Origin of the sequence: Candidatus Vagococcus giribetii (assembly GCF_017316185.1) — a bacterium.
GTDB classification, from domain to species: domain Bacteria; phylum Bacillota; class Bacilli; order Lactobacillales; family Vagococcaceae; genus Vagococcus; species Vagococcus giribetii.
In genome coordinates this window covers 1-57,671 of record NZ_JAFLVX010000005.1, presented here as the reverse complement: position 1 = coordinate 57,671, position 57,671 = coordinate 1, and the positions used below count along the sequence as shown (strand labels likewise).

Annotated in this window: 58 protein-coding genes (1 of these 58 running past the window's edge); 42 read left to right on the top strand and 16 right to left on the bottom strand. The window is 34.4% G+C overall.

The annotated features are described in order from the left end of the window. The 3 genes in view from DOK76_RS01730 to DOK76_RS01720 are tightly spaced (at most 14 nt apart) and all read left to right on the top strand, a layout consistent with a single transcriptional unit that may run on beyond the window. Window positions 1-198: the end of a VOC family protein gene (locus DOK76_RS01730; RefSeq protein WP_206964538.1), read on the top strand. It extends 693 nt beyond the left edge of the window; the window shows 198 of its 891 coding nt (coding positions 694-891); its start codon lies beyond the left edge, outside the window; it ends in the stop codon at window positions 196-198. Between the two features lie 11 nt (window positions 199-209). Continuing rightward, on the top strand, window positions 210-818 hold the full coding sequence (locus DOK76_RS01725) for a flavin reductase family protein (protein WP_206964537.1): 609 nt from the start codon (window positions 210-212) through the stop codon (window positions 816-818). Between the two features lie 14 nt (window positions 819-832). Then, window positions 833-1,435 carry an alpha/beta hydrolase gene (locus tag DOK76_RS01720; protein ID WP_206964536.1) on the top strand — a complete coding sequence of 201 codons (603 nt, stop codon included), beginning with the start codon at window positions 833-835 and terminating at the stop codon, window positions 1,433-1,435. A gap of 126 nt (window positions 1,436-1,561) precedes the next feature. Here the strand turns inward: DOK76_RS01720 and DOK76_RS01715 are convergent, their stop codons facing one another. Continuing rightward, window positions 1,562-2,011 (bottom strand): ASCH domain-containing protein, encoded by a 450-nt coding sequence (locus DOK76_RS01715; protein ID WP_206964535.1) that lies wholly within the window; start codon window positions 2,009-2,011, stop codon window positions 1,562-1,564. A 116-nt stretch (window positions 2,012-2,127) separates the two neighbouring features. On the opposite strand from DOK76_RS01715, the gene DOK76_RS01710 reads away from it, so the two are divergent. After that, entirely contained in the window at window positions 2,128-2,544 is a 417-nt protein-coding gene (locus tag DOK76_RS01710; protein WP_206964532.1) for a DUF4809 family protein, read from the top strand. A gap of 190 nt (window positions 2,545-2,734) precedes the next feature. Here the strand turns inward: DOK76_RS01710 and DOK76_RS01705 are convergent, their stop codons facing one another. After that, window positions 2,735-3,697, bottom strand: a complete 963-nt coding sequence (locus DOK76_RS01705) for an NADPH:quinone reductase (RefSeq protein ID WP_206964530.1) — start codon at window positions 3,695-3,697, stop codon at window positions 2,735-2,737. Window positions 3,698-4,055: 358 nt separating this feature from the next. Here DOK76_RS01705 and DOK76_RS01700 point away from each other — a divergent pair, with 358 nt between their 5' ends. The 3 genes from DOK76_RS01700 to DOK76_RS01690 all read left to right on the top strand — a co-directional run bounded on the left by DOK76_RS01700 (window position 4,056) and on the right by DOK76_RS01690 (window position 6,145). After that, window positions 4,056-4,544 carry a helix-turn-helix domain-containing protein gene (locus DOK76_RS01700; protein ID WP_242542166.1) on the top strand — a complete coding sequence of 163 codons (489 nt, stop codon included), beginning with the start codon at window positions 4,056-4,058 and terminating at the stop codon, window positions 4,542-4,544. 325 nt (window positions 4,545-4,869) lie between these two features. Next, window positions 4,870-5,304 carry a VOC family protein gene (locus tag DOK76_RS01695; protein WP_206964526.1) on the top strand — a complete coding sequence of 145 codons (435 nt, stop codon included), beginning with the start codon at window positions 4,870-4,872 and terminating at the stop codon, window positions 5,302-5,304. Window positions 5,305-5,404: 100 nt separating this feature from the next. Then, the gene (locus DOK76_RS01690; RefSeq protein WP_206964524.1) at window positions 5,405-6,145 is read left to right on the top strand and encodes a class I SAM-dependent DNA methyltransferase; all 741 of its coding nucleotides are present in this window, start codon (window positions 5,405-5,407) and stop codon (window positions 6,143-6,145) included. Window positions 6,146-6,587: 442 nt separating this feature from the next. Here DOK76_RS01690 and DOK76_RS01685 read toward each other — a convergent pair whose 3' ends face one another. Beyond that, a complete protein-coding gene (locus DOK76_RS01685) occupies window positions 6,588-7,349 on the bottom strand; it encodes a MurR/RpiR family transcriptional regulator (protein ID WP_206964522.1) in 762 nt (253 codons plus the stop codon). Window positions 7,350-7,444: 95 nt separating this feature from the next. Between DOK76_RS01685 and DOK76_RS01680 the strand changes: the two genes are divergently transcribed. Continuing rightward, window positions 7,445-8,878, top strand: coding sequence for a glycoside hydrolase family 1 protein (locus DOK76_RS01680; RefSeq protein ID WP_206964521.1), 1,434 nt, complete (start codon window positions 7,445-7,447; stop codon window positions 8,876-8,878). A gap of 118 nt (window positions 8,879-8,996) precedes the next feature. On the opposite strand, the gene DOK76_RS01675 is transcribed toward DOK76_RS01680, so the two are convergent. Both DOK76_RS01675 and DOK76_RS01670 read right to left on the bottom strand, forming a co-directional pair. Continuing rightward, window positions 8,997-9,389: a VOC family protein gene (locus DOK76_RS01675; RefSeq protein WP_206964519.1), complete on the bottom strand. Its 393-nt coding sequence runs from the start codon at window positions 9,387-9,389 to the stop codon at window positions 8,997-8,999. Then, on the bottom strand, window positions 9,386-9,838 hold the full coding sequence (locus tag DOK76_RS01670; RefSeq protein ID WP_206964517.1) for a MepB family protein: 453 nt from the start codon (window positions 9,836-9,838) through the stop codon (window positions 9,386-9,388). The genes DOK76_RS01675 and DOK76_RS01670 overlap by 4 nt, the downstream gene beginning before the upstream one ends. 139 nt (window positions 9,839-9,977) lie before the next feature. Here DOK76_RS01670 and add point away from each other — a divergent pair, with 139 nt between their 5' ends. Then, entirely contained in the window at window positions 9,978-10,997 is a 1,020-nt protein-coding gene (gene add, locus DOK76_RS01665; protein WP_206964516.1) for an adenosine deaminase, read from the top strand. 80 nt (window positions 10,998-11,077) lie between these two features. Beyond that, window positions 11,078-11,461: a YccF domain-containing protein gene (locus DOK76_RS01660; protein WP_206964515.1), complete on the top strand. Its 384-nt coding sequence runs from the start codon at window positions 11,078-11,080 to the stop codon at window positions 11,459-11,461. Between the two features lie 59 nt (window positions 11,462-11,520). Here the strand turns inward: DOK76_RS01660 and DOK76_RS01655 are convergent, their stop codons facing one another. Then, window positions 11,521-12,450, bottom strand: a complete 930-nt coding sequence (locus DOK76_RS01655; RefSeq protein WP_206964514.1) for a nitronate monooxygenase — start codon at window positions 12,448-12,450, stop codon at window positions 11,521-11,523. Between the two features lie 358 nt (window positions 12,451-12,808). Between DOK76_RS01655 and DOK76_RS01650 the strand changes: the two genes are divergently transcribed. Next, window positions 12,809-14,008 carry an acyl-CoA dehydrogenase family protein gene (locus tag DOK76_RS01650; protein WP_206964513.1) on the top strand — a complete coding sequence of 400 codons (1,200 nt, stop codon included), beginning with the start codon at window positions 12,809-12,811 and terminating at the stop codon, window positions 14,006-14,008. Between the two features lie 132 nt (window positions 14,009-14,140). On the opposite strand, the gene DOK76_RS01645 is transcribed toward DOK76_RS01650, so the two are convergent. Beyond that, window positions 14,141-15,061: a LysR family transcriptional regulator gene (locus tag DOK76_RS01645; RefSeq protein WP_206964512.1), complete on the bottom strand. Its 921-nt coding sequence runs from the start codon at window positions 15,059-15,061 to the stop codon at window positions 14,141-14,143. Window positions 15,062-15,172: 111 nt separating this feature from the next. Here DOK76_RS01645 and DOK76_RS01640 point away from each other — a divergent pair, with 111 nt between their 5' ends. The 4 genes from DOK76_RS01640 to DOK76_RS01625 are packed head-to-tail and all read left to right on the top strand — an operon-like array spanning window position 15,173 to window position 19,372. Further along, complete coding sequence (locus DOK76_RS01640; protein ID WP_206964511.1) at window positions 15,173-16,357, top strand: acetyl-CoA C-acetyltransferase; 1,185 nt, start codon at window positions 15,173-15,175, stop codon at window positions 16,355-16,357. Window positions 16,358-16,391: 34 nt separating this feature from the next. Beyond that, a complete protein-coding gene (locus tag DOK76_RS01635; protein WP_206964510.1) occupies window positions 16,392-17,243 on the top strand; it encodes a 3-hydroxybutyryl-CoA dehydrogenase in 852 nt (283 codons plus the stop codon). Between the two features lie 26 nt (window positions 17,244-17,269). Next, complete coding sequence (locus tag DOK76_RS01630; protein WP_206964508.1) at window positions 17,270-18,055, top strand: enoyl-CoA hydratase-related protein; 786 nt, start codon at window positions 17,270-17,272, stop codon at window positions 18,053-18,055. Between the two features lie 24 nt (window positions 18,056-18,079). After that, window positions 18,080-19,372: an acetyl-CoA hydrolase/transferase family protein gene (locus DOK76_RS01625; RefSeq protein WP_206964507.1), complete on the top strand. Its 1,293-nt coding sequence runs from the start codon at window positions 18,080-18,082 to the stop codon at window positions 19,370-19,372. Window positions 19,373-19,464: 92 nt separating this feature from the next. On the opposite strand, the gene DOK76_RS01620 is transcribed toward DOK76_RS01625, so the two are convergent. Continuing rightward, the gene (locus DOK76_RS01620; protein ID WP_206964506.1) at window positions 19,465-20,019 is read right to left on the bottom strand and encodes a hypothetical protein; all 555 of its coding nucleotides are present in this window, start codon (window positions 20,017-20,019) and stop codon (window positions 19,465-19,467) included. 290 nt (window positions 20,020-20,309) lie between these two features. Here DOK76_RS01620 and DOK76_RS01615 point away from each other — a divergent pair, with 290 nt between their 5' ends. The 8 genes from DOK76_RS01615 (at window position 20,310) to DOK76_RS01580 (ending at window position 30,919) form a co-directional block, all read left to right on the top strand. Beyond that, window positions 20,310-20,930 carry a sugar O-acetyltransferase gene (locus DOK76_RS01615; RefSeq protein ID WP_206964505.1) on the top strand — a complete coding sequence of 207 codons (621 nt, stop codon included), beginning with the start codon at window positions 20,310-20,312 and terminating at the stop codon, window positions 20,928-20,930. A 1,139-nt stretch (window positions 20,931-22,069) separates the two neighbouring features. After that, window positions 22,070-23,239, top strand: a complete 1,170-nt coding sequence (locus DOK76_RS01610; RefSeq protein ID WP_206964504.1) for an MFS transporter — start codon at window positions 22,070-22,072, stop codon at window positions 23,237-23,239. A gap of 22 nt (window positions 23,240-23,261) precedes the next feature. Beyond that, entirely contained in the window at window positions 23,262-24,197 is a 936-nt protein-coding gene (locus tag DOK76_RS01605; RefSeq protein ID WP_206964503.1) for an amidohydrolase family protein, read from the top strand. A 206-nt stretch (window positions 24,198-24,403) separates the two neighbouring features. Beyond that, on the top strand, window positions 24,404-24,877 hold the full coding sequence (gene tnpA / locus DOK76_RS01600; RefSeq protein ID WP_206964502.1) for an IS200/IS605 family transposase: 474 nt from the start codon (window positions 24,404-24,406) through the stop codon (window positions 24,875-24,877). 634 nt (window positions 24,878-25,511) lie between these two features. After that, on the top strand, window positions 25,512-26,348 hold the full coding sequence (gene licT, locus DOK76_RS13315) for a BglG family transcription antiterminator LicT (RefSeq protein WP_206964500.1): 837 nt from the start codon (window positions 25,512-25,514) through the stop codon (window positions 26,346-26,348). Window position 26,349: 1 nt separating this feature from the next. Then, window positions 26,350-28,200: a beta-glucoside-specific PTS transporter subunit IIABC gene (locus DOK76_RS01590; RefSeq protein WP_206964497.1), complete on the top strand. Its 1,851-nt coding sequence runs from the start codon at window positions 26,350-26,352 to the stop codon at window positions 28,198-28,200. A gap of 20 nt (window positions 28,201-28,220) precedes the next feature. After that, window positions 28,221-29,666 carry a glycoside hydrolase family 1 protein gene (locus DOK76_RS01585; protein ID WP_206964495.1) on the top strand — a complete coding sequence of 482 codons (1,446 nt, stop codon included), beginning with the start codon at window positions 28,221-28,223 and terminating at the stop codon, window positions 29,664-29,666. 77 nt (window positions 29,667-29,743) lie between these two features. Further along, window positions 29,744-30,919, top strand: a complete 1,176-nt coding sequence (locus DOK76_RS01580) for an amidohydrolase (protein ID WP_206964494.1) — start codon at window positions 29,744-29,746, stop codon at window positions 30,917-30,919. A 32-nt stretch (window positions 30,920-30,951) separates the two neighbouring features. Here the strand turns inward: DOK76_RS01580 and argH are convergent, their stop codons facing one another. From argH to DOK76_RS01565, 3 genes are all read right to left on the bottom strand, one after another. Then, window positions 30,952-32,334, bottom strand: a complete 1,383-nt coding sequence (gene argH, locus DOK76_RS01575) for an argininosuccinate lyase (protein ID WP_206964493.1) — start codon at window positions 32,332-32,334, stop codon at window positions 30,952-30,954. After that, window positions 32,331-33,545 carry an argininosuccinate synthase gene (locus DOK76_RS01570; RefSeq protein WP_206964492.1) on the bottom strand — a complete coding sequence of 405 codons (1,215 nt, stop codon included), beginning with the start codon at window positions 33,543-33,545 and terminating at the stop codon, window positions 32,331-32,333. The genes argH and DOK76_RS01570 overlap by 4 nt, the downstream gene beginning before the upstream one ends. Before the next feature lie 168 nt (window positions 33,546-33,713). Then, window positions 33,714-34,235, bottom strand: coding sequence for a GNAT family N-acetyltransferase (locus tag DOK76_RS01565; protein WP_206964491.1), 522 nt, complete (start codon window positions 34,233-34,235; stop codon window positions 33,714-33,716). Window positions 34,236-34,461: 226 nt separating this feature from the next. Here DOK76_RS01565 and DOK76_RS01560 point away from each other — a divergent pair, with 226 nt between their 5' ends. Beyond that, the gene (locus DOK76_RS01560; RefSeq protein WP_242542165.1) at window positions 34,462-36,108 is read left to right on the top strand and encodes a peptide ABC transporter substrate-binding protein; all 1,647 of its coding nucleotides are present in this window, start codon (window positions 34,462-34,464) and stop codon (window positions 36,106-36,108) included. Window positions 36,109-36,240: 132 nt separating this feature from the next. Continuing rightward, complete coding sequence (locus DOK76_RS01555; RefSeq protein WP_206964490.1) at window positions 36,241-37,362, top strand: VanZ family protein; 1,122 nt, start codon at window positions 36,241-36,243, stop codon at window positions 37,360-37,362. A gap of 24 nt (window positions 37,363-37,386) precedes the next feature. Here the strand turns inward: DOK76_RS01555 and DOK76_RS01550 are convergent, their stop codons facing one another. Beyond that, complete coding sequence (locus DOK76_RS01550; RefSeq protein ID WP_206964489.1) at window positions 37,387-37,584, bottom strand: hypothetical protein; 198 nt, start codon at window positions 37,582-37,584, stop codon at window positions 37,387-37,389. Between the two features lie 135 nt (window positions 37,585-37,719). Between DOK76_RS01550 and DOK76_RS01545 the strand changes: the two genes are divergently transcribed. Together DOK76_RS01545 and DOK76_RS01540 are read left to right on the top strand one after the other, a co-directional pair. Then, window positions 37,720-38,247 carry a GNAT family N-acetyltransferase gene (locus DOK76_RS01545; RefSeq protein ID WP_206964488.1) on the top strand — a complete coding sequence of 176 codons (528 nt, stop codon included), beginning with the start codon at window positions 37,720-37,722 and terminating at the stop codon, window positions 38,245-38,247. Between the two features lie 14 nt (window positions 38,248-38,261). Continuing rightward, complete coding sequence (locus DOK76_RS01540; protein ID WP_206964487.1) at window positions 38,262-38,762, top strand: hypothetical protein; 501 nt, start codon at window positions 38,262-38,264, stop codon at window positions 38,760-38,762. A gap of 239 nt (window positions 38,763-39,001) precedes the next feature. Here the strand turns inward: DOK76_RS01540 and DOK76_RS01535 are convergent, their stop codons facing one another. After that, entirely contained in the window at window positions 39,002-39,379 is a 378-nt protein-coding gene (locus DOK76_RS01535; protein ID WP_206964485.1) for a VOC family protein, read from the bottom strand. A 198-nt stretch (window positions 39,380-39,577) separates the two neighbouring features. Between DOK76_RS01535 and DOK76_RS01530 the strand changes: the two genes are divergently transcribed. The 14 genes from DOK76_RS01530 (at window position 39,578) to DOK76_RS01465 (ending at window position 53,385) form a co-directional block, all read left to right on the top strand. After that, window positions 39,578-40,543 carry an ABC transporter substrate-binding protein gene (locus tag DOK76_RS01530; protein WP_206964483.1) on the top strand — a complete coding sequence of 322 codons (966 nt, stop codon included), beginning with the start codon at window positions 39,578-39,580 and terminating at the stop codon, window positions 40,541-40,543. A gap of 21 nt (window positions 40,544-40,564) precedes the next feature. Further along, window positions 40,565-41,317, top strand: coding sequence for an ABC transporter ATP-binding protein (locus DOK76_RS01525; protein WP_206964480.1), 753 nt, complete (start codon window positions 40,565-40,567; stop codon window positions 41,315-41,317). Continuing rightward, the gene (locus DOK76_RS01520) at window positions 41,301-42,050 is read left to right on the top strand and encodes an ABC transporter permease (RefSeq protein WP_206964479.1); all 750 of its coding nucleotides are present in this window, start codon (window positions 41,301-41,303) and stop codon (window positions 42,048-42,050) included. The genes DOK76_RS01525 and DOK76_RS01520 overlap by 17 nt, the downstream gene beginning before the upstream one ends. Window positions 42,051-42,146: 96 nt before the next feature. Next, window positions 42,147-42,698 (top strand): hypothetical protein, encoded by a 552-nt coding sequence (locus DOK76_RS01515; RefSeq protein WP_206964477.1) that lies wholly within the window; start codon window positions 42,147-42,149, stop codon window positions 42,696-42,698. 283 nt (window positions 42,699-42,981) lie between these two features. Further along, the gene (locus DOK76_RS01510; protein ID WP_206964475.1) at window positions 42,982-44,169 is read left to right on the top strand and encodes an MFS transporter; all 1,188 of its coding nucleotides are present in this window, start codon (window positions 42,982-42,984) and stop codon (window positions 44,167-44,169) included. Window positions 44,170-44,265: 96 nt separating this feature from the next. After that, entirely contained in the window at window positions 44,266-44,862 is a 597-nt protein-coding gene (locus tag DOK76_RS01505; RefSeq protein WP_206964473.1) for a nitroreductase family protein, read from the top strand. Between the two features lie 224 nt (window positions 44,863-45,086). Further along, window positions 45,087-46,820 carry a carboxylesterase family protein gene (locus DOK76_RS01500; RefSeq protein WP_206964471.1) on the top strand — a complete coding sequence of 578 codons (1,734 nt, stop codon included), beginning with the start codon at window positions 45,087-45,089 and terminating at the stop codon, window positions 46,818-46,820. 124 nt (window positions 46,821-46,944) lie between these two features. After that, window positions 46,945-47,598, top strand: coding sequence for a hypothetical protein (locus DOK76_RS01495; protein ID WP_206964469.1), 654 nt, complete (start codon window positions 46,945-46,947; stop codon window positions 47,596-47,598). Between the two features lie 128 nt (window positions 47,599-47,726). After that, on the top strand, window positions 47,727-49,826 hold the full coding sequence (locus DOK76_RS01490; protein ID WP_206964467.1) for a BglG family transcription antiterminator: 2,100 nt from the start codon (window positions 47,727-47,729) through the stop codon (window positions 49,824-49,826). A gap of 14 nt (window positions 49,827-49,840) precedes the next feature. Next, window positions 49,841-50,143 (top strand): PTS sugar transporter subunit IIB, encoded by a 303-nt coding sequence (locus tag DOK76_RS01485; protein ID WP_206964465.1) that lies wholly within the window; start codon window positions 49,841-49,843, stop codon window positions 50,141-50,143. Between the two features lie 32 nt (window positions 50,144-50,175). Beyond that, window positions 50,176-51,465 carry a PTS sugar transporter subunit IIC gene (locus tag DOK76_RS01480; protein WP_206964463.1) on the top strand — a complete coding sequence of 430 codons (1,290 nt, stop codon included), beginning with the start codon at window positions 50,176-50,178 and terminating at the stop codon, window positions 51,463-51,465. Window positions 51,466-51,483: 18 nt separating this feature from the next. Then, window positions 51,484-51,879 carry a tetratricopeptide repeat protein gene (locus DOK76_RS01475; protein ID WP_206964461.1) on the top strand — a complete coding sequence of 132 codons (396 nt, stop codon included), beginning with the start codon at window positions 51,484-51,486 and terminating at the stop codon, window positions 51,877-51,879. Between the two features lie 22 nt (window positions 51,880-51,901). Continuing rightward, on the top strand, window positions 51,902-52,768 hold the full coding sequence (locus DOK76_RS01470; protein WP_206964459.1) for a class II fructose-bisphosphate aldolase: 867 nt from the start codon (window positions 51,902-51,904) through the stop codon (window positions 52,766-52,768). Next, window positions 52,765-53,385, top strand: coding sequence for a zeta toxin family protein (locus DOK76_RS01465; RefSeq protein ID WP_206964458.1), 621 nt, complete (start codon window positions 52,765-52,767; stop codon window positions 53,383-53,385). The genes DOK76_RS01470 and DOK76_RS01465 overlap by 4 nt, the downstream gene beginning before the upstream one ends. A gap of 56 nt (window positions 53,386-53,441) precedes the next feature. Here DOK76_RS01465 and DOK76_RS01460 read toward each other — a convergent pair whose 3' ends face one another. The 3 genes from DOK76_RS01460 to DOK76_RS01450 all read right to left on the bottom strand — a co-directional run bounded on the left by DOK76_RS01460 (window position 53,442) and on the right by DOK76_RS01450 (window position 56,752). Next, window positions 53,442-53,603: a hypothetical protein gene (locus tag DOK76_RS01460; protein WP_206964456.1), complete on the bottom strand. Its 162-nt coding sequence runs from the start codon at window positions 53,601-53,603 to the stop codon at window positions 53,442-53,444. A gap of 255 nt (window positions 53,604-53,858) precedes the next feature. Beyond that, on the bottom strand, window positions 53,859-54,557 hold the full coding sequence (locus tag DOK76_RS13075) for a helix-turn-helix domain-containing protein (RefSeq protein WP_242542164.1): 699 nt from the start codon (window positions 54,555-54,557) through the stop codon (window positions 53,859-53,861). Between the two features lie 719 nt (window positions 54,558-55,276). Then, window positions 55,277-56,752, bottom strand: coding sequence for a bacterial Ig-like domain-containing protein (locus DOK76_RS01450; RefSeq protein WP_206964454.1), 1,476 nt, complete (start codon window positions 56,750-56,752; stop codon window positions 55,277-55,279). A 396-nt stretch (window positions 56,753-57,148) separates the two neighbouring features. On the opposite strand from DOK76_RS01450, the gene DOK76_RS01445 reads away from it, so the two are divergent. Further along, window positions 57,149-57,565, top strand: a complete 417-nt coding sequence (locus DOK76_RS01445) for a hypothetical protein (RefSeq protein ID WP_206964452.1) — start codon at window positions 57,149-57,151, stop codon at window positions 57,563-57,565. Window positions 57,566-57,671: the final 106 nt, after the last annotated feature.

The following is a 57,671-nucleotide window of genomic DNA, read 5'->3' as shown; positions in this document are numbered from 1 at the left end:
ACTGAAATTAAAGATCGTCAGTATTTCAAAGCTGTTTACTTTGCTGAAAAAGGACATATTGTGTTTGAGTTAGCAACAGATGGTCCAGGATTCACTATTAATGAAAGCTTTGAAGAATTAGGAACTAATCTAATGTTGCCACCTCAATTTGAATACATGAGAAAAAATCTAGAAGAAAGTCTACCACCCATTAGATAAGGAGGAGAGTCATGCTATCTATTAAACCAGAGGAATTAACGGAGAGAGATAATTATAAATTATTAATCGGCTCAATTATTCCAAGGCCAGTGGCAGTTGTCACAAGTTTGTCAGAAGAAGGGGTACTTAACATTGCCCCTTTTAGCTACTTTAATATTGTGACATCAAATCCTCCAATTGTCTCTTTGGCGATTCAACGAAAATCAGGTGTGATGAAAGACACTGCTAGAAATATATTAGCTAAAAAAGAAGCAGTTATCCATATAGCTGATGAAGAGAATATTCAAAACATTAATGAAACAGCTGCTAACTTAGAGTCAACAGAAAGTGAGCTGAGTCGTACGACTTTTACGATGACGCAAGGAGCTGTGGTGTCAGTGCCTTTGATCGATGAACTTAGTATTAAAATGGAAGTTTCGTTGTACGAACATGTTCCGATTAAGACTGAGAACACTGTCACAGCAGATTTATTGTTATTAAAAGTTGAGACGTATCATGTGAAAGAAGAGTTGTATCATCAGGGACGAATTGACCCAGATAAACTAAATCCTATGAGCCGTTTAGCAGGGAATGATTATGCCGCTCTAGGAAAACGAGTGACCTTAAAAAGACCAGATTGAAGGGAGTGGAAGAGATGAATTATATCATTCAACAAGGAAAAAAAGATGCACCAGTGTTGGTGTTACTGCACGGAACAGGTGGAACAGAAGAGTCTTTGATTGATGTGGGAAAAGACTTGAATCAAGAGGCTACATTAATCGGCATTAGAGGAGCGATACTAGAGAATGGCTATCCACGTTTCTTTCGTCGATTGGAAGAAGGTGTCTTTGATGAAAAAGACTTGGCAGAGCGCAGTAAAGAACTAGATGACTTTATTAAAGAATTAGCCAATACCCATGATTTTTCATTGGAACAAGTGGTATTAGTTGGCTACTCAAACGGAGCTAATATAGGTATGAGATTATTACTGGATCACCCAGAAATTTATCAAACAGCTATATTGTTCCATCCAATGTATCCAGTGGAAGTAACGAATCATTTAGATCTTAAAGAGACACAAGTTTTTGTTACTATGGGGACACAAGACCCAATCGTATCTTTAGCTGATAGTCAAAGAGTCTTGTCATTATTGAGAGAACGAGGAGCTAGGCTCACAGAAGAGTGGACAAAATCCCATCAATTGACCTTTTTAGAAGTATCACGAGCTAAAGAATGGCTAGGTAACGTAAGAAATTAAGAAAAAGAGAGGTTGTGACAGAAGTGTTCAGCTTATTTCTTAAAGAAGCTACTTCTGTTAAACCGTTTAGTTTGTAAAAGAGGCTATAATCTAAATAGATCGTAGCCTCTTTTTTCCATTCTTATCTTAGTTTCTATAAACAACTTCAAATTCTTCACAGACCAGTAACATATCCGTTGAAAAAAACAAACCCATTTCTTTAAATTGTTGGGTAAAAAAGCGAACATGTTCTTGATACCAATAGTCATAACTTAAATCCCCTTCGCCTTCTTTTCTGGCAAATTCAGGTGTGACGTCATCCATTTTAATGACTGTGACCTTTTTTAATTGGGTAATCGCAATCGGCTCACCATCACCATTTAGAATAATATCGTATTGCCCCACCTGTGGTAGAGGTTCTTTTTCTCGTTCATATAAGGCGTGTGCTGAGCAGGTTCCTGTTTTCTTTCCTTCTAAGACTAGGTTCCCCAGCTCATCTCCCATAGCTTTTGTCTGATCACCAAACATCCAAGCTTCAGGAATCGCGGTGTTGATATTTTGTTCCTGACAAAACTTTTCCCAAAAAGTAGTTATCATATACTTAATCTCCTCCCTATTCTTTAGTATAACAAACAAGTAAAAGAATAAGCATTCTAGAGACGTCTTTTTATATGTTGTGATAAAATGAACTTATTAAAGATGAGGTGGAAGTCATGGAAGAGATTAAAATTAAACGTGGGTTAGAACTTTTAAATGGTGGATGCAATGCTTGTCCAACTTTTAAGGAAGATATTTATGTGATTGAGTTAGGGGAGAAAGAACAAGTCCTAGATGAATTGGATTTAAATTCATTGCTGATGGCAATCGTTGTAGCAAATGGATATAAATTACACCAAGAGTATGACATGTCTGAAGATTACGATGTGTACAAAAAAGAGGGTAATGAAGTCGCTGTTATTCCTGAGTATGACAAGTTGATTGTCAAAAAAGGCAACTTACAACAAAAAGTAGCTAATCATTACAAAGAACCAACGGAATTATTTGCAGTTGCTAACAACTTATTAACGCAATACTTTGACATTGAAACAATCAATTTTGTATTAGAAAATGAGTCATCTATTAAGGAATAAGTAAGTGTTTTATTGAGACTAAAGAAGAAGAACCTTGATTTAATAAGGTTCTTCTTCTTTTATTATGTCTTCATCAATGTAGCCGCATCTTTTATATATAAGATAGAGAGCCTATCTTTATCTTCTTTGGATAACGCAATACATTATTTTGGGCTTCCTGTATTTTTTTCTTTAGAAAGAAAAGCTTATTTTAGTGACATTTCAAGATAATTTTTCCTTTTGAGGCTTCATGGATAGCATCATGTTGTGCTTGAGAAGCTTTTTCTAATGGATAGATAGGACCAATTTCAGGTTTTAAAATGTGGTTAGCTAGATAGGTTTCAATAGCATCTAAACTTTCAGCTCGCTCTATTTGAGTAGCGTTCCAAATCGCAATTCCACGAATATCTGCCTCTTTAGCCATCGTTAATCTCGGATTAAACTCAAGAGAACCACGATTACCAACAATAATCACACGACCGTGAGAATTTAATAGGTCTAAATCTTTTTCAAGATTAACATTTGCTAGCATTTCAATGATTAAATCAACACCATCTATCTGGTTTAAATAGCCATCTTCATTATGATTTAGTACTAGGTTAGCACCATTAGCTCTGACTTTCTCCATATTATGTTTATTACCAGCTGTCCCGATGACATAGGCTCCGGCATCTTTAGCCATTTGAAGAGCTAAGGTGCCGACACCACCAGAAGCGCCATGAATTAAAACACGCTCGCCTTTTTTCAAATGTCCTCTTTGGAATAGCGCGCGATAAGCAGCAGTTGCTGGAATGCCTAGAGCAGCACCTTCTTGAAAACTAGTTTGCTCATCCAAATGTCTAATGGAGTCTGTTGAGGTAACTATCCACTGAGCATAAGTGCCAGTAAAAAAATCACCTAGAGCAGAAGCGATAAATACCCGATCTCTTATTTGATAATCAGTAACCTCTTCTCCAATCTCTTCAATAATACCAGCTCCGTCAAAGCCAGGTGTATATGGTAACGGTGGATTAAAAAAGGCATAGCCACCTTGTCTAATATAAGCTTCAGCGGGATTGACACCTGCGTAATATAACTTGACTTTAACTTGTTTTTTTCCAAGTTCGGCAATTTCCTTAGTCACATATTTTAAAACATCCGGATTTCCAAATTCAGTCATTTCAATAGCTTTCATGTTGTTACCTCCTAATAGTTTTACCAATCTACAACCAGTATAGTTCATTGTAGAAGTAAATAAAAAGAGTATGATTTTTATTGTGTTTCATTTATTCTGTAAAGCCACCATAGAATTTAACATACTATAACTATCAATATGTTAATCAAAATTTAAAACATATTATTTTATTACTTTTTACCGTATAATAAACATATGTACTAAAAATGCAGATAAAAGGGTGCTTAATATGTCTGATTATCCATTTTTATTGATTTAGAAAATAATTTCTAGTGATTTTTAAGGAACTAGAAAGAGTTTAGGAATACAAAATTAAAAAAATTATATAAACTGAGGTTGAGATATGGAAATAAAGAACATGTTAAAACAGAAAAGAATTGAACATAAAATGACTCAAGAAGAATTAAGTGAAAAATTGTATGTATCGAGCAAAACAATTTCGAATTGGGAAACAGGTAAGACAACTCCTGATTTAGATAGTCTTATTCGATTAAAAAAATTATTTGACATATCTCTAGATGAATTATTGATGGAGGGATCAGAAGTTGTGGAGAATATTAAAAAGAGAGCAGAAATAAGAGATATTAAGATTTGTTTGGTTTGTGTTTATATTAGTGGATTGATACTGTCTATCAGTGATTTTGAAAATTTATTTTTGTCGGTTTTAGCTATTATTGGCATTTTTGCTAATGGTATATGTGGTCTGTATTTTTTAAAAAAATATGTAGAAGTCTTTAAAGAAGATTGGAATTTTCAATCAAAAGTAGGTAGGTTATTCACTATTGGCATATGTTTATTATTAATAGTTTGTTTTTTGGGAGTAATTATTTATAAGAAAATGAACTAGCTTAAATAATTTGATAAAAAATGGAACCTTCTTAAAGTTGTCCCAAAAGAGGCTAATACAAAATTAAAAAATAAGAACCCTATGAAATCAGTATTTTAAGAAACTAATTTCATGAGGTTTTTATTTTTTATGTATAGTTCAACATCTACTTTTTAGAAACATTATAAACATACTAATTTAGTTACTGCTGTTAATGTACCTAATATTCCTGCCATTTGGTGTTGAACATTAGATGATGTAACTTGGCATAATAATCAGTTATGTTAATCAATAGTCAAGTATGAGATAATATCTTTGACAAAATATACCAAATGAAGGAGAATCTATGAAACAATCAATCGTGCATATAGCATTAGTTGTAAATGATTACGATGAAGCTATTAAATTTTATACAGAAAAATTAAACTTTTTATTATTGGAAGATTCTTATCAACCCGAACAAGATAAACGATGGGTCGTTATATCACCACCTAATTCAAGTGGGACAACAATATTACTTGCAAAAGCTTCAAAATCTATTCAAAAAAAATTTATTGGAGATCAAACAGGTGGTAGAGTCTTTCTATTTTTAGGCACTGATAATTTTGAGCGAGATTATAACCAAATGCTTAAAAAAGGTATTTCATTTGTTAGACCACCCCAAAAGGCTGAATATGGAGAAGTAGCTGTTTTTGAAGATTTATATGGGAACTTATGGGATTTAATTCAGTTTAATGAAGATCATTTAATGAATAAACGTTTTTTTTCTGAAAACAACTAAATATAATTGCCAATATGTAAATCAAATATTATCATATATCTCAATTAAGTTTAATGATACGCTTACTCATATTAACAGTAAAAACAGATTGGAGATTTATATGTTTAAAGAATACGGTAAATTAAGTACTATGGTGTATGAGCATACCAAGCCCAGTGGTCACTCTATTGATGGGGATATTGAATATTTTTATAAAAACATTCAAAAATCATCTGGTCGCGTTCTTGAAGCTGGGGTTGGAACAGGTCGAATGCTAATTCCCTTTTTAGAGAAAGGAATCAAAATTGACGGTGTTGATATTTCTAAAGAAATGTTAGAGCAATGTAAAATAAATATGAAAGAGAATAATGTTGATACTAACTTATACCTTCAAGATTTGACGGAACTATCATTACCTAATAAGTATGAAACAATCATAATGCCTACTGGAAGCTTTTGTTTATTACCTAGAAAAAAAATTAGACAAGTATTAATCAAATTTTTAGAACATTTAGAAATTGGTGGAAGAATTATTATTGATTTAGAGTCACCTATGCATTTCACCCCAGGTGTTACTTCTTCAGGTAGTTTTCAGATAGAAGACAACTTAGGTATTCTGACTAATAATTACAATGAAAATATTGATTGGTTAGAACAAAAAGTATCCAGTATTTCTAAGTATGAATTAGTCGAAAATGGAACTATTATCGAAACTGAAGTGTCTCACTTTACACTTTATTGGTATGGTATTGAAGAATTTAGAATGTTATTATCAGAAATTGGTTTTTCTAAAATTAACTATGAAGTTGGTTATGGAGAGAATGATCATTCTGAGTTAATTACATTCAAAGCTTCTAAATAAAATCCTACACATGAGTATTTAAGACTAGATATAATAACTTTTATGTTAACTAAATATTTTTTTCTACAATATAATTTATACTTCAAAACCTCCAGTGAAAACTGGAGGTTTTGAGTTGGATGAAAGACTCTATTACCGGTCTGAGCCTAAAAATTTTTTAAAACAGCGCCCTCACGCATCATATTAACTCACTATTTCTTATGTGTCCTTCAATTTGTTTCTTATTTCGTCCAATTGCATCAACATAGTAACTTCGATACCTTTTCTTCTTACACACACTAATTTTAAAACTTCTTCACCACTTTGTTTGTATTTTCCATACTGAAAGTTCTTTAGAATCATTCCTGTGAAACAACGTGTTTCATGGACGTAACTTGAATCAACTTAGTCTAGAAGTATTCTCTTATGACAAGAGTGTGGCTATAATGAAAGAGTAGAGAAGTTAATCGATAGATTGTTCTCTTTCATCAGGATATTTTTTTAAGTAAAGCTCTTTTGCGAGTGTTTCAATCATATAAACTACTGGCAATTGAGAGGACATGTCGACACCGTATGAGGGTCGATTGACAGAGGTGTCATAAAATAAAGAAAAGTTACATAGTGTAGCTAAGCTATTGGATTCTTTATTGGTGACACTTACAGAGTAAATTCCCGTTTCTTTTAAGGCTTTGGCAATATGAATCAAATCAGGTGTTTCTCCGGAAACAGAAAAAAGAAGACAGACCTCGTCTTGTGAAGGTGTTTCTTGTTTTGAAATCATATAAGGAATAAAAGTCGAAACAGAGGCAAAACTACGATAGCCTAGAGATGAAAAGCGTTGCTGAGCGTATTGAGCCATAGTGCTTGATGAGCCAGTCCCTAGACAATGGATAAAGCTTGCTTGTTCTAATTTGTCAGCAACTTGTTGGATTTTTTGTTTGAAATCAATAGGAAACTGAGTATCTTTTAAGTAGAACTCGTCTTGAGATCCTTGTAGAGATTGCTTGCGTTTTTCTAAGTCTTGTTTGAGAGCTAGACGAAGTTCAGGGAAGCTATCAAAGCCCATTTTCTGAGTAAATCGGACAATGGTTGCTGGGGATACATGTGTTTTATCAGCTAATTCTCTGACACGCATAAAGGCTACTGAATCAGTGTGATTTGAGATGTAGTTAGCAATGTGAATATCTGTTTCAGAAGCATGTCTTAATTTATTTATATCAAACAACGTCGTCAACTCCTTTCATTCTATTTTACTCGACTCATTCGAGGGAGTAAAGCAGGGAAAGGTACTATATAAAAATAAGAAGGGAAGTATTTTTTATGTCATTTAAAGGATTTCGCGAAGATTTTTTATGGGGTGGAGCAACTGCTGCTAACCAATTAGAAGGTGCCTACAACGAAGGTGGAAAAGGATTAACTCTTGCAGATATCTCACCAGGTGGTAAACAAAGAATGAACTTAATGTTCTCTGGAGATATGCCTTTAGAAATCGATGAATCAAAATATGTGTATCCAAACCATAAAGGAATCGATTACTATCACCGTTATAAAGAAGATATTGCGATGTTTGCCGAAATGGGCTTTAAAACATTCCGTATGTCTATTTCTTGGGCACGTATCTTCCCAAATGGTAACGATACAGTTGCTAACGAAGAAGGATTAGCTTTCTACGATAGCGTGATTGATGAGTTATTAAAACACAACATCGAGCCAACTATTACTATTTCACATTACGAAACACCTCTTCACTTAGTAAAAGAATATGGTGGATGGAAAAATAAAGAATTAATTAGTTTCTTCGAAAAATATGCTCGTACTATTTTAGAGCGTTTTGGTAAAAAAGTAACTTACTGGATGACGTTCAATGAGATCAATACAGGTCTTATGAATAACTTCTTCTCAACAGCTATGCAAAAACCAACTGAAGAAGAAATCTACCAAGGATTACATAACCAATTCGTAGCAAGCTCTTTAGCAACAAAAATCGCTAGAGAAGTGAACCCTAATATCCAAATGGGTTGTATGAGTGTTTATGCAACGATGTATGCTTATGATTCAGATCCAGTTAACGTACAAGCAACACAAGAGAAAAATAGAATGTTTAACTACTTCTGTAACGACTTACAAGTTCGTGGTGAGTACCCAAGTTACGCACTAGCTTATTTTGATAGAAAAGGTATCAACGTTGATATGACAGAAGAAGAGCTAGCTGTTATTAGAGAAAATACAGTAGACTACATGTCATTTAGTTACTACATGTCAGCTGCTATGTCAGTGAACCCGGCTCATCAAGATGAGAAAAGCCAAGGTAACTTCTTTGGTGGTGTGAAAAATCCATTCTTAAAAGCAAGTGACTGGGGTTGGGAAATTGATCCAATCGGTTTAAGAATTGCATTAAATGACTTATATGGTCGCTACGGTGTGCCTTTATACATTTCAGAAAATGGTTTAGGTGCTGTGGATACACCAGACGAAAACTATGTAATCAACGATGATTACCGTATTGATTACTTAGAACAACATATTTCAGAAATGAAAAAAGCAGTTATGTTAGATGGTGTTGACTTAATGGCTTACACTCCTTGGGGATGTATTGATTTAGTAAGTGCATCAACAGGTGAAATGTCTAAACGTTATGGTTTCATTTACGTGGACTTAGATGACAATGGCAATGGAGACATGAGCCGTCACAAGAAAAAATCATTTGACTGGTACAAAGAAGTTATTTCAACAAACGGTGAAGAGATTAAATAAAGAGGTTGTCACGGAAGTGTCCAGCTTCAAGAAATAACGAAGGAGCTACTTCAGTGACACCGTTTATTTCAAAAAGAGATTGTGATGTTAACACACCACAATCTCTTTTTTCTTATATCTAAATACCTAAATTATTACGGTATTCAATAATCGTTCCTTCAGGAGCAGTGAGTTTGAACAACTCTCCGTTAGCTACATGGTAAATAATCTTTCCGTCTTTTTTGATGAAGTTGTCTGAGTAAGTAGCTAATGACTCGATAACACCTTCTAAATCATCTGTATAAAGGCAAAGATGTTGAATGCCTTCATGATTTTTATCAAAAGGAGTTAACTCTTTTTTACCTGTTTGAAGTTCAATGAAAAAGCCATTTAAAGAAAGCCAAGTGTTAAAATTCCGCCCATGAAAATTAGGGGTTTCTTCTTCTAATTTGAAACCAAGAGCTAAGTAAAAAGCTTTTGAGGCTTCGTATTGGTTGGTTTGAATGCAAACATGATGAACAAAAGGTGTCATAAGTGAGTGGTCTCCTTTGATAAATTTGTAAAGTATGGAACTTGCCAATTTTGCGTTTTTTGAGCTGTAGGGTTTAAGCTTGTCTCCCATATAGGATATAGACGGATAGCCATTTTGCCAGGCTGTGTTTTTGTGCGCAAGATTTTTTTCTGCTCAAGAACAGATTTTGGGAAGTTAAAGAATCCGATGTTGTTCTCATCTTTAATTACAATGAGTAGGTTATCAGGACTTGCTTCAAAGTCAAAGGCTTGGTTTTGATTAGCTGGATTTTTCTCCCAAAAAGCCACAAAGTAGCCTTTCTTTTTAGGTGTTTTTTTGCCTAGGCGACTGCGATATGTTTGGTGGTTTATTGAGAAAGTATGACCTTCATAGTCAGCGTTTTGCTTTTCTTCATGGAGATCAATGAGAGGTTGGTCGAAATATTCTTTAATAATAGTTAGAGAGAGCATAGGTGTCTCCTTTTTTGATTTAGTTGTTCTGTTATCTTAACGGATAAGAAAAGAAAAGGCAATCTGTTAAAAAGCTATACATTAATAGATAAACCCGTTATAATGGTCAACAATATATTAAATTACAGGGGGTTATGAAGTGTTAACACGTTCAGCTATTCAATTGTTTCCAAAAGCAGAGTTGCATTGTCATTTAGATGGTTCTATTAGGCCTGAGTCGTTACAAAAAATCGCTCAAGCTCAAGGTATGGTGATTAGTGATGATTTAACAGAAGTCGCGTCTCACATGAAAGCACCAGCATCTTGTCAAAATTTAGAAGAGTATTTAGCTTGTTTTGATTTTGTTTTGCCCTATCTACAAACTAGTTTGGCTCTTGAAATGGCTGCTTTTGATGTCATGGAGCAAGCCTATCTTGATGGAATTGTATACATTGAAATTCGCTTTGCACCTAAGTTGTCTATGAGAGAAGGCTTGTCCGTTGTTGATACCATTGAAGCTGTGGCTAAGGGAATTGCCAAGGCGGAAAAAGAATATCCTGTTCACGGGAACATGTTAGTCATTGGTATGAGGCATCATGATTTATCTGTTGTTGAACATGTTTTTTCTGAAATGAATCAAAGAAACCATGAAAAGGTAGTTGGGATTGATTTAGCAGGTGGAGAAGAAGATGGTTATGTGCCTCGTTATAAGGAAACGTTACAGGTAGCAACGTCAGAAGGGGCAGTTCAATTAACACTTCATGCAGGTGAGTGTGGTTGTGTGGCTAACATTTTTGCAGCTGTAGAGGCAGGAGCGACTCGAGTGGGTCACGGCATTGCTTTAACAAAAGACAAACAAGCCACACGAGAGTTAGCTGATTTAGCTGTGTGTATTGAAGGTTGTCCAACTAGTAATGTTCAAACAAGAGCTATCACAGGTTATGAAGCATACCCAATGAGAGAATGGCTAGAAGCAGGCGTTCATTTTTGTATTAATACAGACAACAAAACGGTTTCAGGGACGACCCTAACAAAAGAATATGACGCGTTGCGACAAGCCCATCAACTGACACAAGAGGAGTTAAGGTTGCTAAATCAACATGCTATGATGTACTCTTTTGCAGATGATCGGTTAAAGGAAGAGCTACTCGCAAAAATAACTAATTATGAATTTAACTAATAATCAGTCTTAAGCACCTGTTTATGGTCAAGATAATTTATTATAATGAAAGTAACATTAATAGAAGAGAAGTGATAGAGATGAGCGTTTTAGGAAACATTATTTGGTTAATTTTTGGTGGATTAGTAGGGGCTATCTCATGGTTTTTAGCAGGTTGTCTCTGGTGCATTACGATTATTGGTATTCCGATTGGGTTACAGTGTTTTAAAATAGCTGGACTTAGTCTATGGCCTTTTGGTAAACAAGTTGTTTATGGTGGCGGTGGTATGTCATTAATCGTTAATATCATTTGGTTGATCTTTAGTGGTCTTCCCTTAGCTTTAGGTCATTTATTAAGTGGTATTTTGTTATGTATCACCATTATCGGTATTCCTTTTGGTAAACAAAGTTTTAAATTAGCCCAATTAGCTTTAATGCCTTTTGGTGCTCGTGTGGTGTCATCAAGTAACTATTATTTTGAATAAAACATAAAAAAGAGGTTACGCTATAAGTGAAAAACTTATGGCGCAGCCTCTTTTTGATTTTATAAGTGTAGGTTAGCGATTGTTTCTGTCGCTTCTTTGATGATTGCATCAATGACTTCTTTAACAGGACGGATTTTTGGTACTAAACCAGCAATCTCTCCAGCCATCATGGTACCAGTTTTGGTATCACCTTCAACTACTGCTCTATAAAGTGAGCCAACAGTTAATTTTTCTAATTCTTCTTCTGGGGTGTTATTCATTTCTAATGTTAGGTATTCAACTAACATGTCATTTTGCAAAGCACGTACAGGATGTCCACCTTTACGTCCAGTGACAACAGTTGATGTATCAATTGCTGATACCACTGATTCTTTAAATGAATCTGGAATAGGACATTCTTCAGTTGCTAAGAAGACAGTTCCCATTTGAACGCCTTCAGCGCCTAAAGCAAGAGCAGCCACTAAACCTTTACCATCAGCAAATCCACCTGCAGCAATAACAGGGATATCTACAGCTTCTGTTATTTGTCTGACTAATGGTAACGTACTTGATTTACCAATATGTCCGCCACCTTCTTGCCCTTCAGCAATAATCGCGTCAACTCCCATTTCTTGCATTTTTAGAGCGTGTTTTACAGCGGCTACAACAGGGATTACGATGATGCCTGCTTCTTTAAAGCGTGGGAAATATTTTTTAGGAGACCCAGCACCAGTGGTTACAATAGCTACTTTTTCTTCAATAACAATATCAACTAGTTCATCAATATTTGGTTGAAGTAGATTTAAGTTAACGCCAAATGGCTTATCTGTGTTTTCTCTAACTGTTTGGATTTCTTTACGAAGGCCTTCTCCGTCAAGAGCACCTGTTGTTAATAAACCTAATCCACCAGCATTTGATACAGCGATGACTAATGGACTTCGTGAAATATGTTGCATCCCACCTTGGAAAATAGGGTATTTGATACCTACTAAATCAGTAATTCTTGTCATTTATTGTCACTCCTTCTTATATCTTGATTTTAGTATAGCTAAAAACTTGAAGCGTTTCCAACAAACCTATTTCGTGTTTTTCACAGGTGGTCGGAACAAAATTCACAGTTAGATGTGCTTTACTTGTCATAGTCTGTGAAATCGATGAGAAAAATTAGAGATAATCGAAAGATATATGATCCTAGATAATGAGAATCATTATCATGACAGCGTTTTCTTGTGCATAATATTTGGATTATGAGATGTTCAAAAGTGAAGATGAACAGAGAATTACTTTCCCTACGGTAAATGAAACTATCTGTTAAGATATTACCTGTAAGCGCTTAGTAACTAAAACACTAATTGGAGGAATTACGAAATGAACAAATTAGAAAAACTTCAGGAATTATATCCAGAGGACTTATTAGGACTTTCAAACAAATTAACTGAAGGTGAAGTTGAAGTCTTATATAATTTGCGTCAACTTTTAGAAAAAGAAATCCAACCAGTAATTGCTGACTATTGGGACAAAGCAGAATTCCCAGTTCAAATTTACGATGTATACAATCGTGCCAAAATCATGAATGACCCTAAATTATTTGTAGGTCGTGAAGGAAAAGAAACTTATAGTGAAGTTTACAATGCTTTCCTATTCCATGAATTAGCTCGTACGGATACATCTATTGCGACAGCATATACAATCCACCGTATGGCACATACAGTTATCTTACAAGGTGGTAGCGAAGAACAAAAAGCTCACTACTTACCAAAATTAGAAAACTTTGAATTCACTGGTTGTTTCGCTTTAACTGAACCATTAAACGGATCAGACATTGCTAAAGGCTTAAAAGCAACAGCTCGTAAAGAAAATGGTAAATGGATCTTAAACGGAGAAAAATACTGGATTGGTGCTGCTAACACAGCTGATGTTATCCCTGTATTTGCTCGTGACGAAGCTGATGGCGAAATCAAATGTTTCGTTTTACATCACGACACTCCAGGTGTTGAGTTTGAAGTTATCAAACATAAAATGGCATTACGCCCAGTTCAAAACTGTCACATCATTATGAAAGACGCAACAATTGATGAATTACAATACTTACCAAAAATTGAAGGATTTGGCGACGTTACTCGTGTATTCCAAGGTTCTCGTGTAGATGTTGGTCATATTGCAACAGGTACTGCAGCTGGTTCTTTAGCAGCAACTCTTAAATATGCAACCGAGCGCCAACAATTTGGTCGTCCAATCGCTAAATTCCAATTAGTTCAAGAAAAAATCGCTCGTATGGAAACTAAAGTAGCAGCGAACATCGCTTTATCAGTTATCCTTTCTGAAAACCAAGAAAGAGGAGACTTCGATACAGTAAACGCATCATTACACAAAATGCACAACGCAATGAACTTACGTGAAGCAGTTGCTTTAGGACGTGAAATTTGTGGTGGTAACGGAATTAATATTGATTACGGAGTAGGTAAATTCTTCGCTGATGCTGAAGCAGTTTACACTTATGAAGGTTCACACGATATCAACGCCTTAATCCTTTCAAGAGCATTAACTGGCATGGGTGCTTTCGTATAAACCAACCAACTAATTAATACATGCAGGTGTTAAAGTCAAACAACCTCGCAGGTGTTCCTTGAAAAAATTAAAACAAAAAACGACCAATCAATTGATTGCTCGTTTTTGTTCTAATTTTAATTGAGGTAAGTATTACACACCAAATTTACGATTATCCGCAATAATGAAGTTTTTAAAGTCATTCACACTACTTGGTAAGTACTCTGAGCGTTGCCAAACCATGTAGATATTATAAATAATTGATAAGTCAGTAACATCAATTATTTTAATGTCGTCATAGTTAAGGGCGTTACGAGTTGAGACAAAGGCAATTCCGTGGTTGGCTCTGACCATTCCAATAACACCAGACTCTTCGTTCATGGCATAAAGGGTATTAAGCTTAAACTCTTTACCAGCCACACGTTCAAGAGCGATGCGAATGGAGTGGGACATACCAGCTGATTCATTGTATCCAATAAAGACTTCATCTTTTATGTCTTGGAAAGACACGTTTTTCTTACTGGCTAAAGGATGGCTCATAGGAACAATGAGAACAATTTCGTCATCATAGATGAATTCACGGTTGATGTCATCTTTGTAGTCAATGAAGTTGAATTCACCACAAAAGCCAACATCAATATCTCCTGTAATAATATCTTGTAATATTTCTTGAGTAGATGTTTGGGTGAGGTAGATATCCATATCTGGGTACTCTGCTTTAAACCGATTCAGGCGTTGTGGTAAGTAGGAAGATGAAACAGTAAAGACACTAGACAGGTTAATCTCACCTTGTTCTTGGTGACTGAGTAACTCAATTTCATCCATTCCGTTTTTTAGGTCAGTCATAGCTAAACCAACATGACCAGCTAAAATTTTTCCATATTTGGTTAATTTTAAGTTACGACCATTCTTTTCAAATAATTTCACGTTTAACTGAGATTCTAAACGTGTCATTGCTTTACTTAAAGTAGAGTAACTAATATATAATTCATCTGCCGCTTCAGAGAAGTTTAAATGACGGGCAGCAATAAGAAAATAATTAAGATGTTGAAAATTGATATTCTTCCAGTACAACAAGCTCATCCTTTCGGTATTAGGTAAGAAAACTACCTAGTTATTGATTACATCATAACAGGTTTGAATGGAAATACCAATTAGGCACGAATAAGAAAGTAGGAAAAAGAAATGACAAAAAGTGTAATTTTAAGTGCAGTGCGTACGCCATTCGGTAAATTTGGTGGAGCCTTCAAAACAATCCCCGCAGTAGATTTAGGTGCTGAAGTAATGAAAGCAGCTATTGAAAAAAGTGGTGTATCAAAAGACGCTATCGATTACGTTGTAATGGGTCAAGTATTACAAGCAGGTGTTGGTCAAATTCCATCTCGTCAAGCATCAGTAAAAGCTGGATTAGACTGGTCAATTTGTTCTGAAACAATTAATAAGGTTTGTGCATCAAGTTTAAGAGCTGTCACAATGGCTGATCAAATGGTTCGCTCAGGTGACAAAGATATTGTTTTAGCTGGTGGTATGGAATCTATGTCTAACGCGCCTTTTGCTTCAAAAGATATGCGTTGGGGTAACAGAATGTTCAACACTCAAATGATCGATTTAATGGTAAATGATGGTTTATGGGATGCTTACTATGACCAACATATGGCAGTAAACGGTGGTTACGGTGCTGACAAATATGAAATCAGCCGTGAAGCACAAGATGAGTGGGCATTACGTAGCCAACAATTAGCAGCAAAAGCAATTGAAGCTGGCGTTCTTGAAGAAGAAATCGTATCAATCGAAGTACCACAACGTCGCGGAGATGCTTTAGTAATCTCTAAAGATGAAGCTCCTCGTCCAAATACAACAATCGAAGACTTACAACGTTTGAAAGGTTTATTCGTTGAAGGAAATACAGTAACAGCTGGTAATGCACCAGGAACAAACGACGGCGCATCAGCAGTTATGGTAGCTTCAGAAGAAAAAGCTAAAGAATTAGGAATCAAACCATTAGCAACTATTTTAGGACATGCTGAATGTGGTGTAGAAACAAGATTAATTGCAAGTGCACCAGGACATGCCATCACTAAAGTGTTAAAAGAAAACAACTTAACAGTTGAAGACATTGATTTATTTGAAATTAACGAAGCATTTGCTGCTGTGACATTAGTTACGCAAAAAATGTTAGATATTCCATCTGAAAAAATTAACGTAAACGGTGGAGCTATTGCCTTTGGTCACCCAATCGGAGCAACTGGTGGACGTATTATTGCAACACTTGTTCACGAAATGAGAAGACGTAAAGCAACTTATGGTATTGCTGCAATCTGTAGTGGTGCTGCTCAAGGTGACGCTATTTTAATTCGTTGTGACTACTAATAAAAACATATAAAAACGTAAGGGAGAAATAATCATGAAATTAGAAAAAATTATGGTAATCGGTTCAGGACAAATGGGTAACGGAATTGCACAAGTTTGTGCACAAGCAGGATATGAAGTTCTTTTAAACGATATGAAACAAGAATTTGCTGAAAAAGGTTTAGCAAACATCGTTAAAAACTTAACTCGTGACGTTGAAAAGGGACGTAAAACAGAAGAAGAAAAACAAGCTGTTTTAGACCGTATTACGTTATCAACTGATAAAAAAGATGCAGCAGATACTCAATTAGTTATTGAAGCAGCTGTAGAAAACTTTGAAATCAAAAAAGCAATCTTTAAAGAATTAGATGAAATCGTTGGAGAAGACGTTATTCTTTCAACTAACACATCATCATTACCAATCACTGACTTAGCAGCAGTTGTTTCTCACCCAGAACGTTTCATCGGAATGCATTTCATGAACCCAGTTCCTGTAATGAAATTAGTTGAAATTATCCGTGGGGTACAAACTGATGATGAAACTTACCAAGCAATCCATGATTTAACATTAGAAATGAACAAAGTACCAGTTGAAGTTAACGACTCTTACGGATTTGTATCAAACCGTGTGTTAATGCCAATGATCAATGAAGCAGCATTTACTTTATACCAATCAGTTGCAACACCAGAAGCCATTGACCAAGTAATGGAATTAGGTATGAATCACCCAATGGGACCATTGAAATTAGCTGACTTTATCGGATTAGATACTTGTTTATCAATTATGCAAGTTTTGTATGACGGATTCAACGATCCTAAATACCGTCCATGTCCATTGCTTAAAAAATATGTAGCTGCTGGATACTTAGGTAAAAAATCTGGTCGCGGTTTCTACAAATACGACTAATAAAAACTTTGTAAGGAGTAATTAGCATGACTAACTATGAGAATGTATTACTTTCTATTGAAGAAGGAATTGCAACATTAACGATTAATCGCCCTAAAAATTTAAACGCCTTAAATCAACAAACGCTTGAAGAAATTGAAGCAGCTGTTTATGAGATTAAAGGTAATAAAGAAGTCAAAGTATTAGTGGTTACAGGAGCTGGAGAAAAAGCGTTTGTAGCAGGTGCTGATATTAAAGAAATGGCTTCAAAAAATGCTTTAGAAGCACGCGAGTTCTCAATTATTGGGAACCGTGCTTTCAAAGCAGTTGATGACTTAGAAATCCCAGTGATTGCAGCTATCAATGGTTACGCATTAGGTGGAGGATTAGAACTTGCTATGGCTTGTGATATTCGTTTTGCTTCAACTAAAGCAGTTGCTGGCTTACCAGAAGTAAACTTAGGAGTTATCCCAGGTTTTGGTGGAACTCAACGTTTATCTCGTATTGTTGGCGTATCAAAAGCCTTAGAACTATTATATGCAGCAGTTAATGTTAAAGCAGAAGAAGGTCAAAGAATCGGATTATTCAACCAAGTATTTGAACCAGAAACTTTAATGGAAGAAACAATGAAGTATGCTAAAAAAATTACGACTAAAGGACCAATCGCTATTAACTTTGCGAAACAAGCAGTTAAAGTTGGTTATGAAATGCCGTTAGATAAAGCCTTGGGATTAGAGTCAGAATTATTCGGATTAGTCTTCTCAACAGAAGATCAAACAGAAGGCATGACTGCTTTTGTCGAAAAACGTTCAGCAGAATTTAAAAATCAATAATAGATGATTACTGGAGGAAGCATAATGAAAGACTTACAGACTAAATATAATGACAAAAAAATGAGTCCAGAAGAAGCAATTAAATTTTTAGCACCAGGAGATGCAGTCGTTTATCCAATCGCACCAGGTGAACCTAAATTACTTCATGATGCACTTTGTACTTATGAAGGATTAGAAAACAACAAATTATATCGTACCTTAACAAACGTTAAAACATATGATTTACCAAAAGATAAATTAAAACAAGTCTCAATCTTCTTAGGTGGAGATCGTCAATTAATGAATGACGGTATCGTTGAATTATTACCAAACCATTTTGGCGATACAGTTGATTTAATTAAAATGCGTGAAGAAGAAATCGTTTTAATGTTTAACGCTTCACCAATGGATGAAAAAGGATACTTCTCATTAAGTTTAGCTAACGCTTACGTTGGTGGTCTTTTAGATGTTGCCTCTAAAATCATTATTGAAGTAAACGAAAACGCACCATATACATATGGTGAAAACCATCATGTTCATATTGATGATGTAACAGCTTTAGTAGAAAGTAGTGAACCACTACCAACTATTCCAGCACCAGTTATTGATGAAAAATCAGCAGCAATCGGTAAATTAATCGCTGAATTAGTGCCAGATGGCGCAACTCTACAAATTGGCTATGGTGCTGTACCATCAGCAGTTATGAACAACTTATCAACTAAGAAAAACTTAGGTTTCCATACTGAAATGTTACCTGATAAAGCAATGGAATTATACAACTCTGGTTCTTTAGATAACACTAAAAAAGAAACTTATGTTGGTAAAACTGTTACAACATTTGCTATGGGAACAACTGACCTTTACAAATGGTTACACAAAAACGAAGATGTTTACTTCTTACCAGTAAACAAATCTAACTCTGTTAAAGAAATCGCTAAAGAAGACAACCTATATACAATCAACGCAACGATCCAAGTTGATTTACTAGGTCAATGTAACTCTGAAAAACTACCATCTAAATATTATTCATCAACTGGTGGACAATCTGATTTTGGTAAAGGCGTACGTATGGCTGAAAACGGAGTAGGTATCATCGCTCTTAACTCAACTGCAGGTAAAGATGACGCTATCTCTACAATCGTGCCTTCACTTTATACTGGTGCAGCTGTGACTACTTCTAAAAATGATGTAGACTACGTTGTTACTGAGTACGGTGCAGCTCGTCTTAAAGGCAAAACAATCAACGAACGTGTTGAAGCTTTAATCGAAATTGCTCATCCTAAATTCAGAGATGAATTAAGAGAAGAAGCTAAAAAAATGAACTACATCGCTAAATAGGACCTTAAAAGCGCTTTTTAAACCTATTTTAAAATAGATAACAAGTAAATAAATTTTTGTTCACACAAAAAGAGAACCTCTTAGATAGTCGCTTAACAGCTTTTATCTAAGGGGTTTTTAGTTTTATTGTTCTTGAAAAATAGAATGAGTAAGATGGTGATTAATAGGTACATTATCATAGTTGTTACTGATTTCATCAAGGTAAAAAAACTAGATAATGATACCAAACTATGAGTGATTTGATTAGAAGTTAACATGATTAGAATACAACTATTTTCTAAGTAATCAAATAGCATGGGAATAAATCCAACCAGAAATAACTTGTTTCCTAAGGGTGTCGTTTTTGCAATAATCATTGAAAAAGTTAATGAAGTTGCTAAAGGAAAAAGGATGTCTAAAGGTAATTGGAAAAAGAGATAAGTGTTCAAGCTAGTTGGAGATAAAGTTGCTAAAAATGCTTGAACATAGTCATAAGAATACCCCATAGACATTAAATCCATGGCTTTCATCGTACCTGAGTTCTGTTGAATAATTGGAAAAGTATAGGTCATCATAACCAGATAAATGAGTTGTGCGAATAAAAAGAGGCAAACTATATGCCAAATTTTAATTTTTTCTTGAAATAGGCCTTGTATGTGGTTAATCATGTAGTCACTCCTTTTGTGTAGACCAACTTTACTATAGTTTACGTAGTTTGTAAATAGAGCGTTTTGTGAACTGAGAGTTGAAAAACAACAGATGGTATAATTCGTCTGTTGCTTACTAGTTATTAAGAATTGGCATCAATCAAATTAAAAATAGCTTGAGCCATTTATTAGTTCCTATTTTTCTTCTTTTATTTTATCATATAGTTTGCTTATTCCTAACAAGTTGGGTTGAAAATACTAGTTATTCATCATATAATGAACAAAGCACTACAAGAAAGAAGGATTAGTCCATGCGAACAGAAAAAGAAAAAATGTTACAAGAAGACCTTTATATAGCAAGCGTCGATGAATTAAGAGAAGACGCAAGAAAAAGCCGACAACTGACTCGCTTGTTTAACCGAACAACAGAAGAGGAAATGGGTTATCGAAAAGAGTTGTTGCAACAATTATTTAAGCAAGTAGGTAAAGAGATTTATATCGAGCCACCTTTTAGATGTGATTATGGTAGCAATACCTCAATTGGTGAGAATTTTTATGCGAATTTCGATTGTATTTTCCTAGATGTGGCTAATATCAATATTGGGGACAATGTGTTATTCGGACCAAGAGTTAGCTTATTAACACCAGGACATCCAATTGATGCTGAGGTGAGAGCAGCTGGTCTTGAATTTGGACAGAGTATTCACATTGGTAATCACGTGTGGATAGGTGGTAATGTGGTGGTTAATCCAGGTGTTACAATTGGGGATAATACGATTATTGGATCTGGCTCAGTGGTAACTAAAGATATACCAGAGAATGTGATAGCAGCAGGTAACCCTTGTCGTGTGATTCGTCCAATTACTAAGGAGGATCAAGCCTATTGGGAGAAAGAACAAGCGGCTTATTGGGAAGAGGTTAAGAAGGGGTGATTTTTAGTCTTTTTTTGCTTTAAATTATGAAATAAAATGATTGGCAGTGTTTTTTGGTCTAGAGAAATGAAACCATCGTATGACTATAATTAGTTTTAACAAAATAGATAAAGGCAATTGTTGAATAAATAATTGGATAACTTTAAGTCTAAGTTGATACAAAAGATTGATGTTGATCTTTTTTGTATCGGCTTTTTTTATTACTTAAGGAACAGGATAAGAAGTGAAATTGATGAAACGAAGTTTAAAGTATGGTTCAAACTGATTTTATTATTATTGCTTCCTAGTGGATTCTCTAACTTTGTATAATTAGAGAAAAATGGACTAGTTAATATAAGTGAAAGAATAATCAAAAAAATCAATAGATACCAAGTAACTAGATCAGAAATATTAAATGATTAAAGTTAATGTTTACAGGGTGGAAATTATATGCTAGACTTGTATTACCAGAAAAAAACAAAATTCGAAAGCGAAAAACAAAAATGTAACCGCTTTTTTATCGGAGGGTGTTAAGACGCTGGATAAGATACTTGTATCTTATCCAGCGTCTTTTTTTTTTAGATATTTGCAGCTGTTGAGGCAGTATTTAGTTGATATTAATATACTTTGTCAGGACGATCAAGAAACTACAAAAAACATTTGAATACAATACTTCTTATAGATAACTATATACCAATTATCAAAATTTTATCTTAGTTATCATAAAATATATTGATGCTCTGTATTCTTGATTTTGACATAGGTTATTTTCGCTCAAACTGTTGTGATAATCTCTTATTCATTTTACTTTCTTCTAGATATGTTTTCCTCCTGTAATATTTCCTTTTGATCTCATAGAAATAAGAACTATGAGAAATGGTCAATTGTCGATACATCGTAAAGATGTTTCTCTCCTTTATTTTGTCTAACACATCTGTTTTACCCAAATATAAAAAACGCTTACTGTAAAATGTCATTTGCTTTTTTATTGTGTGTAGAGTCCTTATTTTTATTATTTCAACTAGGTGCGATTAATCAATACAAATTTATTAAAGATAAATTGTAAATCAAGTGATGATGCTTTTTTTAAAAAGGTATAAAAATTTCATATTTTTATATAGTTCGCCAAAAATTCTTTTAATTAAGAGAGGAGGTGTATTATGAAAAATAAGTCTTGGATTGTAACTTTGTGTGCTGTTTTCTCTGGTGTATCTTTAGCTGTTGTTCAAAATAAGGTGTCTCCAATTATGAATATCCTTATGGAAACATTAAATATTCCAATGAATACAGCAGGGTTGTTGAGTTCTATTTTCGCGATGGTTGGTATTTTGTTGGCTATTCCCGCATCTTCTTTAATAAGTAAAATAGGAGTAAAAAAATCTGGTGTATTAGCTTTATGTATGACAATGGTGGGAACATTAATCGGTGTTTTTACAACTAATGTCACTATTTTAATTGTGAGTCGATTAATCGAAGGGACTGGAGTTGGTATTATTGCTGTCTTAACTCCAAGTCTGATAACTATGTGGTTTCCATCTGAAAAAAGAGGTCTTCCAATGGGAATATGGGGATCTTGGATGATGATTGCTCAAACAATAGTATTTTTATTAAGTGGATTCCTCAGTGAAAAGTGGGGTTGGCAAAGTTTATGGTGGTTAGGATTAGCTTTTTGCTTATTATCTCTTGTTCTCTTTGTTCTTTTTGTGACTGAACCAGAGCCAGAACATAACTATATGAGTAAATCTGATGAGAAAATCTCCACCATGCAGGCGATTAAGTCTAAGTCTTCATTGACATTGGCAGTAGGAGCTCTTATATTTACCTTCTGCTCTTTCTCATTCGTTAGTTGGATAACCTTGTTTTGGAGTAATGGTACTGGCTGGGAAATAGCGTATACCCAAAAAATGATTAGCTTACTATATTTCATTGAAATTTTTTATGCTGTCGGGATTGGTTATGTTCTTAATAAAGTTAAAAACAGAGTTAATTTAGCCATTTTCGGTTATATTCTTTATGGAATTGTCGGTTTTTTATGTTTCCATACAAGTTCTCCTGCTCTTGTTATGACTCTCATCTTCATTTATCCATTATTTGATGCCATGATTCCTTCGGTTTATTGGACCGTTGCGCCACAAACGGCATTGAAACCTGCGTATGCTGCAATTGCTATTGGTACTTTGAACATTGGTTTAAATCTGGGCACATTATTAAGTGCTCCGATATCGGGTTGGTTTGTTGAGAATTTTGGTTGGGTTTCTATTGGTTATATATTTATCGTATTAGGTGTTATCGGATCGTTGATTACAAGTCGTGTTAAATTTAATTTTTAAAAAGAATATGGAGGAATCTACAATGAAAGACTATCCAATTATTGACAGTCACTCACATTTAGGCGATATTTTTGCCTATGAGAAAAATGTTATTTATAAGAAGGGGGTGAGTATTGACCCAGAAAAACACAATCCATTTGATGCCTTTTCAGATGCGGGTTTTGTAGGACCAATGATGGACCATACTAAACCTGAACAAATTCAAAATATGATTGATATGACAGCTGAGGTTAGTTTTGCAAACACATTAGAAAAATTTGTTTCTGATATGGAATATGCCGGAGTGGATTATGCTTGTATGCTACCAATCCCACCATTTATTTGGTTTGAAGATTATTTAGCAGCTTCTAAAATTTGTTCGAAGATTATTCCTTTTACTGCAGTTGACTGGACTAATCCAGAGGATGAACAATTAAAAAAACAATTAATTGATGATTTTCGTCGTGGGGCTAAAGGGTTGAAAATACATCCCATTTTACAATCTATTTCGCTTAAAGATCCTCGTGTAGAAGATTTATTAAATACATGGGCATATACAGAGTTACCTGTCATTTCTCATTGTGGTGTCAATTCATACTATCCAGATGACTTGAAACATTTAGAGGTACCAGAAAATGGAGATGTAAAAGATTTTATATGGTTAGCCAAAAAAATGCCGCATGTTAAATTTATTGGTGCTCACTGTGGTGGGTTAGTTGGCGGTGAGATGGAACTTCTGGCAAAAGAATTAGGTGGTGCAGATAATCTATGGGTTGATACTTCTTTTAGATCGCCAAAAGAAATAAAGGAAATGATTGAACTTTTCGGCGAAGATCGTGTACTTTTTGGTGTAGATAGACCATTTGCTAAGTCTTCCAGCTCTCTTGAGGCTGTTCTTGAAGCTGTTGGTGATAATGATGCATTGGCTAAAAAAATATTATATACTAATACTGCAAAATTACTAAAGTTATTAGATTAAATTGTTAAAGTTTTGTATAGTTGTTGAATTCCAATGAACTTAACTAATAAACTAACCAACTCATTTTTAGTACCTAGTTTTTTTTAGCTAGGTACTTTTTTTATATGTTTTAAATAGCTTTCAGCGTGGTATTAAAAAAGCCTCCTAAAATGATAAGATAAATTTGGTTTCCCGACCACAAAATATCAATATATAGGAGGTTCCTTATGAAAAAGGACAATCAAAGTTTATCACACACAACATGGAAATGTAAGTATCATATAGTTTTCGCACCTAAATATAGACGACAAATAATTTATGGGAAATACAAACAAAGTATTGGAGAAATTCTAAGATTATTATGTGAGCGGAAAGGTGTTGAAATAATTGAAGCGAACGCATGTAAAGATCATGTTCATATGTTAGTAAGTATTCCACCAAAATTAAGTGTTTCAGGATTCATAGGCTATTTAAAAGGAAAAAGCAGTCTTATGATTTTTGACAGACACGCTAATTTAAAATACAGATATGGTAACAGAAAATTTTGGTGTCGAGGTTACTATGTTGATACAGTAGGACGAAATAAGAAACAAATTGAGGAATACATAAAAAATCAAGTTCAAGAAGATTATGTAGCAGATCAATTAACATTATTTGAAGAATACGATCCGTTTACAGGAGAGAAAAATAAAAAGAAATAAGTGATCCTTCTAGGATCAGCGAGTGAATGTGGTGCATGAGGGAAACCGTTTCAGTGAGCCTTTTAGGCTCAGGCCGGTAATAGAGGCTTTCAGCCGAAGAACAAACCTCCAGTTCTCACTGAAGGGAGTCTCATTGTTACCAATTACCATCTCTATTAAAACTACCTGTATTTATTGATATGATTGTAAGGCTATGGATTGATGTCAATTAATGTGGGATTGATTTCAGGAGTTTTTTCAAAATAGAAATTTTATACTGATATCATTGGGACCTGTTTTCTTACTAGTTGTTATATGTTTGTTTAATTAGGAGGAGAAAATTCATAACATAAGAATTTTAAAACGTCAATTGAAATAAACAGACTCTTTATTTGAAAAAGTGCTTTTTCTTATTTTTTAGAAGTACATAATTTTTATTATTTAGCACAGAGCACACAATAATTAGAAAAAATCGTCTCTTTACATATTCTTAATTATGTTTATAATATGAGGTGTAATATAATTTTTATAACTAATTATCTATTTGTAGGATAGTGATTGCCTAGGCAAGCTGGACCTATTTAGATAAGGATCACAACAGTATTCTTGTGTCCTTTTCTAAGTAGGTCTTTTTTTATTCGAAAGGAGAGATCTAGTGAGAATAACGAAAAAATTGAACAATAATACGGTTGTGACGGTAGATGATAAAGGAAATGAGGTGATTTTTACAGGATTAGGAATAGCGTGGGACAGAAAAGTAGGAGATGAAGTAGATGAATCAAAGGTAGAAAAAAAGTTTGTTATTGAAAATGATGAAATCAGAGGGAAATTACAAAAAATATTAGTAGAAGTTCCTCTTGAGGTTGTAGATTTAGTGGATAGTATCGTTAACTTATTAAAGGGAAGCTATGGATTAGAAGTAAGTGATGGGTTATATGTTACTTTGTCAGATCATTTAACGATGCTATTGAAGCGAGAAGAAATTAATTTGCAATTAGATAATCCAATGTTATTTGAAATCAAAACTTTTTATCAGAAAGAATTTGATATTGCTATGGAAATGTTAGAGCTCATTAATACAACGTTAAAAACTAACTTTGATGAAAATGAAGCAGGTTTTATTACTTGGCATATTATTACTTCTACGACTAACGTAGATCTTTACCACGTACATCAATCTACTAGATTGATGCAAGCTATATTAAATATTATTAAATACCAATTTAAATTGACCTATGATGAGGATTCAATTTATTATCAACGCTTTTTAACACATTTAAAATTTTTTACAATTCGTGTAATGAATCAAAGTTCGTCAGAGGAGAAATTTAATGATTTGATCGACGTAATTAAAGAAAAATATCAAGAAGCATATGAGTGTGTGGAAAAAATATCTGAAATGATTGAGAAGGAGTATGATTATTCGCCTAATCAAGATGAAAATATTTATCTAACTATTCATATTCAACGGATTATTGAAAAGGAGAATTAGTATGACAAACTTAGAGTTAGCAAAACATATTGTTGCCAGTGTTGGTGGTTCCGAAAATATTGAAACCGTTTATAATTGTGCAACACGATTACGTTTTGTTTTAAAAGATAAAGAGAAATTTGATATTGAGAGTTTAAAAGTTACCAAAGGAGTAATTGGAGCAGTTCAGGCTAGTGATGAGTCACAGGTAATTATAGGGCCTAATGTCGATTCAGTCATCAAAGAAATATTCAAAGAGTATCCTGAAACAGGACAAGTAGCAACAGGTAAGTCACAAGAGAATAATAAGAATATGTTTTCCAAGGTATTAGATACTATTATTGGGATTTTTGCACCATTGGTACCAGCTTTGGCAGGCGCAGGTATGATTAAAGCTGTTTTAGCTGTTTTAGTGTTATTTGGGCTATCTAAAGAAACTCAAAACTATTACATTTTAAATTTTATTTCTGATGCTGTTTATTATTTTATGCCAATGCTATTGTCAGTTTCAGCTGCTAATCGTTTCAAAACCAATCAGTACTTTGCTATTGCTATAGCTGGTGTACTACTTCATCCAAGTTTTTCAACACTAGTTGCAACAGGTGATCCTGTTCATTTCTTTGGTGTACCCGTAACTTTAGTAGGTTACGCTTCAACAGCTGTACCAGTAATTTTGTGTGTTTGGTTTATGTCTTATGTTGAAAAGTTTGCAGAAAAAGTAAGTCCTAACATCATTAAAGCATTATTGCGTCCTTTATTAGTTCTTTTAATTACTGCACCAGTTGCTTTGATTATTATTGGACCAATTGGTAGTTGGTTAGGAAATGTCTTATCATCAGGAATTAATTACTTGGATGCTCATGCTGGTTGGTTAGTTCCAACTGTATTAGGAGCTACTATGCCGTTGTTAGTTTCTATAGGTATGCATGTATCATTAACACCACTTGTACAATTGTCATTAGCTTCTAAAGGCTACGAGACTATTACAGGCCCAGCTATGTTAGCTAGTAATATTTCACAAGGTGGAGCTTCTCTAGCTGTTGCTCTAAAAACTAAGAATAAAGAACGTCGCCAAATCGCTCTTTCTTCAGGAATTACTGCATTATGTGGCATTACAGAACCAGCACTTTATGGTGTAACTATGCCATTGAAACGTCCGTTACTAGCGGTAATGATTTCTGGAGGGGTAGCGGGATTATATGCTGGTTTATCAGGTGTTGTTCGAATTAGTTTTGGTTCACCAGGATTCCCGACATTGCCAGTTTTTATAACAGAAGATCCTAATAACTTAAAAAATGCATTAATTACTATGGCAATTGCTTTAGTTTTATCTTTTGTTTTAACTTATCTTTTTGGTTTTAAAGATGATATTGATGAGATAACATCTGAAAAAAAAGAAAATCATTTTGATTTGAGTAAAGAATCAGTTATTAATAGCCCTGTTGAAGGGACAGTTTTGGCTTTATCAGAAACAGAAGATGTGACATTTTCATCAGGTGCTTTAGGTAAAGGGGTTAGTATTATGCCAATAGGTAATAAATTTTATGCACCTAAAGATGGCAAGATAACAATGGCTTATGAAACAGGTCATGCAATCGGCTTAACTACTGAAGAAGGAATCGAAATACTAATCCATATTGGTATTGATACCGTGAAGCTACAAGGAAAGTATTTTGACCTCCATGTTAGTAAAGATGACGAAGTGAAAGCAGGGGATTTATTGGTGAGTATTGATAAAGAGAAAATTGAAGAGGCTGGTTATTGTTTGATTAGCCCAATTGTTATTTTAAATTCAGATCATTATTTGGATGTTGTTGAAACAAAGGAAACTTACGTGCAAAAAAACGATAAATTATTAACAGTTATCAAGTAAAGATAGAGAGGTTAGATAGTATGTTAAAGAAATTTCCAGATAATTTTTTATGGGGTGGCGCAACGGCTGCTAATCAATATGAAGGAGCCTATAATGTTGATGGTAAAGGATTAGCAACTTCAGATATGTTAACAGCAGGAACTGTTGATAAAGTAAGAAGAATTACTCCTATACTTGAGAGTAATGAGTATTATCCAAGTCATGAAGCAGTAGATTTCTATCATCGTTATAAAGAAGATATTGCTTTATTTGCTGAAATGGGATTCAAAACGTTTAGATTTTCAATTGCTTGGAGTCGAATTTATCCGAATGGGACAGATACAGAACCTAATGAGATGGGACTTCAGTTTTATGATCGGGTTATTGAAGAATTAAAAAAATATGACATTGAGCCTCTTGTGACTATATCTCACTATGAACCTCCGTTTGCTTGTACAGAAGAATTTAACGCTTGGGAAAGTCGTCGAATGATTGATTGTTATGTCACTTATGCAAAAACTGTTATGGAACGTTATAAAGCGGATGTTAAGTACTGGATTACTTTTAATGAAATTAATTCTTTGACTCGACCAGTTGGGGCATACTTAGAAGCAGGTATGCTAGTAGATGATTCAGGAACTTTTAATAACATGGAAGTAGATAGTACGCAATTACGTTATCAAGCCTTGCATCATCAGTTTATCGCAAGTGCTAAAGTAGTCCAATTAGGAAAGAAAATTAATCCAGATTTTAAATTTGGTTGCATGATTACATATCATTGTAACTATCCTTATACTTGTTCGCCAGAAGATATTTTTCTAGCTCAGCAAGAAGATCAAATGGGGAATTTTTATTGTTCAGATGTACAAGTTCGAGGTGAATACCCTAGTTTTGCTAAACGTTTTTGGGAAGAAAACAATGTGAGTTTAGCTATTCAAGATGAGGATTTAGATATTATTAAAAAGGGAACTGTAGATTTTTACTCTATGTCTTACTACCAACCAACAACTGTATCTGCTAAAAATGAAGGATTAGAAACAGTTTATGGAAATATTGTTGGGGGAGTGAAAAATCCGTATTTGAAGGCTAGTGAATGGGGGTGGGAGATTGATCCATTAGGATTACGATACTCACTAAATCATATTTATAGCCGTTATCAGATACCAATGATGGTAGTTGAAAATGGCATAGGAGCTAGGGATGAATTTGTAAATAAAACAGTTGAAGATGATTATCGGATTGATTATTTAGAAGCTCATATTGAAGCTATGTGGCAAGCAATCCAAGATGGTGTAGATCTAATTGCATATACACCTTGGGGTTGTATTGATTTAGTCAGTGCTTCAACGGGTGAGATGGAGAAACGTTATGGATTTATCTATGTTGATAAAGATAATGATGGACAAGGAACTTTAGACCGTTTTAGAAAAAAATCCTTCTTTTGGTATCAAGATGTAATCAAGCATAATGGTCTTTCAGTTAAATAAATATTTTCTTGAAGTCTAACTAACTGTGTAGGTTTCAAGATTTTTTTAGTTGTAAAAAAGAAAGGAAGGAAAAGTAGATGATGTCTAAATTAATTACTATCTTAAAGAATAATGAAGAAAAGATAATTGCGTATAGAAGATATCTTCATCAACACCCAGAACTTTCATATTTAGAAACAAACACATCTAGTTATATTGAGAAAGTATATCAAAATAAGGCGTGCTTAGTTCAGAAAGTTAGTGGAAATAGTCTGATTGTAACAATAAAAGGAAAATCTGGAGGGAAAACATTAGCTATTAGAGGAGATTTTGATGCACTACCGATTGAAGAACGAACGAATTTGTCTTTTAGCTCCTTAAATCCAGGTGTTATGCATGCTTGTGGACACGATGGACATACTGCTTATTTGTTAGGACTTGCTGATGTTTTGATTCAGACAAAGGAGTTGTGGCAAGGAACGATTAAGATTATTCATCAAGCTGCTGAAGAGGTTCCTCCTGGAGGAGCTTTAGAGGTAGTTCGTTCTGGATTATTAGATGATGTGGACTGTATATTAGGTCTACATTTATGGTCCCCTTTGTCTTTTGGAACAATAGGTTGTACATCAGGATCTATTATGGCAGGACGTTCTAAATTTGAAGTGAATTTTAAAGGAAAAGGTGGTCATGGTAGCTCTCCTCAGCTATCCAAGGATACTAATTTAGCAGTAGCCTTTTTTCAAACAGCAGTTCAAACAATAGTAAGTAGACGGATTGATCCATTTGAATTAGCGACTTTAACGATAGGTAGTGTTGAAGGAGGAGGAGTATTTAATGTTATTAAGGAAGAAGTTAGCTTATCAGGCGATGTTAGATATGTTAGTAATGATGTAAAAGATACTATTGAAAGTGAATTCAGGAAAATACTAGAAGGAATTAAAATTATGTTTGATGTTGACTATGAACTTAACTATACACATGATTATCCAACACTGAAAAATGATGAACATTTAACAAACGAAATATTAAATATTCTCCAAAAATCGAAAAATCTAGCAGTTAAAGAGATTAAAACAGCGTACAAAGTATCTGCTTCAGAAGACTTTGCTTATTATAAAGATATGGCACCAATTTGCTATTTATTTGTAGGTGCAGCACCGGATGTGGGGCTATCTTATCCACATCACCATCCCAAATTTGATATTAACGAAAAAAGTTTGTTGCTTGCAGCTGAGTTGATGGCTGAAATAGTGATAAAATTATTAGATAAATAAAAAATCCCTTTAATCAGGGATTTTTTGCTAATCTAATCTTCCAACCTCAAGTCTTTTTTTGCAACTTGAACGGCTTTTCTAACTTGTTCAGAACCAGTGCCACCAAAAGAGTTTCGTCGATTCATGGCAGTTCTAGCTTCTAAAACGTTATAAACAGAGTTGTCTATTGTCTCAGCAATTTCTTGATACGCACTTAAGGGAATATCTTGCAGGAAAATCTCTTTTTGAAGGCAGTCGTAGACTAATTTACCCACAATTTCATGGGCTTCTCTAAAAGGAATCCCTTTTGTGACTAGATAGTCTGCTAATTCTGTGGCATTGGAAAAATCTGTTTCAGTTGATTGAGCCATTTTGTCTTTCTTGACAGTCATGGTTTCAATCATACCGGCCATAATCTCTAGACTCATGGAAATAGTTTGAACGGTATCAAACATGCCTTCTTTATCTTCTTGTAAGTCTTTATTATAGGCAAGTGGCGTTCCTTTTAGGACAGTTAGTAGGCCAAATAAATGACCAAAGACACGTCCTGATTTACCACGAATTAATTCGGCGTAATCAGGATTTTTTTTCTGCGGCATGATGGAGCTTCCTGTCGCATAAGCATCATCCATTTCGATAAATTGATACTCAAAAGAGCTCCATAAAATGAGTTCCTCACATAAGCGAGACAAGTGAACCATTATCAGTGAACTGTTACTTAAAAATTCGACAATAAAATCACGGTCGCTAACGCCGTCCATACTGTTACTATAGAGATGGCTAAAACCTAACAAATCAGCGGTTAATTCTCTGTCAATCGGGAAGGTTGTTCCAGCAAGGGCAGCACAACCTAGTGGCGAGATATCAATCCGTTTGATGCTCTCTTGCAGTCGCTCGTAATCTCTTTTAAACATATTGTAATAAGCTAGTAGGTGATGTGCAAAAGAGATAGGTTGAGCATGCTGCAAGTGGGTGTACCCTGGCATTAAAGTGTCGACATGTTTGTCAGCTTTCTTGACTAAAGTAGTTTGCAGATGGACGAGTTTGTCTATAATCGCTAGGACTTCTTTTTTTAGATACAAATGCATATCTGTTGCGACTTGATCGTTTCGACTACGAGCAGTATGGAGCTTGCCCGCAACAGGTCCTATTTCTTCGTGAAGGGCTTGTTCAATGTTTAAATGAATGTCTTCTTGAGCGAGAGAAAATTCAAAAGTCTGCGCCTTTATTTTTTCTTCTATTCGTTGTAGTCCGGCTATGATGTCCTCTTTTTCTGATTCTGAAACAATCCCACAAGTAGCAAGCATAGTCACATGAGCGATACTTCCTTTTATATCTTCTTCGGCTAGTTTGTAGTCAAAGGAAATAGAGGCACCAAAGGCATTGGTTGCTGCGTTTCCTTGAGATTGAAATCGTCCACCCCATAATTTTTTCATTTGGTTGACACTCCTTTTATCAGAGCGGCTTGGACTTCTGCGTGTACTTTTGAAGGTAGTCCCCATAAGTTAATAAAGCCAATCGCTGCTTCTTGATTAAAGGTATCTGAAGACGTGTAGGTAGCTAAATTTTTATCGTATAGACTATTAGAAGAAACACGTCCTTCGACAATGGCTTGTCCTTTAAATAATTTCACTCGCACGGTGCCATTGACATAAGTTTGAGTGGATTTAATAAAGGAGGTTAAGGCGTCAGTTAAAGGGTTAAACCATAAGCCGTTATAAATCATCTGGGTCAGTTGATGCTCGACAATTGGTTTAAAATGAGCGAGCTCACGAACTAAGGTCAAGTCTTCCAATTCTTTATGAGCAGTTATCAAGGTCATAGCTCCAGGACATTCATAGACTTCACGAGATTTAATACCGACTAAACGATTCTCAACGTGATCAATTCGACCAATACCATGTTTTCCAGCTAGAGTATTAAGAGTTAAAATTAATTCTGATAAAGGTAGTGTTTCCTGATTGATTGAAACAGGAACTCCTTGTTCAAAGGTGATTTCCACGTAATCTGGAATATCTGGAGCATTTTCCACACTGACTGTCAGCTCATAAGCATCTGCGGGTGGTGTTATCCATGGATCTTCTAACACACCACACTCATTAGCGCGTCCCCACAAGTTCATGTCTACAGAGTAAGGACTATCTAAATCAATAGGAATGGGAATATTTCGTTCTTTGGCGTAATTAATTTCTTCCTCACGAGACCATTTCCATTCACGGACAGGGGCAATAATGGTGAGAGTCGGATCAAGAGTTGAGATGGCCACTTCAAAACGAACTTGATCATTTCCTTTTCCAGTACAACCGTGAGCGATAGCTGTGGCTTGATGTTCATGAGCCATTTCGACTAATTTCTTGGAGATTAAAGGACGTGACAAAGCTGAGACTAATGGATATTTTCCTTCATACATTGTATGAGCTTGCAGAGAAGTTAAGACAAAGTCATTGGCAAACTCTTCTTTAGCGTCAATTGTATAAGAAGCGCTAGCGCCTACTTGTAAGGCTTTTTGTTTAATCTCTTCTAAGTTTTTACCTTCTCCTACATCTAAACAACACGCAATTACGTCATATCCTTTTTCCACTAGCCACTGAATGGACACAGAGGTATCTAATCCACCTGAATAAGCTAAAATTATTTTTTCTTTCATTAGTAAATTCTCCTTAAATTTTAATTCTATCCATCGTAACATTAGTTATTCATTTATTCAATAAATTTTGTATGTTTATTCATTTTTATTTATTGTTGGCTTAATTTGAAATTTAGACAACAAAAAAACGATTCCTTATTTTCGAAAATAAGGAATCGTCTCAGGTGTTTATGAATGATGTTCGGTTATGTCTTTAGTGTATCGTTTTCCGAGGAATAGCAGATCTTGGTAAGTATCATCTAAGCGAGCGACTTGTGGCAAACGCCCCAAAAGGAAATAACCATGTTTGGCAAACAGACTTTGACTAGCTAAATTATGCCCAAAGACAAGAGCTATTATTGTTTCAAAGTCGTAGTTTTCTATGGCTGTTTCTAAGAAATTAAGACAGTAGTGACCGAGATGTTGTCCTCTGTAGGAAGCTTCAATATAAAGACTGATTTCTACTGTATGTTGATAGGCGGCCCGTTCTTTAAAGGGGCTAAGAGATAGCCAACCAGCAATTTGGCCATCGATTTCAAGTACCCACAGAGGGTAGTTATCAGATTGGTGTTGATGAAACCAGTCTTTTCTAGAAGCGATTGAGACAGGCTCTAAATCAGCTGTCACCATGCGGCTTGGTATAGTTTGGTTATAGATAGCAACAATATCAGGTAAATCATCTAATTTGGCAAAACGAAGAACAGGATTCACAGAAAACACCTCTACTTTTAGTCATTTTGGGTATTATAGCAGTCTCTGAATAAAAAAAGCAAGTAACTAAAGGTATTCAGATATTCACATAAAATAACTATTTCTTGTATTATTTTAGTCATGAGATTGATTATTTTCTTGACATTAGCGGATAAACTCTATAGTATTGTTATTAAATTTTAATATTTCTAATCTTTGTTTAATAATATAAAAAGGGGTTGTGTCAATGAAAATGAAACGAATCGTTCAGGGGATGATGGTTGCCTCCTTAACACTATTAGTTGGTTGTGGAAATAATAATGCTAAGAAGGAGAAGAGTGATGATAAACAAGAGGCTAAGACCGAAAAGCAAGTCTTAACAGTCGTAGAATCCTCAGAATTACCAACAATGGACATCTCAAAGGCAACAGACGTTGTTAGTTTTTCTGCCATTAGTAATGTTATGGAAGGTTTGTATGAGTTTGCAGATGATAGTACCAGCCAACCAGCGTTAGCTAAAGAAGTCGTCGAGCCTACAGATGATGGAAAAAAATACACGATTGCGCTAAAAGAAGATGGTAAATGGAGTAATGGGGATCCAGTAACTGCTAAAGATTTTGTCTATTCTTGGCAACGATCAGCAGATCCAAAAACCGCTTCAGAGTATTCTCATTTATTTGAAGGGTTTAAAAACTACGAAGATATCAAAACAGGTAAAAAGCCAGCTACTGAGTTAGGGGTAAAAGCCTTAGATGATTATACGATTGAGATTGAGTTAGATCACCCAATTCCATACTTAAATTCTTTATTAGCAAAACCAACATTCTACCCACAGCATCAGAAGACAGTGGAAGAAAAAGGTGATAAGTATGCGACTAATAGTGATAACTTAGTCTACAATGGAGCCTTTAAGTTAGCTAATTGGGACGGTACAAATATTTCATGGAAATACGAGAAAAATGAAAATTACCGTGATGCTAAAAATGTGAAATTAGATGAAGTCAATGTTGAAGTAGTTAAAGAAAATGGAACAAGTTTAAACATGTTCCAAGCGGATGAAGTTGATGTGATTCAAGTAAAAGGTGAGTTTGCTCAACAACAAGCTGGAAATGAAGATTTAGTAGTGCGAGAATATCCGTCAAGTTATTACATGCAGTATAATTTTGATAATAAACTGGCAGCTAATAAGAGCTTCAGACAAGCAGTTACTTACACAGTTGATTCTGAACAAATTGTGACCAATATCTTAGGAGATGGGTCTAAAGAGATCCACGGCTTTGTTCCAACAGGGATTGTAAACCCTAAAACAGGAGGGGACTTTGCCAAAGACTCTGGTAATTTAAAAGAAACAAGTAGTGAAAAAGCTAAAGCAGCTTGGGAAACAGCCAAGAAAGAACTAGGTAATGAAAAATTAGAGTTTACCTTACTTGCTTCTGATACGGATTCAGCGAAAAAATTAGCTGAGTACATTCAAGGGACCTTAGAAGAAGGACTTCCAGGGCTTAAAGTAAATGTGTCAACTGTTCCTTTTGCGAATCGACTTGATAAAATGTCAAAAGGTGATTTTGATATTGTGCTAGCTGGTTGGGCAGCGACGTTTGCTGATCCATATGATTTCTTACAATTAGCTAAAACGGGTACAGTCCAAAACTACGGTAAGTGGGAAGATGCCGAATTCACTAAGTTATTAGATGATTCTTCTACAACTTATGTGAATGACGTTGATAAGCGCTGGGAAACATTGATTGCTGCTCACAAACGTATGATGGAAGAATTACCATACACACCTGTTTATCAATCAAGTGAGAGTTTCTTAGTGAAGCCACATGTTAAAGGACTTGTTTACCGTTCATTAGGTAGTCCTTATTATAAAAATGTCTCAATTGAAAAATAAATACTATTAAAGAGGTTGACTAAAATGTCAGCCTCTTTTCTTTGCGTAGACAACCTTACAAAGGTGTTAGGTGAAAGCTCTGGAATAAGTTTTTATTTGTTATATAATGAGGGAAAGAAAGGGGCTGTTGGTATGCCTTCGTATGCTGTTCCGATTTCATCTGCTTTGATTGTTTTTGCTATTATTGCCTTTTTAGGTACAGTGCCATGGACGATTTATCAATACCGTAAACATGGTTATTTTAGTTTTTGGCGCAATGTGGTCATTTTTAGTTTCATCTATTATTGTTTAACTGCGTTTTTCTTAGTCAGTCTACCTTTGCCTAAAGATAGGGACAATACTTTAATGTTTAAGGACCACGTGTTTACTCAGCTAAAGCCACTCAATATGTTAACTAATTTTAAAGCAGTGCCTGGGTTTGACCCGTCTAGTGTGAGTACATATCTTACGTTGTTCAAATCCTTTACCTTTTTAGAAGTTTTCTTTAATGTGTTACTGCTCTTTCCATTAGGTATTTACTTAAGATATTTTTTAAAAAGTGCTAAAAAGTGGTACATGGCTTTAGGACTCATCTTCTTAACGACGTTATTCTTTGAAGTGTCTCAGCTAACAGCGTTATTTGGTTATTATGCTTATCCTTATCGTTTGTTTGATGTGGATGACTTACTTGCTAATACGTTAGGCGGTATGATAGGGTTCTTTGTCGCACCTGTTTTCCTACATTTTATCCCCAGTCGGGATGCTCTTAAGGAGAAAGATGCTTCTTATGGACCAGAGATGATGCCTTCTTATGGGGCACAACTATTGGAAGTTTTTGTTAGTATTGCAATTGCTCGGTTTATTGGTAGTGTGTTTTCCATGATTGCCTTTAAAGGGGACGAGTTGTTTTGGTGGAATTTAGTGTTTATCTTTTTCTTCTTAGTGATTTTTCCTATTATGACCAAAGGGAAAACATTAGGGGGGATGGTAGTTAAAATTAAGTTTCATTTGGGGGAGAAGAATCAATTTCTTCCGTTGTGCTATCGTTTTCTGTTAGTGAGTCTACCTTCTATTGTCAGCAAAATAGGTAGCTCCATGAATCAAGTAGTATCAGATAATGTGTACTTGATTTCGTTTCAATTACTTATTTTACTAACCGTCTTTTTTGTGTGGTTGTTCTTTTGGTTTGTTATACTCCGTGATTGGGCGAAGAAAAAAAGAGAACCCTTCTTTAATGCTTGGGTACCTGTAGAAATGATTCGATACAAAAAATAGAGAGTTACTCCTAAGAGTAGCCCCCTATTTTTTTTCTTGTCTCATTTTTGCAATGATAGAGCCAGCTCCGTAAATCGTTAATAATAAACCGGCGATAAAGAAGTAGAAACCATCTAGATTAAATACAATAATGCTAGTTCCAAAAAACAAACCAATCACAAGTAAGGCAATGCCTAAGGTTGTTACAGCAAGATCAATTGTGTATTTTTTTAAAAAGTCCATGTATCCACCTCAATTCATTCATCGACCATTGATTCACTTTTATTCTAACATAGGTAAAAGTCTCCTTCTAGACTTACTTTTAAGTTAATGAACATGTTAAAATGAATGTAGCTTAGTTTAGAAGAGAGGATCAAGATGAACATCGAAACAAAGAGGTTACTTATAAGGCCGTATGAAGTAAGTGATAGTAAAGAAGCATCAACCTTTTTACTACATCCAGAAGCCATGCATTATATACCTGAAACCTTTGAGACAGTAGAAGAAGTGACACATTTTCTTCAAGAGAATCGAGACGCTTACTTTCCAGTGTGTCTAAAAGAAACAGGAGAAATTATTGGGCATCTATTTTTCAAAGCTTTCTTTGGATCTCATTCTTATGAGATTGGTTGGATCTTTCATCCTGATTATCATCGAAAAGGCTACGCCAAAGAAGCGGCTAATGCAGTGCTTGCTTATGGCTTTTTGAAAAAAGAAATTCACCGAGTGATAGCCACCTGCCAACCAGAAAATGAAGGTTCTTGGCGATTAATGGATTCTCTAGGTATGAGAAGAGAAGGTTATTTTAAGCAGTGTATCCCAAAAGGTGACACGTGGTGGGATGAGTATTATTACGCCATCTTAAAAGAAGAGTGGCATCAGTTGTTGTCAAAAAACATCATCTAAAGGAGCTAAGCCCCATGTTAAAAATAATTGAAGTCATAGAAGATGCAAATCGTAAAGATTGTTCCTTACCAGCCCTTGCCCTAGCACTAACGCTACCAGATATATGTAGCCAGATTGAGTATCCTCATGAGACTAATGTCGGGTATCGCTATCGTCAGTGGTACAAGAATCATGTCCACACCCATGAAGAATACCATGAGCTTCAAAATACGTATTACGCTAGAGTTCATAGTGAAGAAAACATGTTAGCTCACTTTAATGGTCATGCGTGTTACAAGTTGCGTTGTTTATTGCTACATCAAGGTGACTCAGCTTTACAAGGAGAAGTTCTTTATGAAGATTTGTATTTCCATATTGATTCTACGCAAGATCCTAATGATTACTTAGGATTCAAAGATGGGCATATTAGCGTCAATAGTAAGCTCTTATCTGAGTATTTATGTAAGTATGCTAAAGAGTATTACAACAGTCACCCTAATAAAGACTTATTCCAAAAACAAGTGAGCCATGCTTAGTAAAGACAAAAAAAGAAGCCAATCACGTGATTGGCTTCTAAAAGGAGTTTGTTTTATTTACTTTGGAGGAGTAAATAAAAATGAAAAAGTTTGTTAGGGTTGTTTTGTTGGTATGTCTATATAATAGCGACTAGATGTGAAGAAAATTGCCATCAATTTAGGCTTTTTTGTGAATGAATTGCTAAGAAAAAAATGGTAACAGAGCTAGCTTACTAGATAAGCACTCTGTTACCATTATTTTATTTTTCCATTACAGCGAAATAATTATTGTCATTATCAGCAAAGTTGAAGATTCTACCAGTTGGTAGGGGAACAATGTCACCAAGAGTCACATTTTTACTTGCTAAATCTGCATAGAAAGCATCAAAATCATGGCTATAAAACATAAGGGAAGGTGTTCCTAAATGAAGCTCAGGAGACATTTTTGCAATGGTTTCTTTGTCATGTAATACAAGACTTGTTTCTGAGTCTTTAGTAGGTTTGATTTCAATCCACTTCATTCCCATGTCATTTTCTTCTTCTGCGACTAAGTGAAAGTTTAGCTGGTTAAGCCAAAACTCTTTTGCTGCTGATTGATTGTTAACATATAGCATAATTTGACCGATTGATTGAATCATTGATAGCCACCTCATAAAAGTTATTTTGTTTAGTATAACTTATTTTATCAGATTGCCCCATTTATTTGTCTTTAATTAGTCGGTTTATTGATAAAAAAGACAAGCCTAATAATAGAAAAAAAGACCAGTTTGTGGTACTTTAAACAAAGTGATTCAATGCACTAACTATATATTTTTAACATAGGGGAGATTAGATACATGAAGAAAAAAACACTTATTTTAGGTTTAGTTGCTGCCTGTTCTTTAGCTGTTTTAGCTAGTTGTGGAACAGAAGAAAAAGCAGCCAAAACACCTGCTAAGGATACGGATAAAAAGGAACTGTCATTAAGCTTTGGCGTTATGCCAGCAGTGGACAGTCTACCTGTTTATATTGCCGAAAAAGAAGACTTTTTTAAAGAAGAAGGATTAACGTTAGACCTTCAAAGTTTTAAATCTCCAAAAGACAGAGATGCTGCTTTAAGTAGTGGTAATTTAAATGGAGCTAATACGGATTTAATCGCTGTTAGTACATACCTTCAAGGTGGTATGGATTTCCAAGTAGTTAGCCAATCAAGTGGTAATTTCTCAATCTTAACTAGTAATGATGAGATTAAATCACTAGCAGATTTAAAGGATAAAAAAGTTGGGATTGCTAAAAATCAAGCTCCTTATTATTTCTTAGATGAAGCGTTAAAAACAAAAGAGTTAACAGTTGGGGATATTGCTTATGAAGAAGTACCTCAAATTCCAGTTCGTATTGAATTAGTTAAAAATAAAAAAATTGATGCCACTGTTGTTCCTGAACCGTTTAGAACAATTGGGTTAGCTAATGGCCTAAAAGAATTAGGTAACAGTAGCGAATTAGGTATTGATGCCACTGTTTTCGGGTTTACAACTGAGACATTAACTAAAAATAAAGAAGCTGTTGATGCTTTCTACCGTGGTTATAACAAGGGTGTTGATTTCATTAATGATAATGATTTAGATGCTTACTATGATGTGATGAAAGAAAAAATTGGTTTCACCGATGAAATCAAAGACAAAGTCACTTTACCAACCTACAAACATGCAGAACAAATTAAACCAGAACAATTAAACAAAGCATTAGAGTGGTCAAAAGAGCAAGGAATCTATTCTAAAGACTTAAAAGAAGAAGATATCTTAAACCCATTACTAACAAAATAATCAAAGAGGAGGGGAGTCAAGATGCTAGCGATTGAAAATCTTAAAGTCTCTTATGATGGCAAAAATGTGTTAAAAGAGATTAACTTACAAGTTGATTCAAAGGAAATAATCGCTCTAATCGGGCCAAGTGGGACAGGAAAGTCTACACTCATTAATAGTGTCATGGCTCTTCACCCGATTGATTCAGGTCGTATTACTTTAAATGAGGTACCAGTTTCATCTAAAGAGATGAATTTAGCTTGGATTCCTCAAAATTACGGGTTACTTCCTTGGTTAAGTGTCGAAGGAAATATTTTATTAGGTTTAACCATTAAAAAAATCAAACAAACCCCTCAAGTGAAAGCCCAAGTAGCAGAGATTGTTGCTGAACTTAAGATAGGTGAGTTGCTTAAACAATACCCGAGTCAACTGAGTGGTGGGCAACAGCAGCGTGTCTCGATTGCTAGAGCTATGGTAATGGCCGCCGATTTGTATTTACTCGATGAGCCCTTTTCAGCTTTAGACGCCATTACAAGAGAAAACATGCAACGCTTGTTTTTAAGGGAGTGGCAGAAACAACCGGCACCAGCCATTTTGATTACTCACGATGTAGAAGAAGCCGTCTTTTTAGGGAACCGCATTGCTTTATTATCAGGCAAACCTGGTGAGATTGTGGAAATTATTGAGAACGATAGCTTCAGTATTCCAAGCGAGAAAAAAAGAGTGAGTGATACGTTTTATCAAGTGACTAAACGAGTGAGAGAGGTGCTTGATGCGTATGAAGAAATTAATTAGTTTATGGCATGGGCTACTGGCCTTTGTTATCTTAAATATATTGTGGTACTTAGCTAGTTTATGGATCAATCAAAGTATGCTACCAAGTCCTTTTGCCGTATATCAACATTTGATTGAGATGGATATGACAACACTAGGATTACACACCTATAATAGTTTGATTCGCTTATTCTGGGGTGTATTAATCGCTGTCGTTATTGGCTTTTTAGTAGGATTATTAATGGGAAGAAGTGACAGGTGGAATAAATTATTAGATCCTATGGTGTACTTGACCTATCCAATCCCAAAAATCGCCTTATTACCGATTATCATGTTGTTATTTGGTTTAGGGAATTCATCGAAAATTATCTTGATTACCTTAATCGTTGTGTTTCCTGTTATTCTGTCAGTTAGAGATGGCATTCGAGGGATACCAAGTAGCTATTACAAACATTTACATGTGCTAGGGGCTTCTAATTGGCAACAATTTCGAGTGATTACCTTGCCAGCCGGAGCAGCTTCTATTTTAAGTGCACTGCGAGTGGCTTTGGGCACAGCCATAGCAATCCTCTTTTTCACCGAAGTCTACGGGACTCAATATGGTTTGGGCTATTTCATTATGGATGCCTGGGGAAGGCTTGATTATTTAGATATGTATAGCGGTATTTTAGTGTTGAGCGCTGTGGCATTTTTACTCTTTGTCCTGATTGATGTTCTAGAAAATAAAGTCTTGAAATGGCGTAAATATGTGTAGAAAAGCGTTGAATTTAGTTGCTATAAACTAAATCCAACGCTTTTTGCTTCTTTAAATTTATTTCTATATAATGAAAGCAAGAGGAGGGGGATAAAGATGCAAAAGAAAACTATTGATTCAGTTGTGTTGGTTATTTTTATAGGATTAATAGGAGTCATATCAGGAAGCACTAATATTAAAGAGATGTTTATGTTGCTATTGCCCTTAATCTTAATTGTTGGTATTGGTCTCAATAATACATGGTCCATAAAAGTAAATTTTATGATTTTCTTTGCGATCTATTTCATTGCCTTCAGTTTTGATCCAGGTACAGTTGATTGGACGAGTTACTTACTGTATGCTATTTTGTCAGGAGCTCTGTCCTTACTTCTTAGCTTAGGTCTAGCGTCTAATCGCAAAGTCTCTAACCGAGATCCTTTAAGAGGAAGTTTGTTAAAATACTTGTATAATAAATGGCCTCAGATGTCTGGGGTAACCCTATTTTTAGTAGATAGCCTAGTTTCTTTTGGGCTACTGAGTCTATTGTTTTTCATTTTATTTCAACCACTCAAACTAAGCTTACTTGTTATTTCGGCAGTGGTTGTTTGTTATTTTTCAGCAACTGACACCTATTTCTACATTGTTAAACCGAGAAAAGAGAAATCCTAATCAGGGTTTCTTTTTTTTGTATGCTAGTCATCTGTAGAGTTGGTTCTGTTTAACCTAGGAAAAGAAAAAAATAAACTGAGAAATAGGCTTTCTTGTTGACGTTGTGTTGGATAAAACGAGAATAGATTGTTTTTTTAAAACATAAAGAGTCTACCTAGAGAAATATGACCTGAAACAGCAAATGAACAGATAAAAGAAAAAGAACTATTAACGAAAAAATGTCTTTTAATGCTTGGTGTTTTATGTTTTAATGTGATGAAAGAAAAAAAGGAGTGGATGGTTCGTGTCTAAGTATCAACGAAAAGTGTTAGTGTCAACAGCAGCAGGGATTGGTTTAGAAAATATGGATATGATGTTTTTAGCCTTTTCTTTATCATCAATTATTACCTCATTAAATATTACCAGTGTTGAGGCTGGCTTTATATCGACGATTACCAATCTAGGGATGCTTGTAGGTGGTATTTTTTTTGGGCTTTTAGCCGATAAATTTGGTCGTGTTAAGATTTTTTCATACACTGTTATTACTTTTTCTGTAGCGTCATTACTCATGATGTTTGCAACAAATGTGTATTGGGTTTACTTGTTCCGCTTCATCGCAGGGATTGGTGCTGGTGGTGAGTACGGTGCCTGTATGTCTCTTGTTTCAGAAACATTTGACAAAAAACACCTAGCTAGAGCAACATCAGTCGTAGCTATTGGAGGACAAGTAGGTGCTATTCTAGCAGCCATTTTAGCCTCACTGATTATTCCAGTATTAGGTTGGAAAATGCTTTATGTGATTGGTGTTTTACCGGTTTTATTAGTTCTTGTCATCCGTCGTGATTTAAAAGAACCAGAAGATTTTACAACAGAGGCTAAAGAAGCCAAAAAAGCTGATTTTTCTCTATTATTTAAAGGTAGAAAAACCACGTGGCAAACAATTGGCTTGTCATTAATGGTAACAGTTCAAATTGCTGGCTACTTTGGTTTAATGAATTGGTTGCCTTCTATTATGCAAAAACAATTAGGCTTATCTGTATCAGGTTCATCGCTTTGGATGATTAGCACTATTTTAGGTATGTCACTAGGTATGTTAACCTTTGGAACAATTATGGATAAATTAGGACCAAGATTATCATTTGGCTTATTCCTAATTGCTTCTTCTGCTTCAGTTTACTTATTAACTCTAGCTAAAGGTCAATGGTCATTACTTATTGCAGCAGTTATTGTGGGTTATTTTATTAATGGTATGTACGGTGGCTACGGAGCGATTATTAGCTTCCTTTACCCGACAGAAATTAGAGCAACTGCGAACAACTTTATTATGAACGTTGGACGTGCTATTGGAGGATTTTCATCAGTGGTTATCGGCTTTTTAATGGATCATTATAACCTAACAATAGTGGTAATGTTCTTATCAGTTATTTACTTAGTCAGTTTAGTTATCATGTTAAATATTCCAGGATTAAAACGCTATAAACTAGCTGATTAAAAAAGCTTACAAAAAGTGAGCAAAAATATTTACTTACTAAAAGTATGCTGGTATGATTCTTTTTGTTAATAAAAAAAGAAAAAGGATCGTGAACTTATGTCATCATTTATTCAAGCATTAAAAAATCGTCGCTCTATTTATCATTTAGGAGAAAATATCTCTTTATCACATACAGAAATCGAAGAATTAGTTAAAGAAGTTGTTAGAGAAACCCCGACTGCCTTCAATTCTCAAACACAACGCGTGGTAATTCTTTTTGGAGACTCTCATAAGCGCTTATGGAGTCTAACAGAAGAAGCCCTAAAACCTTTAACACCAGCAGAAAACTTCCCTGGAACTCAAGAAAAATTACAAGGGTTTGCAGCAGGAAAAGGAACGATTTTATTCTTTGAAGACATGGATGTTGTTAAAGGATTACAAGAGCAATTTTCTTTATACGCAGAAAACTTCCCCATCTGGTCAGAACAAGCAAGTGGTATGACTCAATCTAATGTATGGGTAGCATTGTCAGAACACAATATCGGTGCTAACTTACAACATTACAACCCAGTGATTGATGACGCCGTTGAAGAAGAATGGGCTATCCCTTCTTCATGGAAACTACGTGGACAAATGGTCTTTGGTTCGATTGAAACAGCTGCTGGAGAAAAAGAATACGCAGCAGATGACAATCGCTTCAAAGTGTTTCACTAAAAATAAGTATTATTAAAACTCTCTAGTTTATTAAACTCTAGAGAGTTTTTTGTTTTGGTTAAATAATCAAAATGACTATTAAAAAATATTGCAACCGTTTTCTTTTAATGGTATATTAAATGTACAGAATAAAATGGAATGTAACCTTTGTGGGCATAACCTGAAAATCATGTGGATCTATCCATGTGTTTTTTGGGTTTTTTATATTTTAAGGAGGATGAATTATGGTAAAAAGAAGTTCGTTTAAAGTAGGTTTTGTTTGTTTATCAGCCATACTTTTAGTTGGTTGTGGTAATGGTACTTCTACAGATACAGAAAAGGCCAAGAAAGAATCAGTCGAGAAAAAAGTAGTAGATCTAACGACAAGAGAGACAGAATTTGGGCTAATTAAAGGAAAAGAAGATGGTAAGAGTTTAGTCTGGCAAGGTATTCCTTATGGAGCGAAGACATCAGGCGACAATCGATGGAAAGCGCCTAAAGATCCAGAAAAGTGGGATAAGGTATTAGAGACAACTGCTCCTGGCGAGGTGGCTATACAAGCATCTGCTGATGGTGTAGTAGGTTCTGAAGATGCTTTAAATTTAGATGTATATCGTCCTAATAATGATAAAACAGATTTACCTGTACTTGTGTTTGTTCATGGTGGAAATAATCAATCAGGACATGCGCAGGAGATATCAGGACGTTCATTTGTAGAAACACATGATGCAATTGTGGTTAGTGTCAATTATAGATTAGGAGCATTGGGATTCAATCCATTATCAGCTATAAAAAATGGCAGTGATGAAGAAAATTCTGGAAATATTGCTTTATTAGATATTAATAAATCTTTAGATTGGGTTAAGGGAAACATTGAAGAATTTGGTGGAGATAAAGACAATGTAACAGTTTCAGGTTTCTCTGCAGGAGGACGAGACGTCATGGCGATGCTGATTTCACCTATATTTGAAGATAAATTTGATAAAGCTATCTCATTAAGTGGCGGTATGACTATTGCTGATGAAGAAAAATCGCAACAAGTCTTTGCAGAGGCAATCGCTCCTTTAGTCGTAGAAGATAAAGTTAAAGATAATGCTGAAGAGGCGGCTAAGTGGTTGTTAACGTCAGATAAAGAAGTTCATGATTACTTATATCAATTAGAAGCAGATAGGTTGAGCTCATTAATGGCTAATGCAGGGCTTCGTATGGAAGTATTTCCTCATTTATATAATGATGGTGTCGTCATTCCTAAAGAAGGCTTTGACACGAAAAAATACAATGAAGTGCCTTTGATGATGCTATCTGGAGAACAAGAATTTTCATTGTTTGGTCGATTTGATCCTTATTTTGGTGAAGCAGTGAAAGATGGAACTATTAATACAGATAAAGAGAAAGTGAATGAGTATCAGTTTGTTAATAATTATGGTGGAAAATTATATAGTTTGTTTAATGTAGAAGACTCAGCTCAAAAAATGACACCAAACTACAAGGCCCCTATCTATGGAATGGAAATCTTGTTTGGTCAAGATGAAACTGTTGTAGGAAAAGAAATGGGTGTCTTTGGCTCATTCCATGGTGTATTTGTACCACTATTAGATACAGATAGTAAAAACTATGAAGGTTTGGTAGGAAATGCTTATGACTCAAAAGGTGCTAAAGAATTAGCTAGCGTCTTCCAAAACTACGTCTATGAATTTATGAATGATGATATAGGGGGAAGTACAACGCCAACAGAGTGGAAAGAATGGCAAGCTAATAGTAAAGAAAATATTCTATTTTTAGATGCAGATAAAGGAAAAGCTTCAGCAACAATGGGAAGTAAAGAATTTGATTATAACCAAGTATTAGATGACATGGCTAAAGATGAGACTCTTTCAACTGAGAAGAAAGAGGAGTTGTCAAAAAATATTTTAAATGGTCGCTGGTTTAGTTATGAACTAGATAAGAAAAATAATAATTTATCTAATTTTTACAAATAAAAAAAGGCTACAATTCTCTGAAATAGAGGATTGTAGCTTTTTTAATCTAGAATAAAGCTAAGGTAGCCTCTAGGTAGATTTTTGATAGAATAGAGTTAAAGATAAAAAAAGAGAGGTAAGTCCAATGACTCAGTTATTAAAACAGATAAAGTATCGCTTGGACCCTAAAAAAGGTCAGCCAGTAGAAGTTATTCACCAGGATAAAGTAGTAAGGTTGAGCTGGTGCTATTCAGATGTTTTATATTCATTTTTGGGTATCTACACATTAGGTGTCCACTGCGTTTGCCACGTAGGGAAGAAAGAATCTAGTGATTCGCAATTGTTTGCTACAAAAGAAGAAAATGATGATTATATTTACTATGTAACAAATGGAAAAAGGTATCGCCAAAGGTTATATAGTCATAACTATATGTTAAGTAACTTTAGGAATTATCATGAACTAAATGAGTTAGCAGAAATGACTAGATTTATAGATAACTATGAATCTTTTGGAAACCTTATTAATGTGTGGCCTGGCTGTAATGCTCATAAAGGACAATTTAATTGTTTGGATATACCAGAAGTATATTTCAACAATAAGAAAATAAAACCTGTTAGTCATTTATTTTATAAAGAAATGACTGATGGATTAGACTTGTCTTTCTTAGATGAAGATAATAAGTATTGCTCAATGGTGATGGATGATTTTTTTAATATGACTAAAGAGGAGTACATAGAATTTTTAACATACATTAATACTCAAATAGAAAGTAGAACAGAGCATTACTCGAGTATATAAATGCTATTGATAGGATGATTGTTAATTGAATAGGTTAGAGTGTTTATTTTTTCCATTATTTATGGAAGACATATGCACTTTTTTATTTGTAAGCGCAAACATATAATTGAATAAAGGAGATTACTATTATGAGAGTCAGAACAATAATGTTGCTAAAAAAGTTATTGTCGAGCCCATATCCAATTAGTACAAAGTCTTTAAGTAACATGTTTAATGTGAGCATTAGAACCATTCATAATTCAATTATGGAAGCAAATGACTACTTGGCAGGATTGGGCTTAGAGACTATTAAAAATGTGAGAGGAAAGGGAGTGTGCATTAGAGTTTCAACAAAAGAAAGAAGTCATATGATTGAAAATATTTTTAAAGATGGCTACTTTTTTTTAGAGAAAGAAGAAAGAGAACTCGATTTGTTGTTATCATTTGGGTTTTCTGGTAGTCCTGTTTTTTTGAATAAAAAAGAAAATGAATTTTCAGTGTCGAAAAGTACAATTGATGAAGACATGAGACGTTTAAGAAAACAGATGGGTAAGTACAATATAGAGATAGTTAGTAATGGAAAAAAAGGTTGTGCATTTGAAGGTTCTGAAAGATCTATAAGAACAATGTTATTTGATGTTATAAAAAAAGAAATAGAGATTGTTAATTTTCAAAGTGATTTTTTTGGTCAATTATCGATTAATCGAAAAATACTAAATAATTACATCAGTGATAGTGATATAAATAAGGTCTTTGATATTTTTGATAGTCATTTTGACACAATGGGAGACGAATTGTATAAGAAGCAGATAGTCTTATTTACATTGATATGGATTTATCGATTAAAGAAAAAAGAAACCATAGGATTGATTAACTGGGGTATTATGGACGACACAGATGAAGAAGTAGATACAAAAGATTATATCGCATCCATCATTGATGCGTTTAATTTAGAAGTAAGCATTATAGAAAAAGAGTACTTAACGTTTATCATTACATCTTTAAATACAGATAGTCCAGATACATCGGTGAATTGGGTCAATTCTCAAATTATAACAATTAATTTAATGCAATTTGTTGAGGAGACTACAGGTATTCCTTTCCATAAAAAAGAAGAGGCACTATATGAATCCTTATTCGAACATATTCATTTAATGATTGCTCGTCTAAAAAGTGGTGTACAGGTTTTTAATCCAATTTTAGAAAGTATTAAAAAAAATTATAGTGAAATATACACAGCAGTACAACAATATAAACCTAATATTGAGGCTGTCATCGATGCTAAGATTTCTGAAAGTGAGATCTCGTTTTTAGCTATTCATTTTTCTACTATATATACCTATCTAAGAGAAGAAAGTAGTTTAAGTTATAAATGCTTAGTTGTTTGTAATCACGGGATAGCCACTAGTAATTTATTAGCCGCAAACTTGAAAAAGAATTTCCCAGAAGTTGATATTGTCGCAGTTATTGGCTCAAGAGATGTATCTGTTATAGAGAAGTTAGATGTGGATTTAGTTTTTTCTACATCGTCTATTGATATTAGTGAAAAACCTTTAATAGTAGTTGATCCGATAATTACAGAGGATAGTTTAATAATCATTAAGGAATTTTTAGATGATAACATTCAATTTGGTAGGTTAAAAATAAATACGGATAGTTACACTAATTTATTTAATGAAATAGTTTCTTTAATTGATAAGAGGCAATCTTTTTTTAATGAGGATGATTACAAAAAACTTCAAACTCTATTTAAAAGTAATGGATTAAAAATAAATTTAGAGGAGATTCAACCAATGTTAAAAGATAAATTGAATGACAGTCATATTATTATGAATGCCACAACAGATAGCTGGGAAAATGCCATTGAAATAGTTTCTAAACCTTTGTTAGATGAAGGGATTATAACTCAAGATTATGTGAATGCCATGATTGATTCAGTGAAAGAACATGGGCCATATATTGTTATAGGAAAAAATTTAGCATTGGCTCATGCACGCCCAGAAGATGGTGTTAATGAGTTAGGAATCAGTGTATTAAAATTAAAGGAACCTGTTGAGTTTGGTAATGAAGAAATGGATCCTGTCAGCTTAGTTTTTTGTTTAGCAGCGACAGATTCATATTCACACTTAAATATTATGAAAGAACTGGTTTCTTTGATAAACGATGAAGATCGATTAGATAAGCTTCTTTCAGTGGATTCAACAGAAGAGTTCAAACATATTTTATTTGAAAGTGAACTAAAAAAATAGAGGGGATGGTTAGTATGAAAAAGTTAAATATTTTATTTGTATGTGGAGCAGGTTTGGGAAGTAGTTTGGCAGCACAAATGTCAACGGAAGATGTATTAAATAAATTAGGGGTGGAGGCTAATTTGGATCATGTGGATATTTCATCAGCTGTATCGATGAAATCTGACATTATTATTACAGCAGAGAATTTCCGAAGTCAGTTTGAAAAATTTACTTTAGACGCTAATACGTCAATGGTCTACTTAAAAAATATTGTATCCAAAGTGGAGATAGAGGAAAAACTATCACCTGTGTTAAAGGAAAAGGGAAGTCTTTAATTTAAAATTAATTAAAAAAGGGGAATGTTATTATGTCGGTTATTAATTTTATTATAGATAATATACTCACTCAAGCATCTATAACCATTGCTTTAATTGCAATGCTAGGATTGATTCTTCAGAAAAAATCTCCAGGTCAGGTTATCTCGGGTTCATTAAAGACGTTATTAGGTTTTCAAGTTCTTAGTGCTGGTTCAAGTATCATTGTTGGAAGCTTAACGTATTTTGGTGAAATATTTACAGAAGGTTTTAATATGCAAGGAATTATCCCTTCTATTGAAGCAATCAATGGTCAAGCGATGAATGAATTAGGGTTAGGACGGGATATTGCGTTAACATTTTTAGCTATATTTATCTTCAACATACTAATCGCTAGATTTACAAAATGGAAATATATTTTCTTAACAGGACAAGCAATTCTATGGATGGCGACAATGACAACTGTTTTTGGATTCTTTATTGGCTTACGAGGGTTGCCATTAATTATTGTAGGAGGCTTTATTGGTGGTGTATTTGCTGTGGCAATGCCTGCAATTGCTCAACCAATTATTAGAAAAGTAACAGGATCAGATGATATCGCATTAGGACATTTTTGTACCATTGGCTACTTATTTGAAGCAGGAGTTGCTTGGTTAACAGGGGAACGTGGAGAAAACAAAAAATCAATTGAAGACATCAAATTACCAAAATCATTTGAATTTTTACAAGATACCTATCTATCAGTAATGGTAGTAATGGTTCCTTTGTATATCATTACAGCTATTTTCGCTGGCGAAGAATTTGGGGCAACGCTAGCAGGTAATCAAAACTATATTATGTTTGCTTTTATGCAAGCAATTCAATTTGTTGTAGGTGTTTACGTCTTACTATCAGGTGTTAGGTTGTTATTAGGTGAAATTGTTCCTGCATTTAGAGGGATTGCAATGAAACTAGTACCAGATGCAATTCCAGCATTAGATTGTCCAGTCTTTTTCCCATACAGTCCAAATGCAGTTATTTTAGGATTCATCACGACTACAATAGGAACTGTAATAGCTATGTTTGTCTTACCGACTTTTGGTTTAGCAATGATTTTGCCAGGAATGCTAACAAACTTCTTTGCCGGAGGTACAGCAGGTATTTTTGGTAACGCAGTAGGAGGGCGAAGAGGAGCTATTATAGGTGGAATAGCACATGGTTTCTTCATCACATTGTTGCCAGCTCTATTAGTTGGCATATTCAATAGTATGGGATTCATAAATGCCACTGCTACTGACGTAGATACTGTGGCAGTAGCGCTATTATACGCTTGGCTATTAGGACCTATACTAAAAAAATTCTAAAAAGGTGTGAGTTGATTTATGTTAAATTTTTTTAAAAAGAAGCCTAAAGCAAAGGTCAAAAGTGAACCTGTTTTATCAGATGATGAGAAAAAATCAATAGAGAAGAAGTTATTAGAACTAATGAGCGACCTTAAGAAAATCCCTGAGGAAGAAAAAAAAGAAAAAGCTATTTTCTATGAACAAGTTGGTTTGCTTCAAGGGGAACTTAATCAAGTAGATGAAGCAATTAATTCGTTAGAGAAGAGCTTAGCTTATCAACTATCAATTGGTGATGGTTATAAAAAATTGATGAGCTTATACAATAAAAAGAGAGCAGAGTCTGCTAGGAATGGTGACGACGCAGGAATCAATTACTATATGGACAAAATGGATGAAATGAGACAGATAGCCAAAAAAGTTACTTTAAGTAGATAAGTAAAGAAAGAAGGATGTCACGGTGTATAAAACGTTAAAGGAAGTAACAGAAGTAGCGGAACAGTTGAATTTTACAGTAGGAGCTTTTAATACTCATAATCTAGAAATGCTACCGGGAATGTTAAGAGCAGCAAAAGAGATGGGATCCCCAATTATAATTCAAACAAGTATAGATACAGCAAAATACATTGGATATAATGTTTTGGTCAATACAGTAAAAACAATTGCGGATGAAGAGATGGTTGATGCGGTGTTACATCTGGATCATGCTAGAGACTTCAATGAAATAAAGGCAGCTATTGATGCCGGCTATTCATCTGTTATGTATGACGGTTCTCATTTACCATTTAAAGAAAATATATTAAAAACACGTGCAGTAGTAGAATATGCGCACGCTAAAGGTGTATCAGTTGAAGGTGAGTTAGGAACAATTGGAGGAACTGAAGAAGGCATTCATGTGGCTGAAAATGATAAGGTTTATACAAAACCTGAAGATGCAGTAGAATTTGTAAAAGCTACTGGTGTAGATGCTTTAGCAATTGCTATTGGGACTAACCATGGACAATACAAATCAAAAACAGAAGTTAATATTCCACTGTTAAAAGAAATCCATTCAGTTGTAGACGTACCACTTGTTATTCATGGAGGAACAGGAGTCAAAGAGGAAGATTATCCAGAATTAATCAATAACGGTATCCGTAAATTTAATGTAGGAACAGAACTGTTAGTTAATTGGACAAAAACCGCTAAAGAAACATTTGGCACTACAGCTGACAATAAATCATTGAGATACAACATTATTCCTGCTAATGAAGCTGTAGACGATGTCATAAAACATAAAATAAAACTATTTCTTAATTTAGACGCATCAACTAATATAAAAAAATGAAAAAAGAAAAATTTCTGATTTTATTAGCGGGTAGTCCAGGAACAGGGAAATCATACTTGATGAATTTAATACAAAAAAAAATTGGAGATATGTATGTCATCACACCTGATGAGATTAAGGTATACTATGCTGAAAGTATAGGGTTTGAAAGTTTAGAAGAAAGAGCGATTCAAGAAAAAGAAAAAGTCTGGCCGTTCTTTTATAAAGCTTTAGACATGTATATGGAAGCAGGTAAAAAAGTTGTAGCTTCAGAATACCCATTTAGCAACAAACAAAAAGTCAAATTGGAGAACCTCTCTAAAAAATATGACTATCAAGTTATCACAATTAGATTAGTAGCAGACTTTGAAACATTATGGAATAGAAGATACACGAGAGATAGAGATTCCAGTAGACATTTAAGTTATGTTATGAAAAAGTATCATTATGGGGATACATTAAGTGATATGGAACAAGCAACAAGTCATATAACCAAAGAAGAGTTTCATCAAATTGTGACGGATAGAAAATATGATAAATTTGAATTAGGATTGGTGTATGAAATAGATGTTAGTGATTATTCTCAAGTGAATTATGATGAATTATTGCTAACATTAAGTAGTATTATAAACAAATAAAAAGGACTACAATTCTCTGAAATAGAGGGTTGTAGCCCTTTTAATCTAGAATAAGGTTAGTAAGAAATAGCGTAGTATAAAACATATACCCAACTTAAAATCCCGTGGAAAATAGCCCAAGGGATACTATGCCAAGCAGTATAGGAAATGACCATAGCTAATGCACTACCAAAACTAACTCCAGTCGTCACAGCTTTTCTTGAATACTCTTTGTTCATCAGTTCTCACCTCTTTTATATACCAAGATAAATATAGAACTAGTTTGATTTGTATTAGTTTAACTTTTCTTAAAACATAATTCACAGAAAAGAAATAATGTCGCTATGAATTATTCACAAGATGACAGTATTATATAAGCATACCAACAAAACAACCCTAACAAAAACAAACTTTTTCATTTTATTTACTCCTCCAAAGTAAATAAACAAACTCCTTTTTAGCTACTAGTTCATTGAACTAGTAGCTTTTTTATCCTATCCCAAATGAATAGCTCGTTTTTCCTCTTCATAAACTAAAGCTATTAGAAATAAAAAACTAACTACTAAAGGTTCCATAGGCTCATTTAAACAGGTAAATCTAAACGTAAAATGATTGTTATCACTTGTGACGACAACGTTAGAAATTGTTTCGCCATTTCTAACAACAGCAAAAGTCTCTCCTAAAAAATGTCCCCCAATGCTTAAATCTTCTCCTTTTATTTTATAAACACTTTTGAATTGTTCCATGTCTTTAATGATCGAGATGTCATTCCAATGATCAAGCTTTAGAAACAGACGAGGCAGGTCATACATACCAAAGCTATAGCGTTTTCGCTTAATTGAAGCAATCTGTTTATTTGTCTGATCTGTTAGTAAATATTTTCTTTGAGTGGGTAGAGTGCTCGCTTCTTGCATACGGTAACAAGTTATTCCTTCTTCGTTTGTTACATCAAATACTTCGTCACTTTTTTTCAATGTGAATTGTTGCTTGTTTTCTTTTTGTAACATATGCTTGTCCTCCCTTAATAAATGATCGAGAGAGATATCAAATAAATCACTAATTAAAACAATTGTTTCCAAATCAGGTGTGTTTCTACCGACTTCCCAACTGGAAACAGTGGAGCGGGACACATGTAATAAAGTTGCTAGATGTTCTTGATTCCATTGGTCATGATATCTTCCTCTCACTTTCATTATCGTCTGAAGACTGGATAAAACAAGCTGTTTAACATGCCAATCTATGATACTTATTGTATCATGTTATGTTTAATCCGTATAATCAGACATGATATAATTAATTGAAGAATAAAAAAATGCAGGAGTGATTAAAATGAGGTGGATACTTGGTGCAATTACAGTTGTTTGCTTATTTGGCAGTCTCTCTAGATTAACCCCTAATATAATGTGGAATGATCCTACTTATTTTTTTAGGAAAAATAAAAGCGGCTATTTGAAGTTTAGCAACACATTTAGAGGGACATATTTATTGATGATAGGGAGTATATCGCTCTTATTGTTCCTGTTGAGTTTCTTTATGACAATTCCTTTAACTGATGGCTCTCTGTTTTTAATCTTTCTCATGTGTGTCTTGGTGGGACGGTTATCATTAGAGTGGAAATGGAGGCAACTAAAAGAGTAAGCTCTTTAACTTTTCTTAAAAAATAATTCATAAAAAAGAAATAATGTGGTTATTAATAATTCACAGACAGACAGTATTATATAAGCATACCAACAAAACAACCCTAACAAAAACAAACTTTTTCATTTTTATTTACTCCTCCAAAGTAAATAAAACAAACTCCTTTTTAGCCACTAGTTCATTGAACTGGTGGCTTTTTTATGTTTCAGAAAGAAAGAGCCTTATCAACAGAGAGTTAGCTGTTGATAAGGCTCTAATTAGGGGATTCTATTGTTTATGGTTCCTTCTTCTTTAATTTGCTAGCAACTATTAAAAAGACACCAACAACGATTATGAATCCAATAGCAACCATAGAGCCACTGATACTTTCACCTGTTTGAGGCAATAGTTTTTTAGGAGGTGTTGTCTTTCCTTTGTCAGTCGATTTATTAGCCACTGTGATAGTCGCAACAGCGGACTTGTCTTGGTAAGTGTACGTTACTTTGTAAGATCCCGGTACGTTCGTGTCAACTTTTCCTTCAACTTTAATATCTTTTTCAACATCTTTCCAAGTAAGGTTAACACCGCTTGTTAACATGACGTGATTAAAATTATCTTTAGCTTCCCACTTACTACCAGTAGTGATGGTACTGTCCTTTACGGAAACTTGTTGAACTTTGATAACTTCCATATCTTTGACAATAATGGTAGCAGTACTAGAGATGTCTTGGTATGTGTATGTCACTTTATAAGTACCAGGAATATTAGTATCAACGTTACCATCAACTTTAATGTCTTTTTCAACATCTTTCCAGGTAAGGTTAATGCCACTTGTTAACATGACGTGATTGAAGTTATCTTTAGCTTCCCACCTACTACCAGTAGAGATTGTGCTGTCTTTGACAGCTACTTCTTGAACTTTGATAACTTCCATATCCTTGACAATAATCGTAGCAGTAGCTGATTTGTCTTGATATGTATACGTTACTTTGTAAGTCCCAGGAATGTTGGTATCAACTTTCCCATCGATTTTACTGTCTTTTTCAACATCTTTCCAAGTAAGATTAATGCCGCTCGTTAACATGACATGATTAAAATTATCTTCAGCTGTCCACATACTACCCGTAGCAATCGTGCTATCTTTAACAGAAATCTCTTGAATCTTAATGACTTCCACGTCTTTAACAACAATAGTAGAGGTAGCCGATTTGTCTTGGTAAGTGTATTTTACTTTGTAAGTTCCAGGGATATTAGTATCAACTTTCCCTTCAGTTTTGATGTCCTTTTCGACATCTTTCCAAGTAAGATTAATACCACTAGTTAGTGTAATATTCTTAAAGTTATCCTTAGGAGTCCATTTACTACCCGTAGCAATTGTACTGTCTTTAACAGTTATTTCTTGAATTTTAATGACTTCCATATCTTTGACAACGATAGTGGAAGTAGCGGATTTGTCTTGGTAAGTGTATGTTACTTTATAAGTTCCGGGGATACTGGTATCAACTTTTCCTTCAATTTTGATGTCTTTTTCAACATCTTTCCAAGTAAGGTTAACACCTGTAGTTAGCGTAATTTGATTAAAGTTATCCTTAGCTTCCCACTTACTACCAGTAGCAATCGTACTGTCTTTAACGGAAATGTCTTGAGTTGCTACAACCTCCAATTGATCAATAGTTGTTACCATTTGGGTGCCGGAATAAGCATTTACAGTTGCGGGAGCTACAATGGACAGAAGAAACAGAAAACCGATGACTAGTCTAACTCTTTTCATTTCGCTCACCCCTTTATTATTATATATCTATTATAACATTCAAGGGTAAAACTTAATATTAAAACCGTTAAAAACGATTTAAAATAATGATATAGGTATACATGTTTCTTATTATGCGATTATATTGTTTTAAAAGTTGTTATAACGTTTTTTGTCACAAAATTTAATGGTATAATGCGTATTTTAAAAAAGGAGATATTAACATAAATAAGTTGATTATCTCAATACTAGTTGAATCTAATCCTGAAAAAAATAAGGAATAGTTAGTTTTAAGGCATCCTTATCTAAAGGAGAAGATTGTGATATTTACTCTAAAATCATATTGATAAAGGTTATTATGTTAAAATAATATGGACTACTGTTAGAATATACAGTTAAGAAAAAGGGAGTTAGTATATGTTGACAACTTATCTGAAAAAGTTTAATAAGACTTATTTATTGGTATTTGTTTTAGTTTGTGTGCTAGATGTGATTGTATCATTGGTCATATTAAATGGGGAGTTTCATGTGAGTGAGTTATTCAGTAGAATGTTAGCCTACTCGGTTGCTATTGCCGAAATACCTTTAGTCATTGCGGCCCAAAAAGCTGACTTAGACGAAGACACCACAATCATTTATTTTCTGTGTAGTCTGGTAGGTTGTGCCTTTCTGTTGGGTTTATTAAAAGAGACAATCAGTCTCCTACTTTTAGGTGAATCTATAGTTAATCCTTATGAACAATGGATGACTATCTGCATAACCATGGTTGCTTTATTAGCTAGTATCATTTTGCTAGTTAGAACAATCAACAAAATGATTCGTCATAAAAAATAGAGTTAAGAATGAAAAAGAGGCTGACATTTGAGTCAGCCTCTCAGACTGTAGACAAAGTATCATATTTTTGATACTTTTTGTTTTTTTCTTGGTAAAATAGAGAAAA

Excerpts from the sequence above, each read along its gene's own strand:
- DOK76_RS01725 (WP_206964537.1), top strand. The coding sequence starts at position 210 with ATGCTATCTATTAAACCAGAGGAATTAACGGAGAGAGATAATTATAAA.
- DOK76_RS01720 (WP_206964536.1), top strand. The coding sequence starts at position 833 with ATGAATTATATCATTCAACAAGGAAAAAAAGATGCACCAGTGTTGGTG.
- DOK76_RS01715 (WP_206964535.1), bottom strand. The coding sequence starts at position 2,011 with ATGATAACTACTTTTTGGGAAAAGTTTTGTCAGGAACAAAATATCAAC.
- DOK76_RS01710 (WP_206964532.1), top strand. The coding sequence starts at position 2,128 with ATGGAAGAGATTAAAATTAAACGTGGGTTAGAACTTTTAAATGGTGGA.
- DOK76_RS01705 (WP_206964530.1), bottom strand. The coding sequence starts at position 3,697 with ATGAAAGCTATTGAAATGACTGAATTTGGAAATCCGGATGTTTTAAAA.
- DOK76_RS01700 (WP_242542166.1), top strand. The coding sequence starts at position 4,056 with ATGTTAAAACAGAAAAGAATTGAACATAAAATGACTCAAGAAGAATTA.
- DOK76_RS01695 (WP_206964526.1), top strand. The coding sequence starts at position 4,870 with ATGAAACAATCAATCGTGCATATAGCATTAGTTGTAAATGATTACGAT.
- DOK76_RS01690 (WP_206964524.1), top strand. The coding sequence starts at position 5,405 with ATGTTTAAAGAATACGGTAAATTAAGTACTATGGTGTATGAGCATACC.
- DOK76_RS01680 (WP_206964521.1), top strand. The coding sequence starts at position 7,445 with ATGTCATTTAAAGGATTTCGCGAAGATTTTTTATGGGGTGGAGCAACT.
- DOK76_RS01675 (WP_206964519.1), bottom strand. The coding sequence starts at position 9,389 with ATGACACCTTTTGTTCATCATGTTTGCATTCAAACCAACCAATACGAA.
- DOK76_RS01670 (WP_206964517.1), bottom strand. The coding sequence starts at position 9,838 with ATGCTCTCTCTAACTATTATTAAAGAATATTTCGACCAACCTCTCATT.
- DOK76_RS01660 (WP_206964515.1), top strand. The coding sequence starts at position 11,078 with ATGAGCGTTTTAGGAAACATTATTTGGTTAATTTTTGGTGGATTAGTA.
- DOK76_RS01655 (WP_206964514.1), bottom strand. The coding sequence starts at position 12,450 with ATGACAAGAATTACTGATTTAGTAGGTATCAAATACCCTATTTTCCAA.
- DOK76_RS01650 (WP_206964513.1), top strand. The coding sequence starts at position 12,809 with ATGAACAAATTAGAAAAACTTCAGGAATTATATCCAGAGGACTTATTA.
- DOK76_RS01640 (WP_206964511.1), top strand. The coding sequence starts at position 15,173 with ATGACAAAAAGTGTAATTTTAAGTGCAGTGCGTACGCCATTCGGTAAA.
- DOK76_RS01635 (WP_206964510.1), top strand. The coding sequence starts at position 16,392 with ATGAAATTAGAAAAAATTATGGTAATCGGTTCAGGACAAATGGGTAAC.
- DOK76_RS01630 (WP_206964508.1), top strand. The coding sequence starts at position 17,270 with ATGACTAACTATGAGAATGTATTACTTTCTATTGAAGAAGGAATTGCA.
- DOK76_RS01625 (WP_206964507.1), top strand. The coding sequence starts at position 18,080 with ATGAAAGACTTACAGACTAAATATAATGACAAAAAAATGAGTCCAGAA.
- DOK76_RS01620 (WP_206964506.1), bottom strand. The coding sequence starts at position 20,019 with ATGATTAACCACATACAAGGCCTATTTCAAGAAAAAATTAAAATTTGG.
- DOK76_RS01615 (WP_206964505.1), top strand. The coding sequence starts at position 20,310 with ATGCGAACAGAAAAAGAAAAAATGTTACAAGAAGACCTTTATATAGCA.
- DOK76_RS01610 (WP_206964504.1), top strand. The coding sequence starts at position 22,070 with ATGAAAAATAAGTCTTGGATTGTAACTTTGTGTGCTGTTTTCTCTGGT.
- DOK76_RS01605 (WP_206964503.1), top strand. The coding sequence starts at position 23,262 with ATGAAAGACTATCCAATTATTGACAGTCACTCACATTTAGGCGATATT.
- tnpA (WP_206964502.1), top strand. The coding sequence starts at position 24,404 with ATGAAAAAGGACAATCAAAGTTTATCACACACAACATGGAAATGTAAG.
- DOK76_RS01590 (WP_206964497.1), top strand. The coding sequence starts at position 26,350 with ATGACAAACTTAGAGTTAGCAAAACATATTGTTGCCAGTGTTGGTGGT.
- DOK76_RS01585 (WP_206964495.1), top strand. The coding sequence starts at position 28,221 with ATGTTAAAGAAATTTCCAGATAATTTTTTATGGGGTGGCGCAACGGCT.
- DOK76_RS01580 (WP_206964494.1), top strand. The coding sequence starts at position 29,744 with ATGATGTCTAAATTAATTACTATCTTAAAGAATAATGAAGAAAAGATA.
- argH (WP_206964493.1), bottom strand. The coding sequence starts at position 32,334 with ATGAAAAAATTATGGGGTGGACGATTTCAATCTCAAGGAAACGCAGCA.
- DOK76_RS01570 (WP_206964492.1), bottom strand. The coding sequence starts at position 33,545 with ATGAAAGAAAAAATAATTTTAGCTTATTCAGGTGGATTAGATACCTCT.
- DOK76_RS01560 (WP_242542165.1), top strand. The coding sequence starts at position 34,462 with ATGAAAATGAAACGAATCGTTCAGGGGATGATGGTTGCCTCCTTAACA.
- DOK76_RS01555 (WP_206964490.1), top strand. The coding sequence starts at position 36,241 with ATGCCTTCGTATGCTGTTCCGATTTCATCTGCTTTGATTGTTTTTGCT.
- DOK76_RS01550 (WP_206964489.1), bottom strand. The coding sequence starts at position 37,584 with ATGGACTTTTTAAAAAAATACACAATTGATCTTGCTGTAACAACCTTA.
- DOK76_RS01545 (WP_206964488.1), top strand. The coding sequence starts at position 37,720 with ATGAACATCGAAACAAAGAGGTTACTTATAAGGCCGTATGAAGTAAGT.
- DOK76_RS01540 (WP_206964487.1), top strand. The coding sequence starts at position 38,262 with ATGTTAAAAATAATTGAAGTCATAGAAGATGCAAATCGTAAAGATTGT.
- DOK76_RS01535 (WP_206964485.1), bottom strand. The coding sequence starts at position 39,379 with ATGATTCAATCAATCGGTCAAATTATGCTATATGTTAACAATCAATCA.
- DOK76_RS01530 (WP_206964483.1), top strand. The coding sequence starts at position 39,578 with ATGAAGAAAAAAACACTTATTTTAGGTTTAGTTGCTGCCTGTTCTTTA.
- DOK76_RS01525 (WP_206964480.1), top strand. The coding sequence starts at position 40,565 with ATGCTAGCGATTGAAAATCTTAAAGTCTCTTATGATGGCAAAAATGTG.
- DOK76_RS01520 (WP_206964479.1), top strand. The coding sequence starts at position 41,301 with ATGAAGAAATTAATTAGTTTATGGCATGGGCTACTGGCCTTTGTTATC.
- DOK76_RS01515 (WP_206964477.1), top strand. The coding sequence starts at position 42,147 with ATGCAAAAGAAAACTATTGATTCAGTTGTGTTGGTTATTTTTATAGGA.
- DOK76_RS01505 (WP_206964473.1), top strand. The coding sequence starts at position 44,266 with ATGTCATCATTTATTCAAGCATTAAAAAATCGTCGCTCTATTTATCAT.
- DOK76_RS01500 (WP_206964471.1), top strand. The coding sequence starts at position 45,087 with ATGGTAAAAAGAAGTTCGTTTAAAGTAGGTTTTGTTTGTTTATCAGCC.
- DOK76_RS01495 (WP_206964469.1), top strand. The coding sequence starts at position 46,945 with ATGACTCAGTTATTAAAACAGATAAAGTATCGCTTGGACCCTAAAAAA.
- DOK76_RS01490 (WP_206964467.1), top strand. The coding sequence starts at position 47,727 with ATGAGAGTCAGAACAATAATGTTGCTAAAAAAGTTATTGTCGAGCCCA.
- DOK76_RS01485 (WP_206964465.1), top strand. The coding sequence starts at position 49,841 with ATGAAAAAGTTAAATATTTTATTTGTATGTGGAGCAGGTTTGGGAAGT.
- DOK76_RS01480 (WP_206964463.1), top strand. The coding sequence starts at position 50,176 with ATGTCGGTTATTAATTTTATTATAGATAATATACTCACTCAAGCATCT.
- DOK76_RS01475 (WP_206964461.1), top strand. The coding sequence starts at position 51,484 with ATGTTAAATTTTTTTAAAAAGAAGCCTAAAGCAAAGGTCAAAAGTGAA.
- DOK76_RS01465 (WP_206964458.1), top strand. The coding sequence starts at position 52,765 with ATGAAAAAAGAAAAATTTCTGATTTTATTAGCGGGTAGTCCAGGAACA.
- DOK76_RS01460 (WP_206964456.1), bottom strand. The coding sequence starts at position 53,603 with ATGAACAAAGAGTATTCAAGAAAAGCTGTGACGACTGGAGTTAGTTTT.
- DOK76_RS13075 (WP_242542164.1), bottom strand. The coding sequence starts at position 54,557 with ATGAAAGTGAGAGGAAGATATCATGACCAATGGAATCAAGAACATCTA.
- DOK76_RS01450 (WP_206964454.1), bottom strand. The coding sequence starts at position 56,752 with ATGAAAAGAGTTAGACTAGTCATCGGTTTTCTGTTTCTTCTGTCCATT.
- DOK76_RS01445 (WP_206964452.1), top strand. The coding sequence starts at position 57,149 with ATGTTGACAACTTATCTGAAAAAGTTTAATAAGACTTATTTATTGGTA.